Annotated in this window: 53 protein-coding genes and 3 tRNA genes (2 of these 56 only partly in view); 31 read left to right on the forward strand and 25 right to left on the reverse strand. The window is 70.8% G+C overall.

Annotated features, from left to right (window positions below):
* Positions 1-1,885, forward strand: the final stretch of a protein-coding gene (locus tag CRM89_RS28860) for a type I polyketide synthase (protein ID WP_098086795.1). It extends 7,463 nt beyond the left edge of the window; the window shows 1,885 of its 9,348 coding nt (coding positions 7,464-9,348); its start codon lies beyond the left edge, outside the window; the stop codon is at positions 1,883-1,885.
* Between the two features lie 182 nt (positions 1,886-2,067).
* Complete coding sequence (locus CRM89_RS28865) at positions 2,068-2,505, forward strand: holo-ACP synthase (RefSeq protein ID WP_011207788.1); 438 nt, start codon at positions 2,068-2,070, stop codon at positions 2,503-2,505.
* Between the two features lie 31 nt (positions 2,506-2,536).
* Here the strand turns inward: CRM89_RS28865 and CRM89_RS28870 are convergent, their stop codons facing one another.
* Entirely contained in the window at positions 2,537-3,181 is a 645-nt protein-coding gene (locus tag CRM89_RS28870) for a TetR/AcrR family transcriptional regulator (protein ID WP_041559915.1), read from the reverse strand.
* Between the two features lie 306 nt (positions 3,182-3,487).
* On the opposite strand from CRM89_RS28870, the gene CRM89_RS28875 reads away from it, so the two are divergent.
* On the forward strand, positions 3,488-4,777 hold the full coding sequence (locus CRM89_RS28875; protein WP_127516378.1) for a hypothetical protein: 1,290 nt from the start codon (positions 3,488-3,490) through the stop codon (positions 4,775-4,777).
* A gap of 55 nt (positions 4,778-4,832) precedes the next feature.
* Here the strand turns inward: CRM89_RS28875 and CRM89_RS28880 are convergent, their stop codons facing one another.
* Together CRM89_RS28880 and CRM89_RS28885 are read right to left on the reverse strand one after the other, a co-directional pair.
* Positions 4,833-5,636: an ABC transporter permease gene (locus CRM89_RS28880; protein ID WP_011207791.1), complete on the reverse strand. Its 804-nt coding sequence runs from the start codon at positions 5,634-5,636 to the stop codon at positions 4,833-4,835.
* Between the two features lie 29 nt (positions 5,637-5,665).
* A complete protein-coding gene (locus tag CRM89_RS28885; RefSeq protein ID WP_011207792.1) occupies positions 5,666-6,628 on the reverse strand; it encodes a daunorubicin resistance protein DrrA family ABC transporter ATP-binding protein in 963 nt (320 codons plus the stop codon).
* Between the two features lie 101 nt (positions 6,629-6,729).
* Between CRM89_RS28885 and CRM89_RS28890 the strand changes: the two genes are divergently transcribed.
* The gene (locus CRM89_RS28890) at positions 6,730-7,461 is read left to right on the forward strand and encodes a TetR/AcrR family transcriptional regulator (protein ID WP_098086797.1); all 732 of its coding nucleotides are present in this window, start codon (positions 6,730-6,732) and stop codon (positions 7,459-7,461) included.
* Here CRM89_RS28890 and bcp read toward each other — a convergent pair.
* The gene (gene bcp / locus CRM89_RS28895) at positions 7,458-7,928 is read right to left on the reverse strand and encodes a thioredoxin-dependent thiol peroxidase (RefSeq protein ID WP_011207794.1); all 471 of its coding nucleotides are present in this window, start codon (positions 7,926-7,928) and stop codon (positions 7,458-7,460) included. The two genes, CRM89_RS28890 and bcp, sit on opposite strands and share 4 nt — an antisense overlap.
* 145 nt (positions 7,929-8,073) lie before the next feature.
* Between bcp and CRM89_RS28900 the strand changes: the two genes are divergently transcribed.
* A complete protein-coding gene (locus tag CRM89_RS28900) occupies positions 8,074-8,295 on the forward strand; it encodes a DUF3618 domain-containing protein (RefSeq protein WP_011207795.1) in 222 nt (73 codons plus the stop codon).
* A gap of 66 nt (positions 8,296-8,361) precedes the next feature.
* On the opposite strand, the gene CRM89_RS28905 is transcribed toward CRM89_RS28900, so the two are convergent.
* Complete coding sequence (locus tag CRM89_RS28905; protein WP_041559916.1) at positions 8,362-8,661, reverse strand: excalibur calcium-binding domain-containing protein; 300 nt, start codon at positions 8,659-8,661, stop codon at positions 8,362-8,364.
* Between the two features lie 190 nt (positions 8,662-8,851).
* Here CRM89_RS28905 and CRM89_RS28910 point away from each other — a divergent pair, with 190 nt between their 5' ends.
* A complete protein-coding gene (locus CRM89_RS28910; RefSeq protein ID WP_106427490.1) occupies positions 8,852-9,352 on the forward strand; it encodes a MarR family winged helix-turn-helix transcriptional regulator in 501 nt (166 codons plus the stop codon).
* Positions 9,353-9,370: 18 nt separating this feature from the next.
* Here the strand turns inward: CRM89_RS28910 and CRM89_RS28915 are convergent, their stop codons facing one another.
* The 3 genes from CRM89_RS28915 to CRM89_RS28925 all read right to left on the reverse strand — a co-directional run bounded on the left by CRM89_RS28915 (position 9,371) and on the right by CRM89_RS28925 (position 11,188).
* Entirely contained in the window at positions 9,371-9,685 is a 315-nt protein-coding gene (locus CRM89_RS28915; protein WP_011207798.1) for a hypothetical protein, read from the reverse strand.
* 71 nt (positions 9,686-9,756) lie between these two features.
* The gene (locus CRM89_RS28920; protein WP_098086798.1) at positions 9,757-10,380 is read right to left on the reverse strand and encodes a transglycosylase SLT domain-containing protein; all 624 of its coding nucleotides are present in this window, start codon (positions 10,378-10,380) and stop codon (positions 9,757-9,759) included.
* A gap of 735 nt (positions 10,381-11,115) precedes the next feature.
* Positions 11,116-11,188 (reverse strand) — tRNA-Lys (locus tag CRM89_RS28925).
* Between the two features lie 303 nt (positions 11,189-11,491).
* On the opposite strand from CRM89_RS28925, the gene CRM89_RS28930 reads away from it, so the two are divergent.
* Both CRM89_RS28930 and CRM89_RS28935 read left to right on the forward strand, forming a co-directional pair.
* Entirely contained in the window at positions 11,492-12,706 is a 1,215-nt protein-coding gene (locus CRM89_RS28930; protein WP_086845156.1) for an Ig-like domain-containing protein, read from the forward strand.
* Between the two features lie 119 nt (positions 12,707-12,825).
* A complete protein-coding gene (locus CRM89_RS28935; protein WP_098086799.1) occupies positions 12,826-13,056 on the forward strand; it encodes a hypothetical protein in 231 nt (76 codons plus the stop codon).
* Between the two features lie 80 nt (positions 13,057-13,136).
* Here CRM89_RS28935 and CRM89_RS28940 read toward each other — a convergent pair whose 3' ends face one another.
* The 4 genes from CRM89_RS28940 to orn all read right to left on the reverse strand — a co-directional run bounded on the left by CRM89_RS28940 (position 13,137) and on the right by orn (position 15,534).
* Complete coding sequence (locus CRM89_RS28940) at positions 13,137-13,637, reverse strand: nuclear transport factor 2 family protein (RefSeq protein WP_098086800.1); 501 nt, start codon at positions 13,635-13,637, stop codon at positions 13,137-13,139.
* Positions 13,634-14,554, reverse strand: a complete 921-nt coding sequence (locus CRM89_RS28945) for an SDR family NAD(P)-dependent oxidoreductase (RefSeq protein WP_060592869.1) — start codon at positions 14,552-14,554, stop codon at positions 13,634-13,636. The genes CRM89_RS28940 and CRM89_RS28945 overlap by 4 nt, the downstream gene beginning before the upstream one ends.
* Positions 14,555-14,711: 157 nt before the next feature.
* Positions 14,712-14,784 (reverse strand) — tRNA-His (locus CRM89_RS28950).
* Positions 14,785-14,838: 54 nt separating this feature from the next.
* The gene (orn, locus tag CRM89_RS28955) at positions 14,839-15,534 is read right to left on the reverse strand and encodes an oligoribonuclease (protein WP_228795712.1); all 696 of its coding nucleotides are present in this window, start codon (positions 15,532-15,534) and stop codon (positions 14,839-14,841) included.
* 90 nt (positions 15,535-15,624) lie between these two features.
* On the opposite strand from orn, the gene CRM89_RS28960 reads away from it, so the two are divergent.
* Positions 15,625-17,331 carry a helicase HerA-like domain-containing protein gene (locus CRM89_RS28960; protein ID WP_098086801.1) on the forward strand — a complete coding sequence of 569 codons (1,707 nt, stop codon included), beginning with the start codon at positions 15,625-15,627 and terminating at the stop codon, positions 17,329-17,331.
* A 416-nt stretch (positions 17,332-17,747) separates the two neighbouring features.
* Here the strand turns inward: CRM89_RS28960 and cmrA are convergent, their stop codons facing one another.
* Genes cmrA through CRM89_RS28975 form a run of 3 tightly spaced genes read right to left on the reverse strand, consistent with a single transcriptional unit; the run spans position 17,748 to position 21,195 of the window.
* Positions 17,748-18,551 carry a mycolate reductase gene (gene cmrA / locus CRM89_RS28965; RefSeq protein WP_098086802.1) on the reverse strand — a complete coding sequence of 268 codons (804 nt, stop codon included), beginning with the start codon at positions 18,549-18,551 and terminating at the stop codon, positions 17,748-17,750.
* A 48-nt stretch (positions 18,552-18,599) separates the two neighbouring features.
* Positions 18,600-20,630, reverse strand: a complete 2,031-nt coding sequence (locus CRM89_RS28970) for an NADPH-dependent 2,4-dienoyl-CoA reductase (protein ID WP_098086803.1) — start codon at positions 20,628-20,630, stop codon at positions 18,600-18,602.
* A 19-nt stretch (positions 20,631-20,649) separates the two neighbouring features.
* Positions 20,650-21,195 (reverse strand): PadR family transcriptional regulator, encoded by a 546-nt coding sequence (locus CRM89_RS28975; protein ID WP_060592866.1) that lies wholly within the window; start codon positions 21,193-21,195, stop codon positions 20,650-20,652.
* 95 nt (positions 21,196-21,290) lie between these two features.
* Between CRM89_RS28975 and CRM89_RS28980 the strand changes: the two genes are divergently transcribed.
* The gene (locus CRM89_RS28980) at positions 21,291-22,634 is read left to right on the forward strand and encodes an MFS transporter (protein ID WP_060592865.1); all 1,344 of its coding nucleotides are present in this window, start codon (positions 21,291-21,293) and stop codon (positions 22,632-22,634) included.
* Positions 22,635-22,647: 13 nt separating this feature from the next.
* Here CRM89_RS28980 and CRM89_RS28985 read toward each other — a convergent pair whose 3' ends face one another.
* Positions 22,648-23,271, reverse strand: coding sequence for a TetR family transcriptional regulator (locus tag CRM89_RS28985; protein ID WP_011207823.1), 624 nt, complete (start codon positions 23,269-23,271; stop codon positions 22,648-22,650).
* Between the two features lie 200 nt (positions 23,272-23,471).
* On the opposite strand from CRM89_RS28985, the gene CRM89_RS28990 reads away from it, so the two are divergent.
* The 3 genes from CRM89_RS28990 to CRM89_RS29000 all read left to right on the forward strand — a co-directional run bounded on the left by CRM89_RS28990 (position 23,472) and on the right by CRM89_RS29000 (position 26,081).
* On the forward strand, positions 23,472-24,530 hold the full coding sequence (locus CRM89_RS28990; protein WP_060592864.1) for a ferredoxin reductase: 1,059 nt from the start codon (positions 23,472-23,474) through the stop codon (positions 24,528-24,530).
* A 70-nt stretch (positions 24,531-24,600) separates the two neighbouring features.
* On the forward strand, positions 24,601-25,749 hold the full coding sequence (locus CRM89_RS28995) for an acyl-CoA desaturase (RefSeq protein ID WP_086845144.1): 1,149 nt from the start codon (positions 24,601-24,603) through the stop codon (positions 25,747-25,749).
* Positions 25,749-26,081 carry a hypothetical protein gene (locus CRM89_RS29000; RefSeq protein ID WP_041559920.1) on the forward strand — a complete coding sequence of 111 codons (333 nt, stop codon included), beginning with the start codon at positions 25,749-25,751 and terminating at the stop codon, positions 26,079-26,081. Before CRM89_RS28995 ends, CRM89_RS29000 begins: the two co-directional genes overlap by 1 nt.
* A 48-nt stretch (positions 26,082-26,129) precedes the next feature.
* Here the strand turns inward: CRM89_RS29000 and CRM89_RS29005 are convergent, their stop codons facing one another.
* Positions 26,130-26,636: a DUF4254 domain-containing protein gene (locus tag CRM89_RS29005; protein WP_098086804.1), complete on the reverse strand. Its 507-nt coding sequence runs from the start codon at positions 26,634-26,636 to the stop codon at positions 26,130-26,132.
* Positions 26,637-26,964: 328 nt separating this feature from the next.
* Between CRM89_RS29005 and CRM89_RS29010 the strand changes: the two genes are divergently transcribed.
* From CRM89_RS29010 to CRM89_RS29065, 11 genes are all read left to right on the forward strand, one after another.
* Complete coding sequence (locus CRM89_RS29010) at positions 26,965-27,285, forward strand: hypothetical protein (protein WP_041559921.1); 321 nt, start codon at positions 26,965-26,967, stop codon at positions 27,283-27,285.
* A gap of 158 nt (positions 27,286-27,443) precedes the next feature.
* Positions 27,444-28,700 carry a diaminobutyrate--2-oxoglutarate transaminase gene (gene ectB, locus CRM89_RS29015; RefSeq protein WP_098086805.1) on the forward strand — a complete coding sequence of 419 codons (1,257 nt, stop codon included), beginning with the start codon at positions 27,444-27,446 and terminating at the stop codon, positions 28,698-28,700.
* 127 nt (positions 28,701-28,827) lie between these two features.
* Entirely contained in the window at positions 28,828-29,313 is a 486-nt protein-coding gene (locus CRM89_RS29020; RefSeq protein WP_086845140.1) for a DNA starvation/stationary phase protection protein, read from the forward strand.
* Positions 29,314-29,379: 66 nt separating this feature from the next.
* On the forward strand, positions 29,380-29,778 hold the full coding sequence (locus CRM89_RS29025; protein ID WP_098086806.1) for an NUDIX domain-containing protein: 399 nt from the start codon (positions 29,380-29,382) through the stop codon (positions 29,776-29,778).
* Between the two features lie 109 nt (positions 29,779-29,887).
* Positions 29,888-29,961: transfer RNA gene (locus CRM89_RS29030), tRNA-Arg, on the forward strand.
* Positions 29,962-30,107: 146 nt separating this feature from the next.
* Positions 30,108-32,159 carry a cytochrome c oxidase assembly protein gene (locus CRM89_RS29035; protein WP_086843833.1) on the forward strand — a complete coding sequence of 684 codons (2,052 nt, stop codon included), beginning with the start codon at positions 30,108-30,110 and terminating at the stop codon, positions 32,157-32,159.
* Complete coding sequence (locus CRM89_RS29040) at positions 32,156-33,118, forward strand: threonine/serine dehydratase (protein WP_011207833.1); 963 nt, start codon at positions 32,156-32,158, stop codon at positions 33,116-33,118. Before CRM89_RS29035 ends, CRM89_RS29040 begins: the two co-directional genes overlap by 4 nt.
* Before the next feature lie 470 nt (positions 33,119-33,588).
* Entirely contained in the window at positions 33,589-35,265 is a 1,677-nt protein-coding gene (ettA, locus tag CRM89_RS29050; protein WP_011207835.1) for an energy-dependent translational throttle protein EttA, read from the forward strand.
* 365 nt (positions 35,266-35,630) lie between these two features.
* Entirely contained in the window at positions 35,631-40,529 is a 4,899-nt protein-coding gene (locus CRM89_RS29055) for an NAD-glutamate dehydrogenase (protein WP_098086808.1), read from the forward strand.
* Between the two features lie 217 nt (positions 40,530-40,746).
* On the forward strand, positions 40,747-41,217 hold the full coding sequence (locus CRM89_RS29060; protein ID WP_324188759.1) for a thioesterase family protein: 471 nt from the start codon (positions 40,747-40,749) through the stop codon (positions 41,215-41,217).
* A gap of 25 nt (positions 41,218-41,242) precedes the next feature.
* Positions 41,243-41,908 carry a hypothetical protein gene (locus CRM89_RS29065; RefSeq protein WP_011207838.1) on the forward strand — a complete coding sequence of 222 codons (666 nt, stop codon included), beginning with the start codon at positions 41,243-41,245 and terminating at the stop codon, positions 41,906-41,908.
* Between the two features lie 83 nt (positions 41,909-41,991).
* Here CRM89_RS29065 and CRM89_RS29070 read toward each other — a convergent pair whose 3' ends face one another.
* Positions 41,992-42,303: an AzlD domain-containing protein gene (locus tag CRM89_RS29070; RefSeq protein ID WP_011207839.1), complete on the reverse strand. Its 312-nt coding sequence runs from the start codon at positions 42,301-42,303 to the stop codon at positions 41,992-41,994.
* Entirely contained in the window at positions 42,300-43,016 is a 717-nt protein-coding gene (locus tag CRM89_RS29075) for an AzlC family ABC transporter permease (protein ID WP_098086809.1), read from the reverse strand. The genes CRM89_RS29070 and CRM89_RS29075 overlap by 4 nt, the downstream gene beginning before the upstream one ends.
* Before the next feature lie 76 nt (positions 43,017-43,092).
* Between CRM89_RS29075 and CRM89_RS29080 the strand changes: the two genes are divergently transcribed.
* Complete coding sequence (locus CRM89_RS29080; protein ID WP_011207841.1) at positions 43,093-43,656, forward strand: helix-turn-helix domain-containing protein; 564 nt, start codon at positions 43,093-43,095, stop codon at positions 43,654-43,656.
* Positions 43,657-43,735: 79 nt separating this feature from the next.
* Here the strand turns inward: CRM89_RS29080 and CRM89_RS29085 are convergent, their stop codons facing one another.
* Positions 43,736-44,467 carry an HNH endonuclease gene (locus CRM89_RS29085; RefSeq protein WP_172964598.1) on the reverse strand — a complete coding sequence of 244 codons (732 nt, stop codon included), beginning with the start codon at positions 44,465-44,467 and terminating at the stop codon, positions 43,736-43,738.
* Positions 44,468-44,680: 213 nt separating this feature from the next.
* On the opposite strand from CRM89_RS29085, the gene CRM89_RS29090 reads away from it, so the two are divergent.
* The 4 genes from CRM89_RS29090 to CRM89_RS29105 all read left to right on the forward strand — a co-directional run bounded on the left by CRM89_RS29090 (position 44,681) and on the right by CRM89_RS29105 (position 47,531).
* Positions 44,681-45,085 carry a globin gene (locus CRM89_RS29090; protein WP_011207844.1) on the forward strand — a complete coding sequence of 135 codons (405 nt, stop codon included), beginning with the start codon at positions 44,681-44,683 and terminating at the stop codon, positions 45,083-45,085.
* 58 nt (positions 45,086-45,143) lie between these two features.
* Positions 45,144-46,739, forward strand: a complete 1,596-nt coding sequence (locus tag CRM89_RS29095) for a glycoside hydrolase family 13 protein (RefSeq protein ID WP_172964599.1) — start codon at positions 45,144-45,146, stop codon at positions 46,737-46,739.
* Positions 46,740-46,807: 68 nt separating this feature from the next.
* Positions 46,808-47,080 (forward strand): hypothetical protein, encoded by a 273-nt coding sequence (locus CRM89_RS29100; RefSeq protein WP_011207846.1) that lies wholly within the window; start codon positions 46,808-46,810, stop codon positions 47,078-47,080.
* The gene (locus CRM89_RS29105; RefSeq protein WP_011207847.1) at positions 47,067-47,531 is read left to right on the forward strand and encodes a DUF5130 domain-containing protein; all 465 of its coding nucleotides are present in this window, start codon (positions 47,067-47,069) and stop codon (positions 47,529-47,531) included. Before CRM89_RS29100 ends, CRM89_RS29105 begins: the two co-directional genes overlap by 14 nt.
* 90 nt (positions 47,532-47,621) lie before the next feature.
* Here the strand turns inward: CRM89_RS29105 and pepN are convergent, their stop codons facing one another.
* Positions 47,622-50,204: an aminopeptidase N gene (pepN, locus tag CRM89_RS29110; RefSeq protein WP_060592853.1), complete on the reverse strand. Its 2,583-nt coding sequence runs from the start codon at positions 50,202-50,204 to the stop codon at positions 47,622-47,624.
* 228 nt (positions 50,205-50,432) lie between these two features.
* Between pepN and CRM89_RS29115 the strand changes: the two genes are divergently transcribed.
* On the forward strand, positions 50,433-51,257 hold the full coding sequence (locus CRM89_RS29115; RefSeq protein WP_041559924.1) for a phosphoribosylaminoimidazolesuccinocarboxamide synthase: 825 nt from the start codon (positions 50,433-50,435) through the stop codon (positions 51,255-51,257).
* Here the strand turns inward: CRM89_RS29115 and CRM89_RS29120 are convergent.
* Positions 51,224-51,739: an NUDIX domain-containing protein gene (locus CRM89_RS29120; protein WP_086840883.1), complete on the reverse strand. Its 516-nt coding sequence runs from the start codon at positions 51,737-51,739 to the stop codon at positions 51,224-51,226. The genes CRM89_RS29115 and CRM89_RS29120 overlap by 34 nt on opposite strands.
* Before the next feature lie 190 nt (positions 51,740-51,929).
* Between CRM89_RS29120 and CRM89_RS29125 the strand changes: the two genes are divergently transcribed.
* On the forward strand, positions 51,930-53,387 hold the full coding sequence (locus tag CRM89_RS29125; protein ID WP_098086811.1) for a PQQ-binding-like beta-propeller repeat protein: 1,458 nt from the start codon (positions 51,930-51,932) through the stop codon (positions 53,385-53,387).
* A gap of 13 nt (positions 53,388-53,400) precedes the next feature.
* Here CRM89_RS29125 and CRM89_RS29130 read toward each other — a convergent pair whose 3' ends face one another.
* The 3 genes from CRM89_RS29130 to CRM89_RS29140 all read right to left on the reverse strand — a co-directional run.
* A complete protein-coding gene (locus CRM89_RS29130) occupies positions 53,401-54,633 on the reverse strand; it encodes an RNA polymerase sigma factor (RefSeq protein WP_098086812.1) in 1,233 nt (410 codons plus the stop codon).
* Entirely contained in the window at positions 54,630-55,025 is a 396-nt protein-coding gene (locus CRM89_RS29135) for a YciI family protein (protein WP_011207853.1), read from the reverse strand. The genes CRM89_RS29130 and CRM89_RS29135 overlap by 4 nt, the downstream gene beginning before the upstream one ends.
* A 106-nt stretch (positions 55,026-55,131) precedes the next feature.
* On the reverse strand, positions 55,132-56,318 hold the 3' portion of the coding sequence (locus tag CRM89_RS29140; protein ID WP_098086813.1) for an NAD(P)/FAD-dependent oxidoreductase. The gene runs 34 nt beyond the window's last position; the window shows 1,187 of its 1,221 coding nt (coding positions 35-1,221); its start codon lies off the right edge, out of view — the gene reads right to left on this strand; it ends in the stop codon at positions 55,132-55,134.

A 56,318-nucleotide genomic window follows, 5' to 3' on the forward strand; every position in this document is an offset into this window, starting at 1 on the left:
CGAGCTCTCCGCCGCGGGCGTGCTGGAGCTGGCCTGGACCACCGGCCTGGTGAAGTGGGAGAACGACCCGAAGCCGGGGTGGTACGACGCGGAATCCGGCGAGTACGTGCCCGAGCACGAACTGGCCGAGCGCTACCACGACACCGTGGTCGCCCGCTGCGGCATCCGCCGCTACGAGGACGACGCGGCCATGGTCGACAACAGCGCGCCGCTGATGACCTCGGTGTTCCTCGACCGCGACCTGACCTTCACGGTCGGCGGCGAGGCCGAGGCGCGCGCCTTCCACGCCGCCGACCCCGAGCACACCGTCATCGCGCCGGTGCCGGATTCCGGCGACTGGCAGGTGACCCGCAAGGCGGGCACCGAGATCCGGGTGCCGCGCAAGGCGAAGCTCTCGCGCACCGTCGGCGGGCAGATCCCCACCGGCTGGGATCCGACGGTCTGGGGCATCTCGGCCGACATGGCCGGATCGGTGGACCGGGTCGCGCTGTGGAACATCGCCTGCACGGTGGACGCGTTCATCGGCTCCGGGTTCAGCCCGGCCGAGCTGATGCAGTGGGTGCACCCCAGCCTGGTGGCCAACACCCAGGGCACCGGCATGGGCGGTATGTCCTCGATGCGCTCGCTCTACGTCGACAACCTGCTCGGCGAGCCGCGCCCGAACGACATCCTGCAGGAGGCGCTGCCCAACGTGGCGCTGGCGCACGTCGTGCAGTCCTACGTCGGCAGCTACGGCGCGATGGTGCACCCGGTCGCGGCCTGCGCCACGGCCGCGGTCTCGGTCGAGGAAGGCGTGGACAAGATCCGGCTCGGCAAGGCCGACGTGGTGGTCGCCGGCGGCTACGACGACCTCGGCATCGAGGGCATCGTCGGCTTCGGTGACATGTCGGCCACCGCGGACTCGGCGGCCATGCGCGCCAAGGGCATCAGCGACCGGTACTTCTCCCGCGCCAACGACCGCCGTCGCGGCGGCTTCGTGGAATCGCAGGGCGGCGGCACCGTGCTGCTGGCCCGCGGTTCGGTGGCGCTGGAGATGGGCCTGCCGGTGCTCGGCGTGGTGGCCTACGCCCAGTCCTTCGCCGACGGCGTGCACACCTCGATCCCGGCGCCCGGCCTCGGCGCGCTCGGCGCGGGCCGCGGCGGCCGCGAGTCCCGCTTCGCCGCGGAACTGCGCAAGCTCGGTGTCGCGCCGGACGAGATCGCGGTGATCTCCAAGCACGACACCTCGACCGCGGCCAACGACCCGAACGAGTCGGAGCTGCACGAGCGGCTGGCCGCCGCGATCGGCCGCTCTGCGGGCGCCCCGCTGTTCGTCGTCTCGCAGAAGAGCCTGACCGGGCACGCCAAGGGTGGTGCCGCCGCGTTCCAGCTGATCGGCCTGTGCCAGGTGCTGGAAACCGGTGTGGTGCCGCCGAACCGGAGCCTGGACTGCGTGGACGAGAAGATGCGCGAGTACCCGCATCTGGTGTGGCTGCGCGAGGCGCTGCGCTTCGGTGACCGGTTCCCGCTCAAGGCGGGCCTGGTGACCTCGCTCGGCTTCGGTCACGTGTCGGGTCTGCTCGCGGTGGTGCATCCGCAGGCCTTCATCCAGGCCATCGAGCCGGGACGGCGTGAGGAGTACCAGCAGCGGGCCCAGCAGCGTCAGCTGGCCGGGCGGCAGCGCATCGCCGAGGCCATGTGCGGCGGCGCCCCGCTCTACGAGCGCCCGGTCGACCGCAGGCTCGGCGGCGACGGCACGCCCGCCACGCGCGTGCGTCAGCTCGAGGCCGACGTGCTGCTCTCGCCGCAGGCACGCCTCGGCGTGGACGGCACCTACCGCACCGACGGCTCCGGTTGCGGCACCGGTGCGGTGATCGTCGGCCGGCTCACCGGCGAGCAGGGCTGACCACAGGGAAGCCGGATCGTCCCCGATGCGGGGGACGATCCGGCTTCTCGCGTGTCCGTCAACCAGTACGCTGCACGGCAGTCGTTCGTCGAACGACGCGACCGCTCGACATGCGGTCTGCCGAACGGGAGTGCGGTCACCGCCGGTGCCCGCACGCCGAGTGATGAGGGAGCTGCGACGCTGTGACCATCCTGGGGATCGGCCTGGACCTGGTGACCATCTCCGAGTTCGCCGAACAGCTCGAGCGCACCGGCACCACCATGCTGCGGGAGAGTTTCACCGCGGGGGAGCGCCGGTACTGCCAGAGCAAGGGCACCGACCCGGCCCGCAGTTACGCCGCGCGCTGGGCGGCCAAGGAGGCCGTGCTCAAGGCGTGGGCCTCCTCGCGATTCGCGCGCAGGCCGCAGATCGGTGACAACCCCTATCCGCTGATCGAGGTCGTCAACGACGCCTGGGGCCGCCCCAGCATCAAATTGCACGGTCTGGCCGCGGAATTCCTGCCGCGGGTGCGGGTGCACCTGTCGTTGACCCACGACGGCGACACCGCCGCCGCGATGGTGGTGCTCGAGGATCCGGGCGAGCTGGCCGATCTCATCGAGGGCCGCGAAGCGACACCGTGACCGGCTGCCGGGGTGGCCGGCGCCGATCGACCTAGCGGCCGCCGCCGGTGCGCGATTCCTTCTCGGCGACAAGCAGATACGCCACCATCAGGCGCTTGAGCTCGGCGACGGCGTCGGCGTGCGACTGCTCGTCCTGCACCGAGAAGTTCAGCATCGAATAGACGACGTGCACGAGCACCTCGGCCATCATGGTGCGCCGCGCCCGCGGCGTGCGGGGCGTGAGTGGGCGCAGCATCTGGGAGACGACCTCGGCGAACTCCTTCTCGTGGATGGCGCCGGTGGCCCGGGTGGAGGGTGTGGACTGCATCGCCAGCCACACCTCCCGGCGGGACGGGTCGGTCATCCACAGGTTCGCCAGGTGGTCGACGAACTGGTTCATGTGCCGCAGCCAGTCCAGTGACGGGATCTCGCCGTGGAAGTCGGCGAGTTCCTGCGAGACGGCGACCAGATCTTGGCGATTGAGTTCGCAGACGATGACGTACTTGTTGGCGAAGAACTGGTAGAGCGTGCCGATCGGCACCTCCGCGCGGGCGGCCACCTCTTCACAGGTGAACGACTCGAACCCGACCTCGACCAGCAGTTCCCGGGAGGCCTGGAGCAGCGCGTCGAACTTGCGCTTGCTGCGTTCCTGGGTCGGACGGCGGCGCGGCATCAGCTCCCGCGGGTCGTCCTGCATCTCCAACGCGGGGTCAAGGTGACGCTTCTTCGGCTTCGCCCTGGCCTGCGCTTGCACTTCCACGCGTCCAGGCTAGCGGTACCGCCGCCGTACCGACACGCCCGCTCCGTGCGCGGGTCGCGTTTCGGTCACTTTTCACCACCCATCCGCGCCGCGACCGGTACCGAACACATAACCGAACAGGCGTGGATTCGGCGCCGGGACCCGCGGGTGGTGCAGCGCGGGTGGCATGTGCGGGTGGTGCCGCGCGCCGAACGCGAGCATACGTGGATCCGGCAGGTCTCTGTGATGGGGAAGGCGGGTGTGGTGGCTCGATACGTGGTGACTCTCGGCGCGTCGATCGAACGGGGCGCGGTGCAGGCCGTGGCGCTGACCGATGCCGGGGCGCGGCTACCCCAGCGGGTGCTCGCGCACACGGTGGTGCCCGCGGGAACGACTCCGGCCGAACTCGCGGCGGCGGTGTCCGCGGCCCTGGACGCGGTGGCCGCCGCGGTCGCGGAGACCGGGCCCGACACCGGCGCGATCGCCGGGGCGGCGGTGGTCTATCGGGAGCCCGCGCAGCGCCGCGCGGTGGTCTCCGAACTGGCGGACGGGCCGTGGCACGGCGCGTCGCTGGTGTCGGCCACCTCCGCGCATCTGCGGGTGGCGGCGGCGATGGCGTGGCTTGCCGAGTTCGACGATCTGCTGGTGTGCGACGTGGTGCCGGGCTACCAGGCGTTCACGCTCGTGGACGCGGCGCGCAGCCGGGTGCTGGCCGCGGTTTCGCGGCCGGGCTCGCCCGCCACGCTGGCCGAGGCGGTGCGCGCGGCCAGGGATCAGATCGAGGCGGCGGGTGCGCGCCCGGACGCCGTGGTGCTCGTGGGCTCGACCGCCGACGATCCCGCGGTGCGCGCGGCCGCCGACGGATTCGGCGCGCCCGTGCTGCCGTGCCCGATCGCGCCCGAGGCGACCGCGGTCGGCGCGGCGCTGTGGGTGATGGACGACGTGGTGGGTCTCGCGGACACGAGCAGGCCGGCCCGCGGCAGGCCGGCGCCCGCCGTATTGACGGCGGCGGGTGCGCTGGCGTGCGGTCTGGTGACCGCGGGGGTGTACGTCAGCAGCGGGATGTGGACCGGCGTGCCCGCGGTCACCGACGACACCCGTGTCACCGCGGGCGGGCAGGCGTTCGCCCCACCCCGTCCCGGCGGCCCGGGCGGCGGTGCCACGCTCGCGCCGGGCGCCTCCGCGCCCGAGGGCGGGCCTGCCGGTCCGGTCGCCGGTGAGCATCGGGCGCCGAGCTTCCGGCCGTCACCGGCCGCCGCGGTCGACACCGAGGTGGAGTTGTTCGGATACGGGAAACCGTTGGGCCGGTGGGGCGAACAGGCGCCCCTGCCGTTGCAGCCCGCCGAGGCCACCCCGGCGCAGGATCTGCCGTCCGGTCCGGTGCCCGGTACCGGCGTGCCCACCCGTCCGGCCATCGGCAACCCCGACGCGACCCTGATGTTCCCGGGGGAGGCGCCGCCGCCCGCCCCCTTCACCCCCGAGTTCTACGACTGGTGGGACAACCACATCCGGCTGATCGCGCGGTGGGCGACCCAGCAGTTCCTCGGCGCCTGAGCACCGCCCACCGCGACGTCCCGGCACCGCGGGTACCGGGACGTCGCGGGCCCGGTCAGTTCGCGGTGCGCCGCCGGAACAGTACGCGCGCGGCGAGGTAGCCCAGCGCGGCGACCCCGCCGCACCACGCCACCGCGAGCGCCGCGCTGCCGCCGATCTCGGTGCCCATCAGCAGCCCCCGCACGGTCTCGATCACCGGTGTCACCGGCTGGTTCTCCGCGAAGGCGTGCAGGGCCGTCGGCATCGACTCGGTCGGCACGAAGGCGCTGCTCACATACGGCAGGAACATGAAAACGAAGGTGAACCCGTTGGCCGCCTCCGGATTACGGGCCAGCAGGCCGAGGGCCGCCGCCAGCCAGGACAGCGCGAAGACGAACAGCGCGATGAGCGCCGTCGCACCCAGCCAGCGCACCGGGTCGGCGGTGGGCCGGAACCCGAGCGCCACCGCCACGACGACCACCAGTCCGGTGGTGATCATGTTGCGGATGACGCTTTCGATCACGTGCCCGGTGAGCATGGCCGAGCGGGCGATGGACATGGTGCGGAATCGGTCGACGATGCCGTCGGCCACGTCGGTGGAGATGCTCACGGCCGTGGTGGAGGCGCCGAATCCCGCGCAGAGCAGGATGATCCCGGGCACCACGTAATCGATGTACGCGCCGCCGCCGACGTTCATCGCGCCGCCGAAGACGTAGACGAACATCAGCAGGATCATGATCGGCAGGGCCAGGGTCATGATCATCGTGTCCGGGCTGCGCAGGGTGTGCCGGATGTTGCGATCGAGCATGGTGAGGTTGTCCTGCGCGATGCGCAGGGCCCGCTGCGGCAGGGCGGGCCGGGGGAGTGTCGCGGTGGTCATCGGGTGCCTCGTTTCGTGGGAACGGGCCGCTAGGCAGCGGTCTCGACCTGGGTGGGGTGGCCGGTGAGGGCGAAGAAGACGTCGTCGAGGTCGGGGGTGTGCACCGCGAGCTGTTCGATGGTGACACCGTGCTCGGCGAGCCGATCCAGCACGGCCTTGATCTCGCCGGCGCTGCCGTCGGAGGCGATGCGCAGGGCCAGTTGTTCGGGATCGGGCTGCGCCGCGGCGGGGTCGCCGAGGGCGCGGGCGGCGGCGGTGAGGGTGGCCGCGTCGGCGAAACGCAGGCGGAGGTGACCGCCGGGGACGCGTTGCTTGAGCTCGTCGGGGGTGCCCTCGGCGACGATGGTGCCGCCGTCGAGCACGGCGATGCGATCGGCCAGTTGATCGGCTTCCTCGAGGTATTGCGTGGTCAGCAGGATCGTGGTGCCCTCGGCGGCCAGTTCCCGGATGACCGACCACAGGTCGCGCCTGCTGCGCGGGTCCAAGCCGGTAGTGGGCTCGTCGAGATAGACCAGGCGCGGACGGCCCATCAGGCTCATGGCCAGATCGAGGCGCCTGCGCATGCCGCCGGAGTAGGAACCGGCCGGCTTGCCCGCGGCGTCGACGAGATCGAAGCGCTCGAGCAGGTCGTCACCGCGGCGCCGGGCTTCGGCGGCGGGCAGATGCAGCAGCCTGCCGGTGAGCCGGAGATTCTCGGTGCCGGTCAGCACGGTGTCGACGGCCGCGAACTGCCCCGTCACGCCGATGAGGCCGCGCACGGTGTCGGCCTCGCGCAGCAGGTCGTGACCGAACACGCGCACCTCGCCGGCATCGGGCCTGGCCAACGTGGCCAGGATGCGGACCAGTGTGGTCTTGCCCGCCCCGTTCGGCCCGAGCAGCGAGAAGATCGTGCCCGCAGGCACGTCCAGGTGGATGCCGGTGAGCACCTGGTGATCGCCGTAGGACTTGTGCAGATCCCGCACCGCGAGCGCGGGAAGTCGGGGGATGGTCATGAAAGGCTCCCAAGAACTGTTTATGATGAATACAGTTTATAGAGTAAGCAGTTGTTCGGCGCAAGACGGGGCACGGATAGAGTCGGGGCGAAGGAGGAACGATGACGACGTCGGAGGACGCGGCGCTGCCCCGGGCCGTCGCGCTGTTGTGGGGTCTGGATCAGCCCGGCGAGCGCGGGCCCAAGCGCGGCCTCAGCCTCGATCAGATCGTCGAGGCCGCGATCGCCGTCGCCGACGCCGAGGGGGCCGCTGCGCTGTCGATGAACCGCGTCGCCAAGGAACTCGGGTTCACCGCGATGTCGCTGTACCGCTACGTGGACAGCAAGACCACGTTGCTGCAACTGATGTTGGACCGGGTGATCGGCGTTCCGCCGGAGCTCGATCCGGCCGCCGGATGGCGCGCCGGGCTGCGCGCCTGGGCGGCGGCCGAGTTCGAGACGATCGCACGCCACCCGTGGTTCCTGGACGTCCCGGTGCCCGGTCCGCCCTCGGGGCCCAACAACATGGCATGGCTGGAGGCCGGCCTGTCCGCCCTTGCCGGAACGGCTGTGCCGGAGTCGGTGCGGTTACAGCTGGTGATGAACCTGTCGCTCTATGTGATCGGGCGCTCCTGGGCGGTCCGGGACTTCCTGAGCGACACCGGGGAGGACGCCGACTACGACGTCGCGATGCGCACGGTCCTCGACCCGGCGCGCTACCCGCACCTGGTGTCGGCGTTCGCCCACCGGGCCTTCGAGAACGAGGAGATCGACTGGGCCAGAGCCGACTTCGAGTTCGGACTGGAGCGGATGCTGGACGGTTACGAGAACCTCATCCGCGCCTACGAGCGTTAGACCGACAGGTCGCGGCGCAGCTTGGCGACGTGCCCGGTGGCCCGCACGTTGTACTGGGCGAGCTCGATCCGGCCTTCCTCGTCGACGAGGAAGGTGGAGCGGATGACGCCGGTGACCTTCTTGCCGTACATGGTCTTCTCGCCGTAGGCACCCCATTCGGTGAGCACCGTGCGCTCCGGGTCGGACAGCAGCGGGAAGGTCAGCCGCTCGGCGTCGCGGAATTTCGCCAGCTTGGCGGGCTTGTCGGGGGAGATGCCGACGACGTCGATGCCCGCCTGCTCGAGCTCGGCCAGGTTGTCGCGGAAATCGCAGGCCTGCTTGGTGCAGCCCGGGGTGCTCGCGGCCGGGTAGAAGTAGACGACGACCTTGCGGCCGCGGTAGTCGGCGAGCGAGACCTCGTTGCCGTCGGCATCGGGCAGCGTGAACGCGGGGGCGAGGTCACCGGGGGCGAGTCGTTGGTTGGTCACGTCTGCACGGTAACCGAACGGGCGGACACCGGACCGATACACTCGTGCGCGAGCCCTGGTGATTCGCGAACGATCGGGTGGCACGGCGGCGCCCGGGGCCAGGTTCGCGCCCGGCGGCACACCGATCGAGGAGGAGGACTTTCACGTGGGTAGGGATACCGAGCGGATCGAGCGGGAGATCGAGGATGCCCGCAACCGGCTCGCCAGCACGCTCGACGAGATCGCGGTGCGAGCCGATCCGCAGCGGATCGCGGACGACACCAAGAGCATGGTCGTGGCCAAGCTCAACGAGCCGAAGATCAAGTACGGCCTGATCGGCGCGGGCGCGCTGGTCGTCGGCCTGGTGCTGGTGAAGCTCTTCCGCTGACCGCGAACGCGAAAACACCCGGATCGACCGTGGTCGGTCCGGGTGTTTTTCGTCGGTGCGGTCGAATCAGACCGTCGGGCAAGCGAATCCGTCGCCGTCGGGGTCCAGGTGCGGACCGTAGCCCGGTTCCCCGCGGAAGATCGGGGCCCGTCCCGCCGCGCGGGCGGCATCGCAGTTGGGGAAGGCGCCGCCCGCCGAACCGGTCTGGGACAGACCGGCCGACCCGGTCATGATCAACCCGGTGTCGATGGCGGACGAGCCGGTCCCCGCGGAACCGGTGGGGACGGCGGCGGCCTGTCCGGCGGGCGCCGCAAGGAGCGTCAGGCCCGCGACGGCGGCGCTGACGGTGAGCCGGCGAACGTTCATGTATTCCTCTGTGTCTGCTGCGGTGGATCGGCGCCGGGAGTGCGACGCCGCACCCACTGTTGCGAGGGGCCGCTGAGTTGTCAACCGCGCGTAGGGGGATCCGGGCCCGCTAGGGGGTGGTTCCCGATGCGTGTCGGGCACGGCGCGGGATCTAGTGTCCATGTCAACCAAATGCGCTAGACTGGATGACGTGGTGCGATGGCTGAGCGACGACGAACAGCAGACCTGGCAGGCCTACATCCGGATCCGGCAGCGCATGGATGCCGCGATCGCGGCCGGGCTGGCCCGCGACGGTCTCTCGCTGGCCGATTACGACCTGCTGGTGCCGCTCTCGGCCGCGCCGGGCGGGCGGATGCGCGCCAAGGAGCTGGGCGCCGAGGTCTGCTGGGAGAAGAGCAGGCTGTCCAAGCATCTGGCGCGGATGGCGGCGCGCGGACTCGTCGAGCGCAGGCCCTCCCCGGAGGACGCGCGCGGCATCGTCGTGGAACTGACCCCGGCCGGCCGCGCGGTGCTCGAGCGGGCGGCGCCCAACCACGTCGAGCTGGTGCGCAGCCTGTTCATCGACCCGATGACCCCGGAGCAGGCCCGGGCGCTGCGCGAACTCGCCGACCGGGTGGTCCCGGAGGCCGAGGAGGCCACCGATCTGGCCGCGAGCTGTGACGAAGACGACAGCTCTCGCGCCGCAAGCTGATTCGCGCCGGGCGGCCGGTCACGACCACGGGGTGATCGGCGGCTTCACCCAGAGCAGTTTCTCCTCCCGATGGGCGCGCCGCGCGGCCGGATGGCCGGGGTGCCGGGCCGCCCACGCGGCCTTCTCGTCGAGCAGCCGCGCCACCACCTGCCAGGTCTCCCCGGTGCTCGGGGGATTGGTGTCGGCGGCCCTGGCCAGCTTGCGCAGGGTCGCGGCGGGCAGGGTGCGGAGTTCGGCGCCGCTGATGTCACGGTCCCACAGGTAGGCGGCCAAACGTCGGGCCTTCTCGGCGCGGCGGCTGACCGACGCGTCGGTGTGCGCGTAATCGGCCACCCGCGCATCCTACGACGCACGCCCCGCGACCGGTCCGGGACCGATCGCGGGGCGTGCGGGGGTGGCGGCGCTCAGTAGGCGCTGTTCACGTTGTCCATGCTGCCGTAGCGGTGCGCCGCGTAGTTGCAGGCGGCGACGATGTTGGCGACCGGATCCCAGACGTCGAACGCGGTGCCCGGCACGTGGTAGGCGGCGAAGGTCGGGTCGATCACCTGGAGCAGCCCCTTGGACGGGATGCCCGCGGCGGCGTTGGAGTCCCACAGGTTGATGGCCTGGGGGTTGCCGGTCGACTCGCGCATGATGTTGCGGTAGATGCCCTCGTAGCTGCCCGGGATGCCGTTGGCGGCCATGATGTCGAGCGCCTGGCGGATCCAGCCGTCCAGGTTGTTCTCGTACACCGGGGGCGGCGGCGGGGCCTGCTGCGCGACGGCCTCGGCGACCGGCTCCAGAGCGGGTGCGGGAGCGGGAGCCGGCTCGGCCGCGGGCGCGGCCTCGGCGACCGGGGCGGCCTCGACCTGTTGCTGGGCGGCGGGCTGCTGCTCGGCCGCGAGGGTGACGCGGGCGGTCGGGCTGCTGTCGGCCACGGACACGGCCGAGGAGGCGGTCACGGCCACGAGGCCGGCGGCGGCGATCGCGAAGGTGATGCCCTCACGGAGGGTGGTGCGCCGGAAGGTGGGCAGGCGTCTGTCAGGCATTGCCGATTCGATTCCTTGTTCGGGGGACGAGGGAGATCCGAGTCGCATACGGGCAGCGCGGATCCTGCGGCGCGGGCGACGGCCCGTTCGCCGATGAGATCGATGTGCTGTTGTCGGTTCTGTTGTGACGGACTCTCCGGTCCGCGGGACACGACGCAGGCGGCGCGGGGCGGTTCACTGCGGAACCGGGCCGCGGGCATCGCGCGGAACTCCACATCGGGTGGAGCGACAGGGAAGTCCGGGACCGGGACTGCTGAACCTTCGTCAGCAACTCGGCGCGTTTTCCGAACTTCAGGTCGCTTTCTTGACCTGATTGCAGAATGGTCACGGAAGGTTAACAGAAGGTGAACGAACCGGGAATGATACGTGTTGGCGATCTTGAAAACCGCAGCTCGGACGCTCGGATACCCGCGCTGTCCTGGGGGTTTGCCATGAAACACTCTGTGCGGCAGGTCACAGAAATATTTCGTGACATTCGCGTGATCCAGGACTGAAGGCCCCGAAATCGGGTATCACCGGCCCTTGCGCCGAGGGCAGCCGACTCGGTCCGCTTCGCTACGTGGCGGTGTGTCGGCATGCGGTACTCCGAGTCACCGCCGAGTCGTAGCGGCGACGTGGTCAACGGGTGCGTCGGGGAACGCCGAGGCCAGGCGTCGCCCACGCGACGGCGACCGTGTGGATGAGGAGAGAAAGAACAACCGGTGGCGCAGTGCCGACCTGGTGAGTGAAAAACTGTGCGCCATCAGGGACTCGAACCCCGAACCCGCTGATTAAGAGTCAGCTGCTCTGCCAATTGAGCTAATGGCGCGTGCTCCGTGTTCCGGTGCGGGACAAACAGTAACAGGCCGGGGCCGTAGAAGTGAAATCGGCTGGTCAGAGCCGTATCGGCGCGGCGGAGCCGACCGTAACGCCGCGGGCCCGGCGAGGGATCTAACCCGGTGGAGTTCGCTCGCCTCGCGGGCGCGGTCGTTGGACGCGTCGGACCCGGCTGGCACAATGTCAGACGTGGTCTCGACCGGGCCCGCCGCGCGGTGGGTTGAGCTACCACGGTCGGGATCCGAAGCCATCGGCGTGTTCTATCCGAATGGCGCCGAGACTTGAAACGGGGTTGATGATGAGCGTTGGTCCTAGACGGCGTCGAGTACTGCGTACCCTGAGCCTACCTGCGCTATTGCTCGCTGTGCTCGCGCTCGCCCTGACAGCGTGCACCTCTTCCAACGGGGGCGGATCGGCGGTGGCGATCGATCGCAACCCCATCACCGAACTCATCAAGCCGAAGTTGCTCTCGCCGGTCAAGGACGGCGACAAGGGCGTCTCGCCCGCCGCGCCGATGACCTTCCAGGTCGAGGACGGCCGGTTCACCGATGTGACGTTGGTCAACCAGCAGGGCAAGGCGGTGCAGGGCAAGCTCGCCGCCGACGGTCGCACGTGGGAGACCACCGAGGTCCTCGGCTACGGCAAGACCTACCGGCTCACCGCCGAGGCCATCGGGTTGGGCGGCGTGAACTCCACCACGCTGAGCTTCACCACCAGTTCGCCGGACAACCAGACCAAGCCCTACCTGATCCCGGGCGAGGGTGAGGTCGTCGGCATCGGCCAGCCGGTCGCGATCCAGTTCGACGAGAACATCCCGGATCGCCGCGCCGCGCAGGACGCGATCAAGATCACCACCAATCCGCCGGTGGAGGGCGCGTTCTACTGGCTGAACAACCGGGAGGTGCGCTGGCGGCCCGAGCACTTCTGGGCACCGGGCACCCGGGTGGACATCGAGGTCAACGTCTACGGCAAGGACCTCGGCAACGGCCTCTACGGCCAGGAGAACATCACCTCGCACTTCATCGTCGGTGACGCGGTGATCTTCACCGCCGACGACAACACCAAGCAGGTGGTGGTCGAGCAGAACGGTCAGGTGATCCGCACCATGCCGACCTCGATGGGCAAGGACAGCACGCCCACCGACAACGGCATCTACATCGTCGCGGACAAGCACGAGAAGATCATCATGGACTCCTCGACCTACGGCGTCGCGGTGAACTCGCCCGACGGCTACCGCACGCCGGTGGATTTCGCGACGCGAATCTCCTACAGCGGCATCTTCTTCCACTCGGCGCCGTGGTCGGTCGGCGCGCAGGGCAACAGCAACACCAGCCACGGCTGCCTGAACCTGAGCCCGGCCAACGCCCAGTGGGTGTACAACTTCGCCAAGCGCGGCGACATCACCATCATCAAGAACACCGTCGGCGGCACACTGTCGGGCACCGACGGCCTCGGCGACTGGAACATCCCCTGGTCGGTGTGGAAGGCGGGCAACGCCGACATCGGCTGAGTACGAACGACAAAGGCCCCGAACGACAGAGGCCCCGAACGACAAAGGCCCCCGGCAGCGTGCCCCCGGGGGCCTTTCTCGTCACCGGGGACGCGAATCGTCACGAGACAGGAGAATCGGTGCCGCACTTCGAGGTCCGCAAGGTGCACAACTGCGAGTTCTGTGACACCCAGGACGAGCATCTCGGCGACGTCGCCGATCTCGACGCGGCCCGCGCCCTCGCCGCGGCCGACGCCGCCGACACCCTCACCTGGGCGGGATTCGACGGCGGTTTCCCCCTGTCGGCCCGGTCCGCCGACGGCGTGTGGACCTATTACATCCACCGCCGCGAGGCAGAAGGCGGCCGCTGACCCCACCGGCGGTGCTGGGCGCGCCTGCCCGGCTGGCCTGCGTGGTGACGCCGCGCTGCCGCCGGTGGCCGCGGACCGGGTCAGGGGAGGTTGTCGGTGATCACCGCGTCCGGTGACAGCGGCTGGGTGAGTGACCAGAGGGTGCGGGCGTGACTCTTGCGCATCCGCCATTCGCCGTCCTCGACGACGTAGTCGTCGTCGTATTCGATGGCCGACAGCGTCTGGGTGCCGGCCAGCAGGTCGAGCTGGGTGAAGCGCAGCGTCCACCGGCCGCCGGCCTGTGCGGGACCGTGCACGGTGAGATCGGGCATCATCCCGTGGTGCATGTCCAGGATGCGGTGACGGCCCTCGTGCCTGCTCAAGGCGATGGTTTCGAAGACGCGCACCAGCCCGTCGGCGTCGAAGCGGCCGAGCGGGCCGAAATCGATGTCGGCGCCGGCACGGACGAAACAGGCGCGGATACCCGCGGGGTCCTTGGTATCGCACGCCCGCCAGTAGCGGTACTTCAGGCGCTTGATCGCCTCGAGCCGGGCCAGATCCTGCACCGACACGCCCGTGCCTGCGGTCCGTTCGTCGGTCATCGCGGTCCGCCGTCCCGGTGGGCGACGAAATCGGCGTAGGTCGGGGCCACCTCGGTGAATTCCGACGGTGCGCCGAGCCACTCGCGGTAGGAGGGCGGTACGGAGCCGTCCACATCGGTGATCCCGTATTCGGCCGCCAGTTCCGAGCCCCAGTAGGTGCGGCCGGTACGGGTCAGCACATCGGGATCGGTGGCGAGCGCGCCGATGACGCGGCCGGTGAGTTCGGGAGATTCCACCCCGGGGAAGACCGTGCCGATCAGCGCCTCGGCGCCCAGCCCGGAGCGGTTGAGCTGCTCGCTGTCGAGCACGCCCATCCAGATCGAGAGCACCGCGACGCCGTGCGGACGCAACTCCTGCGCCATGTCGTAGGCGAGCTTGTCCGAGCCGGCTTTACCCGCACCGTAGACCGGGCCGTGCACGCCGGGCAGGTATGTGCGCGCGCCGGGGGATGAGGTGTGCACGATCAACCCGCCGGTGCGCACGAGCAGCGGTGCCGCGTAGTAGGCGGCGACGAAGTGTGAGCGCAGGCCGACCTCGAGCGGCTTCAGTTCCTCGGCCAACGGGCGCTCCCAGAAGCCCTGCGTGGGCGACTGGGGCGGTGCGGGCAGCGCGGTCGCGTTGTTGACCAGGACGTCGAGCCGCCCCTGCTCGCGCTGCACCTGCTCGAACAGCGCGCGCACCTGGGCATCGTCGCCGTGGTCACAGACGACCGGCACCGCGGTGCCGCCGCGTGCGGCGATCTCCTCGACGGTCCGGAACACCGTGCCCGGCAGGCCGTCGGCGCTGTGCCCCTCCTGTCGAGTGCGGCCAGTCACGTAGACCGTCACGCCACGCTCGGCCAGCGCGAGCGCGATGCCCTTGCCCGCACCCCGCGACGCTCCGGTGACCACCGCCACCCGCCCGTCGGTCTGCTTCATCTGCCGTCCTTTCCGTCCCTGGACTCGGATGCGACCAGCTTGACCGCGCCCCGGGGAGGTGGCCAGGGACAGTCCCGGACAGCGGAACCTCGGCATTGGGGCGGGACGGCAAAAAGGCCGGGCCCCGGAACCGAAGTTCCGGGGCCCGGCCTCTCAGGGTGAGTGACGGGACTCGAACCCGCGACAGCCAGGATCACAACCTGGTGCTCTACCAACTGAACTACACTCACCATCGCCGGTAATCACCGGCGCGGTAGATACTAGCGTGTCCACCCCGAAGTTCCCTAATCGGCCTGCGTGGTGCCCTCCACCTGCGGTGATTCGGCGGTCTGTGCGGTGCCGCCGAGCTGGGCGGCCACGGCGGCGATCTCGGCGGTGGAGGGGCCGGGCGGGGCGACGAACGCGGTGCGGCGGTAGTACTCCAGCTCGCGGATCGATTCCTTGATGTCGGCGAGGGCGCGGTGGGTCAGACCCTTCTCGGGCTGGCCGAAGTAGATGCGCGGATACCAGCGGCGGCACAGCTCCTTGATCGAGCTGACGTCGATCATGCGGTAATGCAGGTGCGCGTCGAGCGCGGGCATGTCGCGGGCGATGAAGGCGCGGTCGGTCGCGATGGAGTTGCCCGCCAGCGGCACGGTGCGCGGGGTGGGCACGTACTGGCGGATGTAGTCGAGCACCTGCTGCTCGGCCTCGGCGACGGTGACCGTGGAACGGCGGACCTCGTCGGTGAGCCCGGAGCGGGCGTGCATCTCGGCGACCACCGGTGGCATCGCCGCCAGCGCCGCGTCGTCGGCGTGGATGACGATGTCGACGCCGTCACCGAGAATGTTGAGATCGCTGTCGGTCACGAGCGCGGACACCTCGATCAGCTTGTCGCTGTCCAGGCGCAGCCCGGTCATCTCGCAATCCATCCACACCACAAGTTTGTCGGACACCAGCGCAACATTACTGCTCCCCGCCTGCGACACCACGCCCGTCATGGCCCGCCGCACGCCGGTCGGCGGGGATACAGTTTCCGCAGAGATCGGCCAGGTGTGCAGTTTCGAGTCCGAACAGACGGAGGACGTGCGATGACCACCCCCGAGGAGAAGGCGGCCGCGGCGCGCAGGGCCGCCGAGGAGGCGGCCCGGGTGGCGGCCGAGGCGGCAGCCGCCGCGGCAGCCGCCGAACGCGAACTGGCCGAGGCGCGTGCCGCGCAGGTGTCGCCGGCGTCGGCCGAACGCGCACCCGCCGCGGCCGACGCCGAGACCGCCGCGGCGGCGCACCGCATCGCCGCCGGCTACGCGGTGGACGGCCCGGCATTGGAACTGGGCACGGTGGTGATCGACGACGCGGTCGATCCGACCGCCCGCGTCCGCATCCCGTTGCGCACCGTGAACCGGCACGGGCTGGTGGCGGGGGCGACCGGCACCGGCAAGACCAAGACGTTGCAGGGCATCGCCGAACAGCTGTCCCGGGCCGGAGTGCCGGTGGTGCTGGCCGACATCAAGGGCGACCTGTCCGGCCTCAGCGTCCCCGGTGAGCAGAACGACAAGATCGCCGCCCGCGCGACGGAGACCGGGGTTCCCGACTGGTCACCCAGCGGCTTCCCGACCGAATTCGTCTCCCTCGGCACCGGCGGCATCGGGGTGCCGATCCGGGCCACCATCACCTCGTTCGGCCCGGTGTTGTTGAGCAAGGTGCTCGAACTCAACGAGACCCAGGAGTCGACGCTCGGCCTGATCTTCCACTGGGCGGACAAGCAGGGGCTTGCGCTCCTGGACCTCAAAGACCTGCGCGCGGTGATCACCCACCTCACCAGCCCGGAGGGCAAGGCGGACCTGAAGGGCATCGGCGGGGTCTCCGCGCAGACCGCCGGGGTGATCCTGCGGGCCCTGGTGAATCTGGAGGCCGACGGCGGCGACACCTTCTTCGGCGAACCCGAACTCGATCCCGCGGACCTGATCAGGACCGCCGGCGGCCAGGGCGTGATCACGCTGTTCGAGCTGGGCGCCCAGGCGGCGCGGCCGGTGATGTTCTCCACCTTCCTGATGTGGGTGCTGGCCGATCTGTTCCAGACCCTGCCGGAGGTCGGTGACGTCGACAAGCCGAAGCTGGTCTTCATCTTCGACGAGGCGCACCTGCTGTTCGCCGACGCGTCCAAGGCGTTCCTCGAACAGGTGGAGCAGACGGTCAAGCTCATCCGATCCAAGGGCGTCGGGGTGTTCTTCTGCACGCAGCTGCCGACCGACATCCCGAATTCCGTGCTCTCGCAACTGGGCGCGCGCATCCAGCACGCCTTGCGCGCCTTCACCCCCGACGATCAGAAGGCGCTGTCGAAGACGGTGCGGACCTATCCCGAGACCGACACCTACGACCTCGAGAAGGCGTTGACCGCACTGGGCACCGGTGAGGCGATCGTGACCGTGCTGTCGGAGAAGGGGGCCCCGACTCCGGTGGCGTGGACCAGGATCGTGCCGCCGCGCTCGTTGATGGACACCATCGGCGTCGACGCGATCAAGTCCCGCGCGCTGACCAGCGGTCTCTACTCCAAGTACGGGCAGACCATCGATCGGGAATCGGCCTCGGAGATCCTGGCGGCCAAGCTGGCCGCCGTTCCCGCGGAGCAGCCCGAAACCGCTGCGGCGCCGGGCCGTTCGCCGAGCGCCCAGGAGCAGGAGTCGGCCGCCGAGCGAATCATGAAGAATCCCGCGGTCAAGAGCTTCCTGCGATCGGCGGCCTCGGCGGCGGGCCGGGAGATCACGCGCAGTCTGTTCGGAACACGCCGCAGGCGCTGAAGCGGAAGGCGCCGGCTCGGCACCGGGGCGGCGTCGACGGGCGCCGGGCCCGGCGTGGGTCGAGCGGGAATCGTTGGGCGAAAAGAGAACTCGCCCCACCCTGACGTGGCGAGCACGGTGGGGTGGGGCGAGCAGATGATCCTGATGGATCAGAGACCGATCAGGCCGAGCAGCGCACCGAGCAGGTTCGAGACGAATTCGAGCAGCATGAAACTTTCTCCTTCATCGTTGATGCTTGCATGGACCGCTGAGAACATAACCACAGCTGCTCGCTATCACCAAATCGAGCCGGAAAATCGGCCTCTGACCGGGAAAACTGCTCTACCGCTTGATGTTCCGGGTCAAGTGTCCAGGAACCCCGGCGCGGCAGCGGATCCGGGCCGTGTAGGCTGGACCACAACCACGCCGGGCGGCTATCACTGGCCGAGCTTGCGATAGAACGCCCCGGCGATGGGGGCACTGAGGGCGCGCGGGCTGTACTGGCCCGCCACGCTCATGCCCTTGCTGATGACGCCGGGCACGATGCGCATCTTGTTCCGCGCGAGGGCGTCGACGGAGACCTTGGCGGTGTATTCGGAGGAGACCCACATGAAGTCGGGAACCATGCGGTCCACGATCGATGCCTCGGCCGGATCGGGCGCCTCGGTGCGCACCGGGCCGGGCGCCAGCAGCGTGACGTGCACGCCGGTGTCCTTCAGTTCGCCGCGCAGCGATTCGGAGAAGGTGTTGGCGAAGGCCTTGCTGGCGGCGTAGGTGGCGTTGTTGGGGATCGGCATGTTGCCCGCGGCCGAGCCGCTGATCAGGATGCCGCCCGCGCGCCGGGCCAGCATGCCGGGCAGCACCGCGAGGGTGAGATCGTGCACGGCGACCGCGTTCAGCTCCAGTTGCGCCCGCTCGTAGGCGGGGTCGAGCTCGGCGACGGGGCCGAAGGTGGCCACGCCGGCGTTGTTGCACAGGATGGCGATGTCGCGACCGGCGAGCTCGTCGACCAGCGGGGCGCGTTGCTCGCGATCGGCCAGGTCGACCGCGCGTACCTCGGCGGTGATGCCGTGCGCGAGCGTCAGGCGCTGGGCGAGCTCGTCGAGCAGATCGCCGCGGCGCGCGACCAGGATCAGCGAATAGCCACGCCCGGCCAGTTCGGCGGCCAGCGCGGTGCCGATGCCGGAGGAAGCGCCGGTCACGACGGCGCGATTGTCGGTGGTGGGGGAGGGCAAGCTCACCCGTCCGAGCCTAACGGGCGGCGGACCCGCGCCACGCCGCCGTCGCGCTCACAGCCGGGCTGCCAGCCGGGTGCCCTGGTCGATGGCCCGCTTCGCGTCGAGTTCGGCGGCCAGTTCCGCCCCGCCGATGAGGTGCACGCGCACCCCGGCCGCCCGCAGCGGCTCGGCCAGCTCGCGCACCGATTCCTGGCCCGCGCACACCACCACGTTGTCCACCCGGATCACCCGGGGGCGGGCGCGCCGCTCACCGAAGCTGATGTGCAGGCCATCGTCGTCGATGCGCTCGTAGTTGACCCCGCCCACCTGCTCGACGCCTTTGGCCCGCAGCGCCGCGCGGTGCACCCACCCGGTGGTCTTGCCGAGGCTGTGCCCGAACGGGGAGTCCTTGCGCTGCAACAGCACCACCTCGCGGGCGGCGGGGGCGGGCCGGGGCGCGCGCAACTGGCCGGGCGCCCGCTCGTCGTCGGCGTCGACGCCCCATTCCTGCTTCCATTCGTCCAGCTTCAGCGTGGGATGGCCGTCCACGGTGAGGAATTCGCCGACGTCGAAGCCGATGCCGCCCGCGCCGATCACCGCGACCCGCCGGCCGACCGGTTTGGCCTCGCGCACCAGTTCGGCGTAGGTGAGCACCATCGGATGGCCGATGCCGGGGATGTCGGGCACGCGCGGGCGCACGCCGGTGGCCAGCACCACCTCGTCGTAGCGGGCGGCGAGGAGGTCCTCGGCGGTGGCGCGGGTGTTCAGGTGCAGGCGGACGCCGGTCTTGGCGATCATCCGGTCGAAGTAGCGCAGCGTCTCCTCGAACTCCTCCTTTCCGGGGATGCGCCGGGCGATGTCGAACTGGCCGCCGATGCGGTCCTCGGCTTCGAACAGGTCGACGCGGTGGCCGCGCTCGGCGAGGTTCACCGCCGCCGCCAGTCCGGCGGGCCCCGCGCCGACGACGGCGATGTGCTTGGTCCGCCGGGTCGGGGCGAGCACCAGGTCGGTCTCGTGGCCCGCGCGCGGATTCAGCAGGCAGGACACCGTCTTTCGCTGGAAGGCGTGGTCCAGGCAGGCCTGGTTGCAGGCGATGCAGGTGTTGATCTCGTCTTCGCGTCCGCCCGCCGCCTTGGCCACCCAGTCCGGGTCGGCGAGCAGCGGCCGGGCCAGCGAGATCAGCTGGGCGTCGCCGCGGGTGAGGATCTCCTCGGCGACCTCGGGCATGTTGATCCGGTTGGACGCGCACACCGGAATCGATACCTCGCGGGCGATTTTCGCGGTGAACTCCACGAAGGCCGCACGGGGCACCGAGGTGACGATGGTCGGCACCCTGGCTTCGTGCCAGCCGATGTCGGTGTTGATGATCGTGACCCCGGCCCGTTCCAGTTCGCGCGCCAGCTCCCGGATCTCGGCGAAGGTCTGCCCGCCCTCGACGAGTTCGGCCATGGACAGCCGGAAGATCAGGATGAACTCGGGACCGACGGCGGCGCGGATCCGGCGCACGATCTCGAGCGGCAGCCGCCGCCGGTTCGCCGCCGAGCCGCCCCACTCGTCGGTGCGCTTGTTGGTGCGCGGCGCCAGGAACTGGTTGAGGAAATAGCCCTCGCCGCCCATGATCTCGCAGCCGTCGTATCCCGCGAGCCGGGCCAGCTCGGCGCAGCGGACGTAGTCGCGGATGGTCTGCTCGATGCCGCGGGCGGAGAGCTTGCGCGGACGGAAGGGGTTGATGGGGGCCTTGATCGACGAGGCCGAGACGCTACCGGGCAGGTACGAGTAGCGGCCGGCGTGCAGGATCTGCAGGGCGATCTTGGCGCCGTGCGCGTGCACCGCCCGGGTGACGGTGCGGTGCCGGTAGGCCTCGGTGGTGGTGGTGAGTTTCGCGCCGAAGGGCAGCAACCAGCCGGTGCGGTTGGGCGCGTAGCCTCCGGTGATGATCAGGCCGACCCCGCCGCGGGCGCGTTCGGCGAAGTAGGCGGCGAGTTTGTCGATGTCCCAGGCGCGGTCCTCGAGGCCGGTGTGCATCGAGCCCATCACCACGCGGTTGCGCAACGTCGTGAAACCGAGGTCGAGGGGTTCGAACAGATGGGGGTAGGAACTCACGGGACGGTTCTCCCTTCGATCACTCGGGTCGGGGCGGCCGCAGGGCCTGCAGGACTTCCTCGCACCACTCCACATGGCCCGCCGCCACCCGGATGCCGCCGCGCAGCACCAGGTACTGGTGCAGGGCCGTGCCGGTGAGCCGGTCGGGGTCGGGGAAGTCGCGTTTCTCGATCAGGCGCAGCACGTCGAGGCGGTGGGCGTGCTGGTCGCGGTGGCGGGCGACCTCGGCGCACACCGCGTCCAAGTCGCCGTAGGCGGCGCCGCGGATCTTCACGCCCAGTTCGCTGCGCGGGGTCTCGCTGTCGGAGGGCTCGGCGATCCAGCGGGCCAGTTCGGCACGACCGGCGGCGTTGACCGAGTACACCTTCTTGTCGGGCCTGCCCTCCTGGGCCACCGATTCCACGTCGACCCAGCCCGCCTCCTCCATGCGTTTGAGCACGCGATAGATCTGCTGATGGGTGGCGTTCCAGAAGAAGCCGATGGACTTGTCGAACCGGTGCGCCAGTTCGTAGCCGGAACCGGAGCGCTCGGTCAGCGACACCAGTAGCGCGTGCTCGAGGGCCATGCGGTCAGGGTAAGGGCACGGTGCACCGATATGCAACTGGGTGCATAGGCGGTGGAAATCGCGCCGCACCCCGCTCCGGCCGTTAGGCTGCGCGCATGACGGACGCGCGGGAGACGATCGGACAGGCCGCCGGACGCGGGCAGGTGGTCGCCTGGGGTCTGTGGGACTGGGGCTCCTCGGCCTTCCACGCCGTGATCCTCACCTTTGTTTTCAGCGTCTACCTCACCGACACCGTCGGCGACGACCTGCCGGGCGACGTCTCGGCCAGCGCCTGGCTGGGCTGGGCGCTCGGCCTGGCCGGGCTGGTGGTCGCGCTGACCGCGCCGATCAGCGGGCAGTGGTTCGACGCCGCGGCCAAACGCAAACGCGCGCTCGGCGTGCTGACCGCGGTGGTCGTCGCGGCGATGACCGCGATGTTCTTCGTGCACGACGACCACCGCGACCTGTGGCTCGGCCTGGCGCTGCTGGCGGTGGGCTCGGCGGCCTTCGAGCTGGCCAACGTGCCCTACAACGCGATGCTGCGCCAGGTCTCCACCCCGGCCACCGTCGGGCGGGTGTCCGGATTCGGCTGGGCGATGGGGTATTTCGGCGGCATTTTCCTGCTGCTGATCTGCTACTTCGGTTTCATCGCCGGGGACGGTGACACCCGCGGACTGCTCGGCATCCCCACCGACGACGGGCTCAACATCCGGCTGATCGCGGTGCTGGCCGCGGTGTGGTTCGCCGCCTTCGCGCTGCCGGTGATGTTCGCGGTGCCGGAGCTGCCGCGCACCACCGCCGATCCCGGCGCCGAACGGGCCGGGCTGCTCGGCTCGTACCGCGTGCTGTGGCGCGACCTGCGGGAACTCTGGGCCGTCGATCGCCGCACCGTCTGGTTCCTGCTGGCCAGCGCCGTGTTCCGAGACGGCCTCGCCGGCGTCTTCACCTTCGGCGCCGTGCTGGCGGTTCGGGTGTACGGCATCGACGATGCCGACGTGCTGCTGTTCGGCATCGCGGCCAACGTGGTCGCGGCGCTGGGCGCGATCGCGGCGGGCCGGTTCGACGACCGGGTGGGGCCGAAGGCGGTCATCGTCGGCTCGCTGGCGGCCATGCTGGTGTGCGGACTGGCGCTGCTGGTGGTCTCCGGGCCGGTGCTGTTCTGGGTGTTCGGCCTGCTGTTGACGATCTTCGTCGGCCCGGCGCAGGCCTCGGCCCGCTCGTTCCTGGCGCGGTTGGCACCGCCCGGACGCGAGGGCCAGCTGTTCGGGCTCTACACCACCACCGGCCGCGCGGTGTCGTTCCTCGCCCCCGCGTTGTTCGGGTTCTTCGTCTGGGCGTTCGACGCCGAGCGGGCGGGCATCGTCGGGCTGCTCGTGGTGCTCGGCGCGGGGCTGCTGGTGTTGCTGCCCGTGCGCGGGCCGGAACCGACCGCCGTCGAGGCGCTCGAGGACACGGCGTGAGGACCGGCCGGGCCTAGCGGTCCTTGGGCGGCCACCAGTTGTCCATGCCGAGCGCGATCAGCCGGATCTTCTGCACGGTGGTCTCGCGGATGGCGACCTGCTCGCGCGGGTCCGGGGCCGCGACATAGGCGGCGACGCCGTCGGCGACGGTGCTGACGATCAGGTCCGCGGCGATCTCCAGATCGCGCGGGCTCCAGTCGTCGAGCGCGGGCAGCCGGGACAGGTCGGCCACCAGTTCCCGGACGATGAGCTGTAGCTCGAGCGCGATGTTCTTGCGCAACGCCGCCGACCCGCCGTGCCGTTCCCGGGTGAGGAAACCGAACAGCGCCCGCTTGGCGTCGACCTGCTCGAAGACGAAGCGGACCGTGTCGGCCAGCCCGGAATCCGGCCGGCGGCGCACCTGCCGCAGGGCCAGCCGCAGCGCGGTGACCCCCTCGTCCACCAGGGTCGCGCCCAGATCCTCCAGCGAGGCGAAGTGCCGGTAGAAGGCCGTGGGCACGATGCCGGCCGAGCGGGCGATCTCGCGCAGGCTCAGCGCCGCGAAACCGCGCTCGGCGGCCAGCGCGAGGGTGCCCTCCAGGAGCGCCTGGCGGGTGCGCTCCTTGCGCTCGATCCGGGTTGCTGCCTGCTCAGTCATCTCGGTGAGCATACGTCCGTTCACCATGTGTCGATCCAGAAGGTGTAGTTCGGGTCACAGTTGTCGCCGGTTGACACCGGCCCAGGGCCATCCGTCACACTGGTGAGTGTACAAGCGTGCACTGAAATTGCGGTACCGGGGGATCGGATCCGCGACCAGCACGCGACCGAGCAGACCGACGAACGGTACGGAGAACCCGCATGGTGGATCTCATCAATCTGGTGCAGACCCTGACCACACCGCACCCGGTGGACCGATATCTCGAACTCATCCGCCCCACGCTCACGCTGCGGCAGATGCGGGCGGAGATCACCGAGGTGGACCGCTCGGTGCCCGGCTCGGTGACCCTGACCCTGCGCGCACCACGGCAGTGGCGCGGTCACGCGGCCGGCCAGTACGTGCAGATCGGCGTGGTGATCGACGGCGTGCGGCACACCCGCTGCTACTCGCCGATCGATCCCGAGGGCGCCCGCGACCGGCGCATCCGGCTGACGATCAAGGCGCATCCGGAGGGGCTGGTCTCGCAGTACCTGCACGCCCACGCCGCTCCCGGCATGGTGGTCGACCTCTCGCCCGCCGAGGGCGTCTTCCGGCTGCCCGACGAGCGGCCCGAGCGGATCCTGCTGATCGGCGGCGGCAGCGGCATCACACCGGTGCTGTCGATGCTGCGCACCCTCGTCGAGGAGGGGCATCCGGGGCAGATCACCTTCCTCTACTACGCCCGCTCGCCGGAGGAGGTGCCGCACCGGGCAGAGCTGCACGCGCTGGCGCGGCGGCATCCGGCCCTGCGGCTGGAGCTGCGCTATCCCGAGCGCGGCGACAAGCACTTCGACTACGACGAACTCGAGCGGGTGGCGCCCTGGTTCGCCGACGGGCACACCTTCCTGTGCGGGCCGCCGCCGCTGATGGCGGCCGTGCGCACCGTCTTCGAGGCCGAGCGGCTCGACGACCGGCTGCACAGCGAGGAGTTCGTGCTCACCACCGCGCCGGTGGACCCGGACCAGGCGCACGGCACGGTGCACTTCTCGGCCAGCGGGGTGCGGGCGGACAACTCCGGCGCCAGCCTGCTCGACCAGGCCGAGGCCGCCGGGCTGAGCCCGGAGTACGGCTGCCGGATGGGGATCTGCTTCTCCTGCACGGCCGTTCGCCGCTCCGGCTGCACCCGCAATCTGCGCACCGGGGAGACCGACAGCGATCCGGATCAGCCGATCCAGCTGTGCGTCAGCGCGCCGGTCGGCGACGTCGACATCGACATCTGACGACCGGAGATATCCGACGACCGGACATCCGGCGATTCCGGACATCCGACACACACGACTAGGGGACGACATGACGATTCTGACCGAAACCAAGGACGGGCCGCTGGTTCTCACGCCGGACCAGGTCGAGGAACTGGGCCGCGAACTCGACGCGCTGCGCGCCCGCATCGTCGCCGATCTCGGCGAGCGGGACCGCGAGTACATCTACTCGATCATCAAGGCGCAGCGCGGCTTCGAGATCGCCGGCCGCAGCCTGATGTACCTGGGCTTCCTGCCGCCGGTGTGGCTGGCGGCGGTGGGCGCGCTGAGCGTGTCCAAGATCCTGGACAACATGGAGATCGGCCACAACGTGATGCACGGCCAGTACGACTGGATGCGTGAGCCCGGGCTGAACTCGCGCGAGTTCGAATGGGACACCGTGTGCCCGGCCGACCAGTGGAAGCACTCGCACAACTACATGCACCACACCTTCACCAACATCCACGGCATGGACCGCGACATCGGCTACGGCATCCTGCGGATGGACGAGGGTCAGAAGTGGAACCCCTACTACCTGGGCAATCCGCTCTACGCGTTCCTGCTGATGATGCTGTTCGAGTGGGGCGTCATGCTGCACGACGCCGAGGCCGACAACATCGTCAAGGGCAAGCGCAAGTGGTCCGACCTCAAGCCGCTGATCAAGGGCTGGTGGCGCAAGGCGGGCAGGCAGGCGCTCAAGGACTACGTGATCTTCCCGGCGCTGAGCGGCCCGCTGTTCCTGAGCACGCTGGCCGGCAACACCGCCGCCAACCTGGTGCGCAACGTCTGGGCGTACTCGATCATCTTCTGCGGGCACTTCCCCTCGGGCGTACAGACGTTCACCCAGGAGGAGACCGCCGAGGAGACCCGCGGCGAGTGGTACGTGCGCCAGATGCTCGGCTCGGCCAACATCAGCGGCGGCAAGCTCTTCCACATCATGAGCGGCAACCTCTCCCACCAGATCGAGCACCACCTGTTCCCGGACATTCCGGCCAACCGGTATCCGGAGATCGCGCCGGAGGTGCGCGCGCTGTGTGAGAAGTACGGTCTGCCCTATCACACCGGCCCGCTGAGCAAGCAGGTCCTGGACGTGTGGCGCAAGATTTTCGTGCTCGCCCTGCCGCCGCGCTTGGTGAAATCCGAGCCGACTCCCGGTGTTATCGTGATGCGTCAGCGGACGGCGACCGAAGTGGGCGTGTGATGATCGGGAAATTCGAAAGCAACAAGGATTTGATCCAGGAATTGACCTCCTCGGGCGCCAAGCACATCGGCAATATCGCCACCATCATCACCGGCACCGTCGCGGAGGTCACCCGGGAGATCGGGGAGTGGATCACCGACGCCATCGAGATGAACGAGGCGGCGGCGGCCGCGCGCCGGGACGCCGCCGCGGCGGGGGACGCCGATCCGTCGGATGCCGCCCCGGCCGCGGCCGAGCGGCCGGTCGAGACCGAGATCGTGACCCCCGCCGATCCGGCGGCGTCGTTCGTCGACGCCGAGGTGGTCGACACCGACATCGACGACCGGCGCTGAGTCGGCGCCGCGTGCCGACCCCGGGCTCGCCCTCGCGGCGGGCCCGGGTCAGTACACCGGCAGCCGCCTGCGGTGCTCGCCCACCTCGGTGACGAGGTCCTGGTAGCCGTCGGCGAGTTCGGCCAGCCGCGTCCACTCCAGGTGGGCCGCGCCGCCGGTCAGTGGCTCGCGCTGTGTCCGTGTGTCGTCCGCGCGCAATGCCGCTTGCGCCGCAACCCATTTCGCCGCCATCCGGTCGATCACCGCGCCGAGCGTCTCGGTGTGCAGCGAGGCGCCGTGGCGGTGCACCACGTTGGCGGCCACCCATGCGTTGATCCGGTCGACGAGCAGGCCGCGGTCGCGGTCGATCTCGGCCACGGCCGCGGTGGGCGCCACGGTCCCGGTGGCGGCCTGGGCTCGCCGCCTGCGTTCGTGGCAGCCGGCCAGCGCCCGGGCCGCGGCCAGCACCGGATGCGCCTGCGTACATTCCAGCGGTGGTTCGCGCAGCGCCCGTAGCAGCGCCGAACGCGGTGGCAACGCACGCGTTTCGAGCCAGTCCGCTGCGTCTGTCGGCATCCTCGCGCCCCCTGGTGTCGGTGCTCGTCCGGGTTGCCCGTGCGGGCCACCGCTCGCGCACCTCGGCCGCCGGAGGCGACGACGAAGAAATCCGCGACGGTGCGGCTGCGAGCGCGGCCCCGGCAATCGGGCCGTATCCAGAAAAGCGCGATCGGCGAAGCGGTGCAACGGTATCGGCGCAGAATTCGTCGGTGTGCGGGCGAATTGTTATCGAGCGGCACCGCGGTGTCATCGGCACGCAACGCCCGGTGCGGTCCGGCGTCGGTGCGGCAACCGGTTCGGCGCGGTGGCGCTCGTGCCTCGCGCACATGCACTAACCTCGATATTCGTGCCCGCCTACGTGTCCTCGCCGGAGCTGACTTTCGGCTTCCTGTTCGCGCTGGAAGACCCGGAGCGAATCGCCGAGGTCGTCCGTAACCTGATCGTCCGCAAGACGGTGTCGGTGTTCCGGCTGGCGCGGTTGTCCGATGACGACGGCCCGCCGCAGCGGTACGTGGTCAACTGGGCCGCCATTCCGCAGATCGACATCACCACCACCGCACCGGACCCGGAGACGCTGCGCGAGAACCGGACGATGCTGGTCAACGCCTTCCTCAGCGAGGAGGGCGAGGTGAGCCTGTACTCGGCGCACGGCGACGCCCCCGCCTGATCCCGGCCGGGAGTACACGCGTGCACCGACCGGTGCGCCGCCGGTGCCGCGGTCGCGGATTTTCCCGGAAAGTGCTGCGGACCACCCCTCGGCGGTGTTAGAAACGCAGGCGCTTCACATGCGGGGATCGCTCGCGCGCACGGCAGGAAGGATCGTCGATGTCTGTCGCCGAGACGACCGTTTTCGACCAACTCGAATCGAACGTCCGCGGGTACTGCCGATCCTGGCCCGCGGTGTTCGACACCGCCCGCGGCTGCGTCCTGCGAGACGAGCAGGGCCGGGAGTACCTGGACTTCTTCGCCGGTGCGGGCGCGCTCAACTACGGCCACAACAATCCGGTGCTCAAGCGCGCGCTGCTGGACTACCTCGCCCGCGACGGCATCACCCACGGCCTGGACATGTCGACGGTGGCCAAGCGCGGCCTGCTCGAGGCGCTGCGCGATCTCGTGCTGACCCCGCGCGGGCTCGACTACAAGGTGCAGTTCCCCGGCCCGACCGGCGCCAACGCCGTCGAGGCCGCGCTCAAACTGGCCCGCAAGGTGACCGGCAGGCCCGCGGTGCTCAATTTCACCAATGCCTTCCACGGTATGAGCCTCGGCGCGTTGTCGGTGACCGGAAACGCCGCCAAGCGGGCGGGCGCGGGCGTGCCGCTGCCGCACGCCACGCCGATGCCCTACGACGGCTACCTCGGTGACGGGGACGGGCTGGCGTGGATGGCGCGGATGCTCGACGACCCCTCCTCGGGGCTGGACCGGCCCGCCGCGGTGATCGTGGAGACCGTGCAGGGGGAGGGCGGCGTCAACGTGGCCGGGGCGGCGTGGCTGCGGGCGCTGGCCGAGCTGTGCCGCACCCGCGGCATCCTGCTCATCGTCGACGACGTCCAGATGGGCTGCGGGCGTACCGGTCCGTTCTTCTCCTTCGAGGCCGCCGGCATCACCCCCGACATCGTGACCCTGTCGAAGTCCATCAGCGGTTACGGTCTGCCGCTGGCGCTGGTGCTGTTCCGGCCCGAGCTGGACCAGTGGGCGCCCGGTGAGCACAACGGCACCTTCCGTGGCAACAACCACGCCTTCGTCACCGCGCGCGTCGCGCTCGAGCACTACTGGTCCGACGACGCCCTCGAACGCGGCACCGCCGTCAAGGCCGCGACCACCCGCGCGGCGCTGGAGCGGATCGCGGCGGCCGTGCCCGGTCTCGGCGTGCGCGGGCGGGGCCTGGTGCAGGGGCTCGTCTTCGCCGATGCCTCGCGTGCGGCGAAGGTGTGCCGGGCCGCGTTCGACCGCGGGCTGCTGGTGGAGACCTCCGGCTCGATGGACGAGGTGGTCAAGCTGATCCCCCCGCTGACCGTCGCCGAGGACGAGCTCGCGCACGGTCTGGAGCTGCTGGGCGCGGCGGTGGAGGCGGTCTGCGGCTGATGATGCGCCGGGGGTGACGCCCTGTGAGTGAGGTCATGGCCGCGACGGTGGCAGCCCGGTACCGTCCGCTGTAATCTGGAATCATTCCAGAAAAGCACTCCGGAGGTTCTGCACGAGAGGAGCAGTCATGACTTCCACGTTGACCAAGAGCCCCATCACGAGCACCCTCGGCACCGCCGAACAGAAGGCCGTCGGCATCGTCCTGCAGGACGCGCTCGCCGATCTGATCGACCTGTCGCTCCTCGGCAAGCAGGCGCATTGGAACGTCGTCGGACCGCACTTCCGCGCGCTGCACCTGCAGCTCGACGAACTGGTCGATGCCGCCCGCGGTTTCGTCGACGCGGTGGCCGAACGCGCCGCGGCGCTGGGCGTCTCGCCGGACGGTCGCCTCGCCACCGTCGCCGCGACCAGCGGGCTGCCGGAATTCCCGGCTGGGTACGTCGCCGACGCCGAGGTCGTCCCGGCGATCGTCACCACGCTGGACACCGCCGTGCGGCGGATGCGCGAGCGGATCGAGGCCACCGACACGGCGGACCCGGTGACCCAGGATCTGTTCATCGAGATCACCGCCGAACTCGAGAAGCAGCGGTGGATGTTCCAGGCGCAGAGCTGACCGAGCGGTACGGCGGCCGGCGGGGTGACCCGCCGGCCGCCGTCGTCTGCTCAGTAGGGTGGGCCGGTGATCCGCACAGCCGCTTTCGCCCACGTCCGCGACCGCCGACTGCTCCAGGCGCGCTCGACGGGCAAAGAGGTCTTCTACATGGCGGGCGGCAAGATCGACGCGGGCGAAACGCCCGAGCAGGCCATGCACCGCGAGGTGCGCGAGGAACTCGGCGTCGACGTCGTCAGCTACACCGAGCTGGGCATCTTCCGGGCCGCCGCCTACGGTCACGAGCCCGGGGTGCAGCTGCACATGACCTGCTTCACCGGTGTGCTGGACGGCGACCCGACACCCAGCGGCGAGATCGCCGAACTGCGGTATTTCACGGTCGGGGAGTACGGCGCGATGCGCCACGTGGCTCCGGGATCGCTGCTGGTGTTCCAGCGGCTCTACGACCTCGGGATCATCGACTGGTAGGCCGCCGCGCCGAGCGCGTCCGGCCACGCGCGCCGTCCCCGGATCTGGACGATCGTTATACTTGCGCACGCTGGACACCACGGCCGTAGTCGGCCATGGTGGACGCACTGCCTCCGTAGCTCAGTTGGATAGAGCAAGGGCCTTCTAATCCCTAGGTCGCAGGTTCGATTCCTGCCGGGGGCGCAACGACGACCGGTGCCCCAGGGCGCACCGGTCTCCCGAAGGTGTACCCGAGCCGCGAACCGGCCAAACACATTTTTCACCGAACTCGTTCCGAGGTCGCAAACCCGGCGCGCCGCGGGCCCGGCCGTCCAACTACGCTGGGTCGTATGTCGTCACCGCAGGACCCCGCCCCGGCCACCGCCGCGCCGGAGGGCGCCCGGTCGGCGTCGGCGGGGCCGTTCGCCGCCGTGACGGTGGTGGCGGGCGCGATCGCGGCGGTCGTCGCGGCGCTCGTGGTCGGTCTGTCGGCCGCGCAGGCGCTGAGTCTGCTCGGCATCCCCGACCCCGGCGCCCTCACCACCTACGGCCTGCCTGCCGTCCGGGCGCTGGCGGACCTGTTCGCCGCCCTCACCGTCGGCGCGCTGCTGTGCGCGGCCTTCCTGGTGCCGCCGCAGGCCAACGGCGTGCTCGACGTCGGCGGCTACCGCGCGGTCCGGATGGGGTCGAACTTCGCCCTGGCGTGGGCGGTCTGCGCGGCGCTGCTGGTGCCGCTGACCGTGTCGGACACCACCGGCCAACCCGTCGCCGACATCTGGCGGCCGGAACAGCTGTGGCGGGCGATCGGACAGGTCGACATCGCCGAGGCCTGGCGCACCACGGTGGTGTTCGCGCTGATCGTGGCGGTCGGGGCACGGCTGGCGCTGCGCTGGGGCTGGACGCCGGTGCTGTTCGGTGGCTCGATCCTGACCATGATGCCGCTGGCGTTGACCGGGCACTCCGCCTCGGGCGGCTCGCACGATGTCGCGACCAACAGCCTGATCCTGCACCTGGTCGCGGCCGCGGTCTGGGTCGGCGGACTGTTCGCGGTGCTCGCGCACGCGCTGCGCGGTGGGGCGCACACCGACGTCGCGACCCGGCGGTTCTCGGCGATCGCGACCGTCGCCTTCGTGGTGATCGGGGTCAGCGGCGTGATCAACTCCTGGGTGCGGGTGCCCTGGGACGAGCTGGTCACCACCACTTACGGGCGGCTGGTGCTGGCGAAGGCCGCCGCGCTGGCGATCCTGGGCGTCATCGGCTACCTGCAGCGGCGCGCGGCGTTGCCCGCCCTGGCCGCCGACCCGCGTGACCGGGGCGCGCTGATCCGGTTCGCGGGCGTGGAGGCACTGGTCTTCGCGGCCACCATGGGCCTGGCGGTCGGGCTGGGGCGCACCCCGCCCCCGCCGCCGGTCTCGGTGCCCACCCCGGCGGAGGTGGAACTGGGCTACGACCTGGCCGGGCCGCCGACGGTGGCCAGGATGCTGTTCGACTGGCGCTTCGACCTGATCTTCGGCACCCTCGCGATCGTGCTGGCCGTGCTGTACCTGCTCGGTGTGCGGCGGCTGCACGCCCGCGGCGACTCGTGGCCGGTGGGCCGCACCATCGCCTGGCTCTGCGCCTGCGCGCTGCTGCTGGTGACCACGTCCTCGGGGATCGGTCGGTACGCCCCGGCCATGTTCAGCGTGCACATGATGCAGCACATGGCGCTGTCGATGCTGGCGCCGATCCTGTTCGCCCTCGGCGGGGTGGTGACGCTGGCGCTGCGCGCGCTGCCACCGGCCGGCCGCGGCGGCGTGCCCGGCCCGCGCGAGTGGATCCTGGCCGCGGTGCACAATCCGGTGTCGCGATTCCTGACCCATCCGATCGTGGCCTCGGTGATCTTCGTGGCCGGGTTCTATGCGCTCTACATGGGCGGGATCTACGACACCTTCGTCGACTCGCACGGCGCGCACCTGCTGATGAACCTGCACTTCCTGCTCAGCGGCTACCTGTTCTACTGGGTGGTGATCGGGATCGACCCCAAGCCTCGCCAGGTCGAGCCGTTGACCAAGCTGGGCATGGTGTTCGGCTCCCTGCCGTTCCACGCGTTCTTCGGCGTCGCGCTGATGAGCATGACCACGGTGATGGGCGGCTGGTTCTTCCGCAGCCTGGATCTCGGCTGGAACGGCGACCTGCTCGGCGATCAGCGCACCGGCGGCAGCCTGGCCTGGGCCAGCGGCGAGGTGCCGCTGGTGGTGGTGATGCTGGCGCTGCTGATCCAGTGGTCGCGCAGCGACGAGCGGATGGCCAAGCGCTACGACCGGGCCGCCGAGCGCGACCACGACGCCGAGCTGGCCGCGCACAACGCCATGTTCGCCGAATTGGCCCGCCGCGACGGCGGCGAGCGCGAGGCCCGGTCTTGACCGATCGGGACGGCGCGCTGGTCGCGGGGGAGCACGCCCGGCTGTATCGATCCGATGTCCGCCTCGCGCGGCGCAGGCTGGCCGGGCGGATCCGGAAGACGCCCGTCTTCCACACGAGCGTGGCCGGGCCCGCCGGGCCGGTCCCGGTGACGTTGAAACTCGAGCATCTCCAGCACGCGGGCACCTTCAAGGTGCGCGGCACCCTCAACGCGCTGCTCGCCGCCGACCCGGAGGACCACGTGGTGATCGCCTCGGCGGGCAATTCCGGCATCGCCGCGGCGCTGGCGGCGGCCTGGCTGGGCAAGACGTGCACGGTGGTGGTGCCCGAGTCGGCGCCGCACACCAAGGTGGCCGCGATGTGGTCGCACGGCGCCGAGGTGCTGTGGCACGGCACCACCTACCGCGAGGCCGAGCGGTACGCCGCCGAGCTGGCGGCCGACCGCGGCGCACTGGTGCTGCACGCCTACGACCAGCTCGACGTGATCGCCGGTGCGGGCGTGCTCGCGCTCGAGCTGGAGGAGCAGGTGCGCGGCAGGCCGCCGGTGCTGGTCTCGGTGGGTGGCGGCGGTCTGCTGGCGGGCGTGGCCGCCGCGTTCGGGCGCAGGCAGCGGGTGATCGGGGTGGAGCCGGTCGGCATGCCCGCGCTGCGCGCCGCACTGACGGCCGAACGCCCGGTGGACGTGGGCCCGGCCCGGCCGGTGCTGCATCCGCTGGGCGCCACCCGGGTCGGCGAACTCGCGTTGCGCCTGGCGCGCCGCTACGACGTGCCCGCGCTGCTGGTCACCGAGGAGGCGATCACGACCGCGCGCGAGTACCTGTGGCGTGAGTTCCGGATCGTGGTGGAACTGGCCGGCGCGACCGCGCTGGCCGCGATCCTCAGCGGCGCCTACGTCCCGGCCCCGGGTGAGCGGCCGGTGGTGGTGCTGTGCGGGGCGAACACCGACGCGACCGGTCTCTGAGTGCACCGGGTCGTCGTGCACCGGTTCGTCCACAGCCGATCGGTTGTCCCCGATCCGGGCATCGGGCCTGCCGGTCACACGCCAGCTCGCCCACGGTGAACAGGTGCTCACCTTCCGCACGGCCAGCACCGCCCGCAGGCTCGACCACGCCACCGGCGAGTGGCTCGACAGCGGCACGCTGTATCTCACCGTGAGCTGCCGGCGCCGTCGGGCCAGACCTGTCGCGCTGCGTCGCGCAGCCCCGCAGGCACGCCGACACCGGGCACGGCGCGAGTCCGGGGATGCGGAATACTCGGGAGGGATCGAACGCTGAAGATCGTGCACGCGTCGGCGACGGGGTGGGGGTCGATACCGCGGACGCGGCTTCTCCAGCGCCCGGTACCACGACGATCGACAGCGCGGCATCCGCGCCCGTGACCGGAACGGCGCTGCTTCGTTCCACCGTTCCCTAGACCGATAGGCTCTCGCATATGGCTGAGTTCATTTATCAAATGAAGAAGGTTCGCAAGGCGCACGGCGACAAAGTCGTGCTCGACGATGTCACCTTGAACTTCCTTCCCGGCGCCAAGATCGGCGTCGTCGGCCCGAACGGCGCCGGTAAATCCAGCGTGCTGAAGATCATGGCCGGACTGGACCAGCCGAACAACGGCGAGGCGTTCCTCGCCCCGGGCGCGACGGTGGGCATCCTGCAGCAGGAGCCCCCCCTCAACGAGGAGAAGACGGTCCGCGGCAACGTCGAGGAGGGCCTCGGCGAGGTCAAGGTCAAGCTGGATCGCTTCAACGAGATCGCCGAACTCATGGCCACCGACTACTCCGACGAGCTGATGGAGGAGATGGGCAAGCTCCAGGAGTACCTGGACCACGCCGACGCGTGGGACGTGGACTCCCAGCTCGAGCAGGCCATGGACGCGCTGCGCTGCCCGCCGCCGGACGAGCCGGTCACCAACCTCTCCGGTGGTGAGCGCCGCCGCGTCGCGCTGTGCAAGCTGCTGCTGAGCAAGCCCGATCTGCTGCTGCTCGACGAGCCGACCAACCACCTCGACGCCGAATCGGTGCTGTGGCTCGAGCAGCACCTGGCCCAGTACCAGGGCGCGGTGCTGGCCGTCACCCACGACCGGTACTTCCTGGACAACGTGGCGGGCTGGATCCTCGAGCTCGACCGCGGCCGGGCCTACCCCTACGAGGGCAACTACTCCACCTACCTGGAGAAGAAGGCCGAGCGCCTGGAGGTGCAGGGCAAGAAGGACCAGAAGCTGCAGAAGCGGCTCAAGGAGGAACTCGCCTGGGTCCGCTCCGGGGCCAAGGCCCGCCAGGCCAAGAACAAGGCGCGCCTGGGTCGCTACGAGGAGATGGCGGCCGAGGCGGAGAAGATGCGCAAGCTCGACTTCGAGGAGATCCAGATCCCCGCGGGCCCGCGGCTGGGCAACGTGGTGGTCGAGGTGGAGCACCTGGACAAGGGCTTCGGCGACCGTCAGCTGATCAAGGATCTGTCGTTCACGTTGCCGCGCAACGGCATCGTGGGCGTCATCGGCCCCAACGGCGTCGGCAAGACCACGCTGTTCAAGACCATCGTCGGTCTCGAACAGCCCGACAGCGGCACCGTCCGCATCGGCGAGACGGTCAAGCTCAGCTATGTCGACCAGAACCGCGCGGGCATCGACCCGAACAAGACGGTGTGGCAGGTCGTCTCCGACGGGCTCGACTACATCGAGGTGGGCCAGCAGGAGATGCCCTCGCGCGCCTACGTCAGCGCCTTCGGCTTCAAGGGCCCCGACCAGCAGAAGCCCGCGGGCGTGCTCTCCGGTGGCGAGCGCAACCGGCTGAACCTGGCGCTGACCCTCAAGCAGGGCGGCAACCTGATCCTGCTCGACGAGCCGACCAACGACCTGGACGTGGAGACGCTGAGTTCGCTGGAGAACGCGCTGGAGAACTTCCCCGGCTGCGCCGTGGTGATCTCCCACGACCGGTGGTTCCTCGACCGCACCTGCACCCACATCCTCGCGTGGGAGGGTGACGCCGACAACGAGGCCAAGTGGTTCTGGTTCGAGGGCAACTTCGAGGCGTACGAGGCGAACAAGATCGAGCGCCTCGGCCCGGAGGCGGCCCGGCCGCACCGGGTGACGCACCGCAAGCTGACCCGCGACTGATCGCGGTCGCCGCGGCGGCACGGGGAGTTCCGCGCCGCGGCGGCACGCGAAGTTCCGCACAGCGGGCGAGACGGTTAACCGTCTCGCCCGCTGTCGTTTTCGTGGGTCGGTCACATTCCCGGATGGAAGTGGCTAGGGTGGATCGCGTGCATGCGCAGGCGCTGTCCGGTTGCCCGGTCGTCCTCACCGCGATCGCCTCGACGTGAGGTAACCGGGGTCCGTTCGGGTGCTGTGCCGGGCACGTGAGAGCCCGGTGATCCAGCGGCGGAACACTGTTTCCGCCGCCGCGTCGGCGCGGCACGGCTACCCTTCGGACCTGCGTCACTTTGTTGCGGAAATCCGATCCGAGGGAGTTGGCGAAGAAAATGACGGTCTCGTCCGAGTTGTCCGGTGCGGCGTGGGCCGCGGGTTTGCCACAGTCGCTGCGCGACGGTCTGGCAACCCTCGAACGGGCGTATTTCCGCCACGTCGACGCGGACGATGTGGACTCTGCGGTCACCGGGGTCTCGCAGATCTTCCGCAGGCATCTCGAGCTCGGGGGCACCCGGTCACCGGGCCGGGCCCGCATCCGCGTGTACCACCCCGACGACGAGTGCGGTCTCGGCGCCGCCGTGCAGGTGGTCACCGACGACATGCCGCTGCTCGTCGAGTCGGTCACCGCGTCGTTGAACCGTCAGGGCGCCAGTGTGCGCGAGGTGATCCACCCGATCTTCGAGGTCGACCGCGACGACGACGGGCGGTTGCTGGCGGCCGCTCCGCACGAGGTGGACGGCAAACCCGCGGGCACGCTGCGCGAATCGTGGATGCACGTCCAGCTACACCCCTCGACCGATCGGGCGGTGCTGGAGCGGATCGAGCAGTCGCTGGCCGCCGTGGTCGAGGACGTGCGCCAGGTGATCGGTGATCGCGAGGCGATCGAACGCGCGCAGAGCAGGCTGGCCGACGAGCTGGACCGGCTGGCCGCCGCGCCGGAGCCGCCGTTCCCCGTCGAGGATCTCGCCGACACCGCCGCGCTGCTGCGTTGGCTGGCCGGCGGGCACTTCACGGTGCTCGGCTTCGCCCGCTACCGCATCCACTCGGTCGGCGGGCACACGGTGTCCGAACCGGTGGAGGGCACCTGCCTCGGGGTGTTGCGGCCCGATGTGGGCACCGATTTCCGGGTCCCGGTCAACGGCATCGACCGGCCGCTGCTGATGCTCACCCAGGGTCTGGTGCCCGCGACCGTGCACCGCTCGGTCTACCCGTACTTCGTCGGGGTCGCCGATGTCGACGCCGCGGGCACGATCGTCGGCGAGCACCTGTTCATCGGCGTGTTCACCGTGACCGCGGTGCACGAGAACGTGCTCGACATCCCGGTGATCCAGCGCCGGGTGCGCACCGCCATCGAGAAGAGCGGGTTCGACCTGGAGTCCTATTCCGGGCAGGCCATGCTCGAGGTGATCCAGTCCTTCCCGCGCACCGAACTGTTCTCCGCCGACGCCGAGACCATGCGGCGCACGGCCGAGGCGGTGCTCAACGTCGGCCTGCGCCGACAGGTGCGGCTGTTCCTGCGCGCGGACACCTACGGCCGGTTCGTCGCCTGCCTGGTGTACCTGCCGCGCGATCGCTACACCACGCAGGTGCGCCTGCGGATGCAGGACATCCTGGTCCGCGAACTCGACGGCGAATCCATCGACTATTCCGCCAGGGTGAGCGAAAGCGAGCTCGCCAGTGTGTATTTCACCGTGCGGATGCGCGACACCCACACCGGCGGCCCGGACCGGGCGGCGATCCTGTCCTACACCGCCGACGAGAACCGCAGACGTATCGAGCGCCTGCTGGCCGAGGCGAGTCACACCTGGGCCGACCACCTCAACGACGAGGTCAACGCCAGCTCGATGCTCGATCCGGCGGTCGTGCAGCGCTACGCGGGCGCCTTCCCGGAGGCCTACAAGCAGGACTTCAGCCCGAACCGCGCGCTGCGCGACATCGCCCGGCTGGAACGGCTCGCCGCCGGCGCCATCGACCAGCATCTCTATCGCAGCCCGGACGCCGAGCCCGGCTCCTGGCGGTTCACCCTCTACATCGGCGGCGCGGGCATCTCGCTGAGCCAGGTGCTGCCGCTGCTGCAGAGCCTGGGCGTCGAGGTGGTCGACGAGCGGCCCTACCGGGTGGCGCTGGACGCCGAGTGCTGGATCTACGATTTCGGCCTGCTGGCCCGCCCGGACCTGCTGCGCACCGCGCTCGACCGTGATCTGGACGCCGAACTGCTGGAGTCGGTCACCGCCGACACCGGGCACGGCCTGCGCGACCGGTTCACCGAGGCCTTCGCGGCGATGTGGTACGGGCGCGCCGAGGCCGACGGGCTCAACGAGCTGGTGCTGCGGGCCCGGCTGTCGTGGCGTGCGGTCTCGATGCTGCGCACCTACGCGAAATACTTGCAACAGGCCGGTTTTCCGTACAGCCAGGCCAACATCGCGCGCGTGCTGCTGGCCTACCCGGACATCGCCGGGCTGCTGGTGGACCTGTTCGCGGCCCGCTTCGACCCCGACACCGTCTCCGCCGAACGCGCCACCGAGCTGGAGGCCGCGGTGCGCGAACGCATCGACCGGGTGGTCAGCCTGGACGCCGACCGCATCCTGCGCGCCATCCTCGGCCTGATCAAGGCCACCCTGCGCACCAACTACTACATGCTCGACGACGCGGGCGTGTCGCGCGACTACGTCTCGATCAAGGTGGAGCCGCGCGAGATCGCCGAATTGCCCAAGCCCAAACCGCAATTCGAGATCTTCGTGTACTCGCCCCGGGTGGAGGGCGTGCACCTGCGCTTCGGGCCGGTTGCGCGCGGCGGCCTGCGCTGGTCGGACCGGCTGGAAGACTTCCGGACCGAGATCCTCGGCCTGGTGAAGGCGCAGGCGGTGAAGAACGCGGTCATCGTGCCGGTGGGCGCGAAGGGCGGGTTCGTGGTCAAGCAGCCGCCGCAGAGCACCGGCGACCCGGCCGCCGACCGGCAGGCGCTCTCCGCCGAGGGCGTGGCCTGCTATCGCACGTTCATTTCCGGCCTGCTCGACCTCACCGACAACGTCGATCTGGCCAGCGGCGCGGTGGTGCCGCCCGCCCGGGTGGTGCGCCGCGACGGCGACGACACCTACCTGGTGGTGGCCGCCGACAAGGGCACCGCGACCTTCTCCGACATCGCCAACGACGTGGCCCGCAGCTACGGCTTCTGGCTCGGCGACGCCTTCGCCTCCGGCGGGTCGGCGGGCTACGACCACAAGGCGATGGGCATCACCGCGCGGGGCGCGTGGGAGAGCGTCAAGCGGCACTTCCGCGAGATGGGCATCGACACCCAGAGCGAGGACTTCACCGTCGTCGGCATCGGTGACATGAGCGGCGACGTGTTCGGCAACGGCATGCTGCTCTCCGAGCACATCCGGCTGGTCGCCGCGTTCGACCACCGGCACATCTTCCTCGACCCCGACCCCGATGCCGCCCGGTCCTACCGGGAGCGGCAGCGCCTGTTCGCGCTGCCGCGCTCGTCCTGGGCCGACTACGACACCTCGCTGATCAGCGCGGGCGGCGGCGTGTGGGATCGGACGGTGAAATCGGTGCCGATCAGCCCGCAGGCCAGGGCCGCGCTCGGCCTGCCCGACGACGTGGTCTCGCTCGCGCCGCCGGAACTGGTGCGCGCGATCCTGCTGGCGCCGGTGCAACTGCTGTGGAACGGCGGTATCGGCACCTACATCAAGGCCACCGACGAGACCAACGCCGAGGTCGGCGACAAGTCCAACGACCCGGTGCGGGTGAACGGAAAAGACCTGCGGGTCCGGGTGATCGGTGAGGGCGGCAACCTCGGCGCCACCGCGCGCGGACGTATCGAGTTCTGCCGCAACGGCGGCAAGATGAACACCGACGCGCTGGACAACTCCGCGGGCGTGGACTGCTCCGATCACGAGGTCAACATCAAGGTGCTGCTCGACGGTGTGGTCAGCGCGGGACTGCTGCCCGCGGCCGAACGCAACCCGCTGCTGGCCTCGATGACCGACGAGGTCGCGGACATGGTGTTGCGCGACAACGTGTCCCAGAACTTCCTGATGGGCATCTCGCGGTTCGAGGCGCCGCGGATGACGAATGTGAACATGCGCCTGATCACCGACCTCGAGCAGCGTCGCGGCCTGGACCGCGAGCTGGAGGCGCTGCCGTCGAACGCGGAGCTGAAGCGCCGCCGCGACAACGGCGAAGGGCTGGTCTCCCCGGAGCTGGCCAATCTCATGGCGCACGTGAAGCTCTCGCTCAAGGCCGACCTGCTCGACTCCGATCTGCCCGATCAGGGGTATTTCGCGGCGCGGCTGCCGGAGTACTTCCCGACGCCGCTGCGCACCCGGTTCGGCGGTGCCATCAAGAAGCACCGGCTGCGCCGCGAGATCGTCACCACGATGATCGTCAACGAGATGGTCGACTACGGCGGCATCAGCTACGCCTTCCGGCTCAACGAGGAGAGCGGCGCGAGCACCACCGACGCGGTGCGCGCCTTCGCCGCGGCCGGTGCGATCTTCGATCTGCCCGCCATGTGGGAGCGCATCCGCTCGGCCGACATCCCGGTGGCGGTGCGCGACGAGCTCGAACTCGAGACCAAGCGCACACTGGACCGGGCCTCGCGGTGGCTGCTCAACAACCGGCCCCAGCCGATCGCGGTCGGCGCGGAGATCAACCGCTATGGCGACGGCGTGCGCGAACTCGCACCGAAGGTGCCGACCTGGCTGCGCGGCCATCATGTGGCCACGCTCACCGACCAGTCGGCCGAGCTCGTCGCGCGCGGGGCGCCGCTGGAGCTGGCCACCGAGGTGTTCGGCCTGCTGAATCTGTTCCCGCTGCTGGACATTCTCGACATCGCCGACATCACCGACCGGGACGGCGACGAGGTGGGCGCGCTGTACTACGCGCTCAACGATCACCTCAAGATCGATTGGCTGCTGCAGGCGGTGACCCATCTCGAGCGCGGCGACCGCTGGCACGCGCTGGCCAGGCTCGCGGTGCGCGACGACATGTACGGCTCGTTGCGCTCGCTGACCCTGGACGTGCTCTCCGCGGGCGATCCGGAGGAGACCGCCGACGAGAAGATCGCCTACTGGGAGTCGAAGAACCAGTCCAGGCTGGGCCGGGCGCGCGCGGCGCTGGCCGAGCTGTTCGAATCCGGCGCGCACGATCTGGCCAGTCTGTCGGTGGCCTCGCGGCAGGTGCGCAGCATGGTCAGCGGTGTGGGAGCGCAGTCACCGGGCGCCTGACGGACTGGGTAGATGTCACAATCGCGCGCCCCGGAGCGGCCGCGGGGCGCGCGAGTGCCCTACCCTTGATGCCGACAGTCCGGTCCGGCCCGTATGCGGCCGGACCGGGATCGGTTCGTTTCGCCCGCAGACCGCCGTAGGTCTCGGCACGCCGCCCATGACGCGTCGGCACGGAGTCCGGTGCGCCGGATGCGGGCGCCCCACGGAGGTACCACACGTGACGAGTTCGTCCAACGGCAACGGGCAGGTGCACCGCGACACCCTGGTGCTGCCCAAGCGTTTCCATGCCAAGGTGGACATCCGCTGGTCCGACATGGACGTGTTCCAGCACGTCAACCACGCGCGCATGGTCACCCTGCTGGAGGAGGCGCGCATCCCGTGGCTGTTCGAGGACGGCAGGCCCACCGCGGGCATGCGCGAGGGCTGCGTGCTCGCCGACCTGCGGGTGCGCTACCGCGGTCAGCTGCGCCACGAGGACACCCCGCTCGACATCGCGATGTGGATCGAGCAGTTGCGCGCGGTCGACTTCACCGTCGGGTACGAGGTGCGGGCCAACGGCGCCGCGCCGGATTCGCCCGCCGCGGTGGTGGCGTCCACGCAGATCGCCGCCTTCGACATCAAGACCCAGCGGCTGCGCAGGCTCACCGCGCCCGAGCGCGAGTACCTGTCCGAGTGGATGGACAAGTGAGCTCGGTGCGGCGGGCCGCCCGCCGATGACCGCGCAGCGGGTTCTGCACGTCCCCGATCCGGCCGAGCGAGAGAACCTGGCCACGTTTCTCGGCCACGCGCTGCGATTGGACGAGGCCGCGCCGGTGCGGCTGCGCCGACGCGGGCAGCGGCACGTCGCGGCCTGGGTGGCCACCGGGTTCGAGACGCTGGCGGCGCGCACCGTGGCCGCCGATCTCGGCGTGGACGACGTGACGGTCGGCGCCGACGTGGTGTTGGCGGGTCTGTCCGGGGGCGGTCCCGTCGACCTCGGCTACTCGATGGATTCGGCCTGGCGTGGTGCGCTCCCGCCGCAGGACGGATTCGCCCACGTCGACGACGTGCCCGCCCGCACGCTGGTCGAACTGGCCGAGCGCGGCGTCGAAGTCGCCAGGGAGCACGGCAGCAGGCACGGTCCGCCGGCCGGGCTGCTGGACCAGACGGTGCTGACCGTCTCGGGCGCCGGTCTCGAGGTGCAGGTGCCGATGCGGGTCGTGTTCGCCCTCACCGCCATGGATTTCGTGCCGCATTCGGGGGAGAAGGCCGAGCCGCACCGGATCCCGGCGACGGAGATCGTGCGGGTGCGCGCGACCGCGACCTGGTTGCGACTGGACGCCCGATACGGATCGGTCGCGCGGCGGCGCGGCGGCGGGATCCCGCTGCTGCCCGGCTGAGCACGAGCCGTCACCCCGGCCGGCCGCGCCGACGGGCCCGGGGCAGCGGGCTCGGCGGGAACAGGTCGAGCGCGGGCGTGCGGTCAGTGCAGGCCGAGGGCCCGCAGCAGTGCCGTCGTGGCCGCCGCGGCCAGGATGACGACGAGCAGCGGGGCGCGTCGCCACGCGAGCACGCCCGCGACCGCGACGCCCGCGGGCAGGGCCACGCCCACCTTGTCGGTGCCGAACGGCAGCGTCGTGACGGCGACGAGGGCCGCGAGCAACACCACCGCGCCGATCTCCAGGACGCGGCGGGCGCGTTCGGGGAAACGCACGCGGCTGCGCAGCGCCGGCCCCGCCCAGCGGAACGCGTACGTGCCCGCGGCGAGCGCGACGACTCCGGCGACGAGGGTCATGACGCCTCCGCGACGGACTCGGCCCGCGCGGGCGCGGGTTCCGCGGACTTCAGCCGCAGCGCGGCATAGATCACACCGGACAGGGCCAGCAGCACCGGCAGGCCCGCGGGCAGGAACGGCGCGCTGAGCAGGGCGATCGCGGTGCCGACGGCGACCGCACCGAAGGTCGTGCGGTCCCGCAGCGCGGGGATGACCAGGGCCAGCAGCACGGCGGGGAAGACCGCGTCCAGCCCGAGCGCGCCGGTGTCGGGGACGAGCGTGCCGATCAGCACGCCGAGCGCCGCGCCGACCGGCCAGACCAGCAGCACGCCGAGTCCGCACGCCCAGTACACCGCCCGGCGTCTGCGGCTGTCGGATTCGGCCAGCGCCATCGCGACGGCCTCGTCGTTCATCACGTGCACCCCGATCAGCCGCCGCCAGCCGGTGCCCACCGCGTCGGGCACCGACAGCCCGTAGGGCAGGTGCCGCGCGTTGACCAGCAGCCCGGCCAGCACGGCGGCGACGGGACTGCCGCCCGCGGCGAGGATGCCGAGGAACAGGAACTCCGCGCCACCGGCGAGCACGACGGTGCCCAGCACGATCGGCAGCCAGGCGGGGAAGCCCGCGGCCACCGCCGTCGTACCGTAGGAGATGCCGATGACGCCGACGGCGAGGCACACCGCCGCGATGCCGAGGCCGGTCTCCCGATCGAGTGTTCGCCAGATCGAACGCATGTCTTTTATAGTGAACATGGCGGGCCGGTTCGTCAATGTGATTTCCTGTTGGCCGACCGGGACCCGAGGGAGAGAGATGGCCAACGACGACACGGCGACACCGCAGGCGGTGATCGCGGCCTCGCTGCGCCGCGAGCGCACCCGCGCCGGCCTGTCGCTCAGTGAGGTCGCCGCGCGCGCCGGCATCGCGAAATCGACACTCTCGCAACTCGAATCGGGCAGCGGGAACCCGAGCCTGGAAACCCTGTGGGCGCTGTGCGTGGCGCTGGACATGCCGTTCTCGCGCCTGCTCGATCCGCCGCGGCCGGTGGTGCACGTCATCCGCGCGGGGGAGGGGCCCGCGGTCGCCGCCGAGCGCTCGGACTACCACGCGACACTGCTGGCGGCGGGACCGTCGAACACCCGGCGCGACCTGTTCCGCATCACCGCCGAGCCGGGTCAGCCCCGCGAATCCCAGCCGCACATCCCCGGCGTGATCGAGCACATCCTGCTCGCCGCGGGCCGGGCCCTGGTCGGACCGACCGGCGAACCGGTGGAACTGGCACCCGGCGACTACATCGCCTACCCGGGCGACGCCCCGCACGTGTTCGAGGCACTCGAACCGGGCACCTGGGCGACCCTGGTCATCGAGTACGCCTAGTCCTGGGCGGTACCTGATTGCGCCTGTGCGGGGCGGCCTGCGTGGCGACTCTCCGCTGCCTCTCCGGTCGCCGACCCGCTCAGGCGGCGCCCTCGCCCAGGTACTGCAACCACACCGGGTCGAGTTCGGCGGTGGTGGACAGCAGGCGCCAGTGCGGGCCCTTCGGCGAGACCAGCGGGGCCCGCAGCGACCAGCCCAGCTCGCTGAGCAGCTTGTCGGCCTTGCGATGGTTGCAGGGCGCGCAGCTGGCGACGCAGTTCTCCCAGGAATGCTCACCGCCGCGGCTGCGCGGCACGACGTGATCGATCGTCTCGGCTTTGCCACCGCAGTACCCGCAGCGATACCGGTCGCGGTGCATGAGCGCGGCCCTGGTCATCGGCACGCGGGCCCGGTAGGGCACCCGGACGTAGGTGCGCAGCCGGATCACCGACGGTACCGCGACCTCCGCACCCGCCGAATGCACGACCGGACCTTCGGGATTGTGGTGAACGGTGTCGGCCTTGTCGCAGATCAGCAGGACGACCGCGCGACGGGCGGACAGGGCGGTCAGCGGCTCGTAGGTGGCGTTCAACAGCAGCACCCGGCGCTTGGACCAGTTGATCGAGGGGGTGTCGGTCGTCGGGGAGTGGACGGCCGTCAGATGGGGGCCGTGCTCGGGACGGCGCGTGGGCGCACCGGACGGGTGGGCGCCGGGATCGTAATCGGACAGGATGTGCAGCGGAGTAGCCCCCGACCCACGATTGTGGACGTCGGCGGGCTTCAGTTGTCGGTGAGTCCTGGCCTCATGTGATCGGCCGTGCCGCTGCTTCATGGTTGACCCCGATTTCGTCGTCTCGAGGCGGAAAGACTGCCACCAATATGACCACGGAACCGGCCCGTTTGCACGGTGATTTCGCACAATGTTCGGTGAACTGCCGCTGAAGAGCCGCCCTCGCGCCACCCGCGCGCCGGTCACCGCACGGCGGGCGGTGCGCGGCTGCGGGCACAATGGGATGCGGCCGAGCAGTGCGAGCGAGAGGATCTGATGAGTTCCGGCGAACAGACGGCGACCTCCTTCTACGAGGCGGTCGGTGGTGCCGAGACCTTCCGGCGCCTCGTCGCGGCGTTCTACCGCGAGGTAGCCGCCGACGAGATCCTGCGCCCGCTCTACCCGGAGGAGGACCTCGGTCCCGCCGAACGCAGGCTCCGCATGTTCCTCGAGCAGTACTGGGGCGGCCCGCGCACCTACTCCGACGAGCGCGGACACCCGCGGCTGCGGATGCGGCACATGCCGTTCAAGGTGGGCCCGCTCGAGCGGGACGCCTGGCTGCGCTGCATGCGGATCGCGGTGGCCGAGCTCGAGCCGGAAGTCCTCGACGACGAGCACCGCAAGGCGCTGCTGGACTACCTGGAGATGGCCGCGCACTCGCTGATGAATTCGCCGATCTGACTGTGCCGCGGCTCCGCTCCGTTGCGAATTCGTCGGCGGGCTTTGGCACTATGGCGATGTGACAGCGACACCTGCCGTGCCGGATGATCCTCGTCGTTCCTGGTGGCGGTCCGCCGTGTTCTATCAGGTCTACCCGCGCTCGTTCGCCGATTCCGACGGTGACGGCGTCGGCGATCTCGGGGGCGTGCGCGAGAAGCTCGGCTACCTGGAACTGCTCGGGGTGAACGCCCTGTGGATCTGCCCGGTGATGCGGTCGCCGATGGCCGACGGCGGCTACGACGTGTCCGACCCCCGCGACATCGACCCCCTCTTCGGCGGCATGGCGGCGATGGACGCGCTGATCGCCGAGGCGCACGCGCGCGACATCAAGGTCACCATGGACCTGGTGCCCAACCACACCAGCGACCGGCACCCCTGGTTCGCCGAGGCGCTGCGGTCCGCGCCGGGCAGCCCGGCCCGCGCCCGCTACATCTTCCGCGACGGCCGCGGCCCGGACGGCTCGCTGCCGCCGAACAACTGGCCGAGCATCTTCGGCGGCCCGGCCTGGACCCGCGTCACCGAACCCGACGGCACCCCCGGGCAGTGGTACCTGCACCTGTTCGCCCGCGAACAGCCCGACCTGAACTGGGAGAATCCCGAGGTCGTCGCCGATTTCGAGAAGACGCTGCGGTTCTGGCTGGACCGGGGTGTCGACGGATTCCGCATCGATGTCGCGCACGGGATGGCCAAGCCCGCCGACCTGCCCGACATGGCCGAGGTCTCGACCAAGATGCTCATCCACGACGACAGCGACCCGCGGTTCAACAACCCCGGCGTGCACGACATCCACCGCCGCATCCGCAAGGTGCTCGACGAATACCCGCACGCGGTGTCCATCGGTGAGGTGTGGGTGGACGACAACACCCGCTTCGGCGAGTACGTGCGCCCCGACGAACTGCACCTGGCGTTCAACTTCCGGCTGGCCGAGACCCCGTTCCGGGCCGAGGCGGTACGGGAGGCGATCGAGAACTCGCTGGCCGCGGTGGCCGAGGTCGGCGCCCCACCCACCTGGACGCTGTCCAACCACGACATCGAACGCGAGGTGACCCGCTACGGCGGCGGCGCGCGCGGGGTGGCGCGGGCCAGGGCGATGATCCTGGTCGAGCTGGCGCTGCCGGGCGCGGTGTTCCTCTACAACGGGTCCGAACTGGGCCTGCCCAATGTGGACGACCTGCCCGAGGAGGTGTTGCAGGACCCGGTGTGGGAGCGCTCCGGCCACACCGAGCGCGGCCGCGACGGCTGCCGGGTGCCGCTGCCCTGGGAAGGGGAGCGGCCGCCGTTCGGCTTCACCCGCGCCGAGCGGTCCTGGCTGCCCATTCCACCCGAATGGGCCGACCTCACCGTCGAAGCCCAGCTCGAACGCCTCGACTCCACCCTGTGCCTGTACCGCATGGCCGTCGACCTGCGCGGTACCCGCCCGGAATTCGCCGGCGAGGGCCTGGAATGGTACGGCTCCCCACCCGGCCGCCTCGCCTTCCGCCGCCCCGGCGGCCTGGTCTGCGTCCTCAACACCACCGAGGAACCCATCCCCCTTCCCCCGGGCGAACCCCTCCTCACCAGCACCCCCCTCGACAACGGCCACCTCCCCCCGGACGCCGCCGCCTGGCTCGTCTGACCAGGACACCCGATGCAGTCTGCCGACCGGACGCGCGTCTACTACACAGCATCGTCTACCTTTGATCCGTGAGCATTCTCGAGACAGTGCTGATCTTCGTCGGCATCCCGCTGGTGATCTACGCGGCGATCGCCGGATTGTCGTTTCTCGGTAAGCCGCTGCCCGGCGAGAAGCCGGTTCACTTCGAACTGGGTCAGAAGTGGACTCACGCGCCGGTGCTGTGGAGTGCCACCGACGAGGTGACCGGGCACGGTCACCACGACACCGCACCGCATGGCAGCCATGCGGCTATCGAATCCGCCCAGGAGCTGATCGGAGGCCGGGCAAGTGGCAAGTTCTAAGTGGCCCGCGGTGGTCGAGGCCGACCTTCCGCACGGATACGCCCTCATGAGCAGCGGCCGGGTCTCCGGCGTGCACGAGGCCGGTGACGTGTTCCGCGAGGCGCCGTTCAGCGACGACGAGCGGCTGGCCGTGGACAACGCGCTGACCGAGGCGACCCGGGCGACGAAGGTCCGGTTCAACATCTACATCGGCGATCTGGGCCTGGACCCGGCCGCCGCGGTGGACGAGCTGTTCCCGACCACCCCCGAGGCGGCGCGTTCGGTGCTCATCGCCGTCTCGCCCAACGACAAGGCGATCGAGGTGCGCTCCGGCCGCGACATCGCCGACCGCGCCAACGACCGGATCTGCCAGCTCGGCGTCACCGCCGCGCTCAGCTCGATCCGGCAGGGCAAGCTCGTCGACGGACTGGTCTCCGCGGTGCGCGTGATGGCGGCCGCGATCGGTCGCTGATCGACACTCGCGCACAACGGCGCGCCCATCCGCGAGGGTGGGCGCGCCGTCGCCGTTCCGGGGCCTGTCCGGCGTCCGCCGTTCCCGGGCCTACCGGGCGTCGAAGGCGCGGGCCCGCAGCGCCCGCTCGACACCGGCCTTGCCCTCCGACACCAGCCGCCGCAGCGCGGGCGGATGGTCACCGGCGAGGAACTTGTCGGCCACCGCGACCGCCTCGGCGCTGATCGCCCACGCCGGGTAGAGCCCCACCACCACGGTCTGCGCGACCTCGCTGGAGCGGCGTTCCCACACCGCCGGGATGTCGGCGAAGTACCGCTCCACATACGGTGCGAGCAGCTCGCCCTGGCCGACCGGGGCGAATCCGCCGACGATCGAGCGCGCGGTGATGTTGGGGACGGTGTCGTCCTCCATCACGGTCGCCCACGCCGCGGCCTTCACCTCGGCCTGCGGCCGGGCGGTCGCGGCGGCGGCGGCCTGGCGCTTGCCCGCCGCGGTCGGGTCGGCGGCCAGCTCCCGGTCGATGACCGGGGTCTCCAGCCCGTCGGCGTCGATCTCGCCCGCCGCGGCCAGCGCGGTCACCAGCCGCCAGCGCAGATCGGTGTCGACGGTCAGCCCGGCCAGGCCCACGGCGGCCGGGTCGCCGTCGAGCAGTTCGGTGAGCACCTCGGTGTGCCGGGCCTCGAGCCGCGCGCCGGTGAGCGCGTTGACGAAGGCCAGCTGATGATCCGACCCCGGCTCGGCCTCGCGCGCCAGTTCGAGCAGCCGGTCGGCGAATTCGGTCCAGCCGACGCCCTCGGCCCAGGCCGGGTCGGCGTAGCCGGCCAGCGCCGTGTGCGCCTGCATGAGCAGCCGCTGCACCACGCCGATCTCGGTCTCCGCCCCCACCCCGCGCTGCACCAGCGCGACGAAATCGCGGGCGCGGAACTCGGCCTGCCTGGTCATCTCCCAGGCAGCCGACCAGGCCAGGGTGCGCGGCAGCGGCTCGGCGATGTCGGCGATCCGGTTGACCAGCACGTCCAGCGACTCCGGGTCCAGCCGCACCGAGCAGTAGGTGAGGTCGTCGTCGTTGACCAGCACCAGCTTGCCGCGCGCGACGCCCTGCAATTCGGGCACCTCGGTGCGCTCGGCGGCGTCGAGGTCGAGTTCGACGCGGTGCGTGCGCACCAGCTTGCCGTCCTGATCGTCGTAGACGCCCACCGCGAGCCGGTGCACGCGGCGCTCCCCGGCGCCGGGCTGTGCGCCCTCCTGCACCACCGCGAACGAGGTGAACCGGCCGTCGGCGTCGACGTCGAACTCCGGGCGCAGGATGTTCAGGCCGGTGGTCTTGAGCCACTGCGCGCCCCACGTGGACAGGTCGCGGCCGGAGGACTTCTCCAGTGCCGTCAGCAGGTCGTCGAAGGTGGCGTTGCCGTAGGCGTGTTCGGCGAAGTACGCGCGCAGCCCGGCCAGGAAGGGCTCGAGCCCGACGTAGGCGACCAGCTGCTTGAGCACGCTGGCGCCCTTGGCGTAGGTGATGCCGTCGAAGTTGACCTCCACCGCGGCCAGGTCCGGGATGTCGGCGGCGATGGGGTGGGTGGAGGGCAGCTGATCCTGGCGGTAGGCCCACGACTTCTCCACATTGGCGAAGGTGGTCCAGGCACTGGTGTATTCGGTGGCCTCGGCCTGGCACAGCACCGAGGCGAAGGTGGCGAACGACTCGTTCAGCCACAGGTCGTCCCACCACTTCATGGTGACCAGGTCGCCGAACCACATGTGCGCCATCTCGTGCAGCACGGTCTCGGCGCGCCGCTCGTAGGAGGCGCGGGTGACCTTGGAGCGGAAGACGTAGTCCTCGAGGAAGGTGACCGCGCCCGCGTTCTCCATCGCGCCCGCGTTGAACTCCGGCACGAACAGCTGGTCGTACTTGCCGAAGGCGTAGGGCACGCCGAAGTTGCGGTGGTAGAAGCCGAAGCCCTGCTTGGTCTCGGTGAACAGCCGCTCGGCGTCCATGTGCTCGGCCAGCGAGGCGCGGCAGTACAGGCCGAGCGGGATGTCGCCGTGCTCGTCGCGGTAGGTGTCGGTCCATTTGGCGTAGGGGCCGGCGATCATGGCGACCAGGTAGGTGCTCATTCGCGGGGTGGTGGCGAAGGTGTGCACGGCGACCTCGCCGACCTCGGTGCGCCCGCCCGCACCGTTGGAGACGACCTCCCAGTCCAGCGGCGCGGTGGCGGTGATGTCGAAGGTGGCCTTGAGGTCGGGCTGGTCGAAGCAGGCGAACATCCGCTTGGCGTCGGCGGTCTCGAACTGCGAGTACAGGTAGACCTTGCCGTCGGCCGGGTCGACGAAGCGGTGCAGGCCCTCGCCGGTGTGCGAGTACTCGCAGTCGGCCTCCACGACCAGCTCGTTGCGCTCGGCCAGGCCGGGCAGCGTGATACCGGTCGACTCGTCGTAGCCGCTGACGTCGAGCGCGGTGCCGTTGAGCACGGCCGAGCGCACCCGGGCAGCGACGATGTCGATGAAGGTGCTCGCCCCCGGCGTCGCGGTGAAGGTGACCGTCGTGCGGGAACCGAAGGTGCGCACCCCCGACACGTCCGCCGACTGGTCGGTGAGGTCGAGTTCGATGCGATAGTTCTCCACGCGAACCGTGGCGGCGCGCTCGATCGCCTGGTCGCGGGTGAGATTCGGGGCAGACATGGAACTCCTTCGCTCTTCGACGAACACGGCACGGGCGAGCTCGTGGCGGGACGGGCCGGGGGCCGGTCCACCCGCGCGGAACTTGTCGGCCAACCCTATCGGCCCGAGGCGGCGGACGGGCGTGACGGCGGGGTCGTGGACCTGGCCGCCGGGCCCACGCCGGTGCGGGCGGTATGGTTTCTGCGGCCCGGAGGCCGGGCGACAACCCACGGATGCGGAGGCTCGACGGTGAAGCATGTGCACGCCGGGAAGGTGCGTGACCTGTACGAGGACGGCGACACCCTGCTGCTGGTCGCCTCGGATCGGGTCTCGGTGTACGACGTGGTGCTGCCCACGCCGATCCCCGGCAAGGGCGCGCTGCTGACCCAGCTGTCCAACTGGTGGTTCGAGTTCTTCGCCGACATCCCCAACCACATCGTGTCGGCCACCGACGTGCCCGCCGAGTTCGCCGGTCGCGCGGTGCGGGTCAAGCCGCTGCGCATGGTGCAGGTGGAGTGCATCGCGCGCGGCTATCTCACCGGCTCGGGCCTGAAGGAGTACCGGGCGAGCGGCACCGTCTCCGGGGTGGCGTTGCCGCCCGGGCTGCGCGACGGCGACAAGCTGCCCGAACCGATCTTCACCCCGACGAGCAAGGCGTCCGAAGGCCACGACGAGCCCATCACCTTCGCCGACGTGGTGAACCAGGAGGGCCGCGAGGTGGCCGAGTTGCTGCGCGAGCGCACCCTCGAGATCTACCGCCGCGGCGCCGAGCACGCCGCGGGCAACGGCGTCCTGATCGCCGACACCAAGGTCGAATTCGGCTGGGACGGTGACGTGCTCACCCTCGGTGACGAGGTGCTGACCTCCGACTCCTCGCGGTTCTGGCCCGCCGATCAGTGGGAGCCGGGCCGCCCGCAGCCCTCCTTCGACAAGCAGTTCGTGCGCGACTGGGCCACGTCCACCGGCTGGGACAAGGAACCGCCCGGCCCGGAGATCCCCGCCGACATCGTCGAGGCCACCCGGTTGAAGTACCAGGAGGCCTACGAGCTGATCACCGGACGGGAATGGTCCTGATCGCCGCGTAGCCGGTCGGCGAGCCGGTCGAGGTAGGGGCGTTGCCCGGCGACGAGCTTGTCGTGCGCGGTGGGCAGGTCGAACCAGTCGACCCGGTCGATCTCCGGGAAGGTCGCGGTGCGGCCGGACCGGGGCGGCCACTCCATCTCGAACGTCCCGGGCACCACCTCGGCCGGGTCAAGGTCGCCGGCCACCGCCCAGGCCGTGAGCACCTTGCGCCCGCGTCCGCTGCCGTAGCGCACCTCGCCGAGGGGAATCCAGGGTCCCTCCGGGACCGGGACGCCCAGTTCCTCGGCGAACTCCCGGCGCGCGGCGACCGTGGACTCCTCCGCGTCCGGCTCGTACTCGCCCTTGGGTATCGACCACGCGCCCGCGTCCTTGCGCGCCCAGAACGGCCCGCCCATGTGCCCGAGCAGGACCAGCACCGTGCCGTGCTCGTCCCGCCGGAACACCAGTACCCCCGCGCTGTGTCTGTCCGTCACACCGGCAGTCTGCCGCACCCCGGTGTCAGGTCCCGCACGCCGGGGAGGTGGCCTGCGCGTTGGCGAGCATCTGGCAGGCCCAGGCGAGCTGGAGTTTCCAGCGGCCGCCCTCGGCGAACCCCCCGACGCGGCGGGCGAATAGCGGCGGGCGGTGCGATACTCCCGGTGCACAACACAGGGAGGCGGGTACATGAACCGCACGCGCACCGGGACGTGGCTGCTGGTCGGAACGGCCGCGGGCGCCGTCCTCGGGCTGGCCGTCACCGTGCAGGTCCTGGACTGGATCGCCATCTTCCGCGAGACCGGTGGCTCCTGCGGCACCAGCCGCGGCATCAGCTACGGCGACTGTCCCCGCTACTGGGGCACGCTCTTCGGCACCTCGCTCGCGGCCCTCATGGTCGCCGTCCCGGTGCTGATCTTCGCGTTGATCCGGGCCAGGAGACGCGGTGCGTCGGCCGCGGTGGTGGCCGCCGTCGTCGCCGTGTACCCGGGCGTGCTGATCTTCGACGCCCTGCACGGCGAAACCCTGCCGGTCGCCTGGTCCGCGCCCGCCGACCGGGCCGCCGACACCGAGACCGCCGGGTTCTGGCACACCGGCGACACCGTGGTCCGCGCCACCGCCGCCGGGCTCACCGCCTACGACACCGCGACCGGCGCGCAACGCTGGACCACCACCTTCCCCGGCCGCGACGTGGTGTGCGCGATGAGCCGCGGCGCGGACGGCGTCGGCCTGGTCGCCACCCACGCCGAGACCGCGCCCTGCGCCCGCGTCGCCGCCGTCGATCTCGCGACCGGTGGCACGCTCTGGGAACTGCGCGAGACCGAACTCGCCGACGGCGCCGACGTGCTCGCCGTGCTCGACGACGCGGCGATCCTGGTGGGCGAGAAACAGATCCGCGCGGTCGGCCGTGGCGACGGCGCGCCGCGATGGCAGTACCCGTTGCCGGAGCGCACCTGCGGGAGCCCCCGGCTGCTGGCGGGCAGCCACGCCGTCGTCCTGGTGCACCGCTGCGACACCGACACCCACGAACTGCACGCCCTCGACCCGCGGACCGGCAACCTCGCCTGGCAGGCCGGCGTCCCGTTCGAGGGCGCCCGCACCGTCATCCCCGTCTCGGCCGACCCGCTGGTCGTGCACGTCGCCGAGAGCGGCAAGCGCGCCCGCTCGGCCTTCGCCGCCTTCGACCGGACCGGGCGGCTCACCGCCACCATCCCCACCGACGACCCCGAACTCCCGATCTCGTCGATCGGCGGCACCGCCTTCGCCGCCACACCGATCACCAGGACGGTGGTCACCCCGACCACCCTCGTGGCCGTCGCGCGTCCCGCGGGCGGGCGCGGCTACCGCCTGGTCGCGCACGAGCTGGCCACCGGCGCCCGGCTGTGGACGGGCGATCTCCTCGCCGACGACCCCGACGCCCTCGCCCTCGACGGCGACCGCGTCCTGGTCTGCTACGACGAGGCCAGGGTCCTCGGCCTCGGCGCCGCCGACCTGCGCAGCGGGGCGGACTCCCACGTCGGTGTCGCCCTGATCCGGCACGTCCACTCCAGCTTCGCCGTCCTCACCGCACCCGGCCGCTACCTGGTCGTGTCCGCCGACGGCCGCAGCCCGTACCACCCGGTGCAGGCGGTCGCGGCCGGCCGGTAGCGCGCGGGCACGCTCAGTCGCGGCGGCGGTGCCGCAGTTCGGCGGCCCGGAGGGTGAGGTAGTCCCGTTCCGGGATGCTGGTGGTGCGCCGGGCGGCATCGGTGTAGGCCGCGACGGCGTCCTCGTCGGCCCCGGCCATGTCCAGCAGGTGCGCGCGCACGGCGGAGAGCCGATGGCTACCGGCGAGATCCGCGGCGAGCGTCTCGGTGATCGCCAGGCCCGCCTCCGGGCCGTGCACCATCGCGACCGCCACCGCGCGGTTGAGCGCCACCACCGGGCCGGGGGAGAGCCGTTGCAGCACGTCGTAGAGGGCGAGGATCTTCGGCCAGTCGGTGTCCTCGGCGCGCGGCGCCTGGGCGTGCACGGCGGCGATCGCGGCCTGCACCTGGTAGGGGCCGGACAGGCCGTGGGCCAGGGTGGCGGTGACGAGGCGGATGCCGGCCATGATCTGCCGCCGGTCCCACCGCGCGCGGTCCTGCCGGTCGAGCGGGACCAACTCGCCGTGCGGCCCGGTGCGGGCGGCGCGCCGGGCGTCGGTGAGCAGCATCAAGGCCAGCAAACCCGCGACCTCGGTGTCCTCCGGCAGCAGCCGGTGCATGGCACGGGTGAGCCGGATCGCCTCGGCGGACAGGTCGGCGCGCTGCGGCCGGTCGCCGGAACTGGGGGCGTGCCCCTCGGTGAAGATCAGGTACAGCACGTGCAGCACCGTGCCGACCCGTTGCCGCCACTGCGCCCGATCCGGTCGGGCGAACGGCTGCTGCACCGCGGCCAGCCGCTTCTTCGCGCGCGAGATCCGTTGCGCCATGGTCGCTTCCGGCACCAGGAAGGCGTTGGCGATCTCGGCGGTGGTCAACCCGCCCACCGCGCGCAGGGTCAACGCGATCGCGCCCGCCGTGGGCAGTGCCGGATGGCAGCACAGGAAGAACATCGCGAGGGTGTCGTCGCGGTCGACGGCCGCCGCGTCGGGCACCTCCCGCTCGAACACCGCCGTCTCCCGGCGCCTGCGGGCCGATTCGGCGCGCACCGTGTCGACGTACCGGCGCTGGGCGACCTGGATCAGCCAGCCGCGCGGATTCTCCGGGATGCCGGCCTCGCGCCACTGGGTCGCGGCGGCGAGCAACGCCTCCTGCACCGCGTCCTCGGCGGTGTCGAAATCGCCGAACCGGCGCACCAGCACGCCCAGGACCTGCGGCGCCACGGTGCGCAGCAGGTCCTCGAGCGCGAGCGTATCCGCGTCCGGCTTCACTGCGCGGGCGCGCTCATCACCGGCCTGACCTCGATGCGCTCACCGATCGGCCGCCCGCCCGGTCCCGGCGCCGCCGAGGCCTTCGCCGCGATCTCCACCGCGCGCTCGGGACCGTCCACGTCCACGATCAGGTAGCCGGCCAGGAACTCCTTGGTCTCCGGGAAAGGGCCGTCGGTCACCACCGGCGCGGTCCGCCCGTCGCTGGACACGATCCGCGCCTGCTCCGGTCCCGCCAGTCCCTGGGCATCGACCAACTCGCCGGACTTCGCCAGCTCCGCCGTCAGCGCCCGCTGGAAATCGATGTGCGCGGCCACGTCTTCCGGCGCCCACTCGGTGATCGGCGTATCGCAGAACTCGGCGGGCCCGTAGGTCTTGATCAGGATGTACTTCATGCTCGTCTCCTCACTGCCGGACACGCCCCCGCGGCGCGTCCATCCTTCGGTCGGTGCCGTCGGCCGCGCATCGACACATCCGAGCACACCATTGACGTGACGTGAATCACATGGGTTGGGTGGGGTCGGCGAGCTGGTCGGGATCGACCGGGGTGGCGGAGGTGATCAGTTCCTTGATGCGGTCGGTGACATCCCAGACGTTGACGTTCATGCCCGCGAGCACCCGGTTCTCCGCGTCGAGCCAGAACGCCACGAACTCGCGGTCGGCCAGGCTGCCGCGGACCACCACGCGGGCGGTGCGGTCGGCGGTGGCGTAGCCGGTGTACTCCATGCCGAGGTCGTACTGATCGGTGAAGAAGTAGGGGAGCCGGTCGTATTCGGCCGCCCGGCCGAGCATGGTCGCGGCGGCGACGGCGGGCTGGTTGAGCGCGTTGGCCCAGTGCTCCACGCGGATCCGGCCCCCGAGGCGAGGGTGGTCCTGTTCGGCGATGTCGCCGACGGCGACGATGTCGGGGTCGCTGGTGCACAGGCTCGCATCCACCAGCACGCCGGTGCCCACCGCGAGCCCGGCATCCGCCGCGAGCGCGATGTTCGGCGCCGCACCCACCGCCATCAGGACGGCGTCGGCCGCCACGGTGCCGCCATCGGCCAGCGCCAGTCCGGTCACCGCGCCGTCGGCCCCGGTGGTGACGGCGTCGAGGCGCGCGCCCAGCCGCAGGTCGACGCCGTGCGCGCGGTGCAGGTCGGCGAACACCGCGCCCATCTCCGGGCCGAGCGGGCCCATCAGCGGCTGCGGCGCGGTCTCCACGACGGTGACCGCGCAGTCGGCGGCCCGCGCCGCGGCGGCCACTTCGAGCCCGATCCAACCCGCGCCGACGATCGCGAGCCTGCCGCGCGCGAACAGCCCGGCCAGCGCCCGCGCGTCGTCGATCGTGCGCAGTGTGTACACCCCGGGTGCGTCGGCGCCGGGCACCGGCAACCGCCGCGGCGTCGAGCCCGTGGCCAGCGCCAGCTTGTCGTACGGCAGGGCCGAACCATCGGGCAGCGTCACCGTTCGCGCGCGCGGGTCGAGCCCGGTGACGGTGGTGCCGAGCAGCAACTCGACGTGGTGATCGCGGTACCACTGCGCAGGCTCGACCGTGAAATCGGGTAGTTGCTTCTTGCCGAACAGGAACTCCTTCGACAGCGGTGGTCGCTCGTAGGGCAGGTGTTCCTCCGCGCCGATCAGGGTGATGCTGCCCGGGAAGTCGGCCGCGCGCAGCTCCTGCGCCAGCTTCGCGGCCGCCAGACCGC

It is taken from the genome of Nocardia sp. FDAARGOS_372, from assembly GCF_002554515.1.
Classification (GTDB): Bacteria; Actinomycetota; Actinomycetes; order Mycobacteriales; family Mycobacteriaceae; genus Nocardia; species Nocardia farcinica.

What these genes read in the sequence shown, in the direction of transcription:
- CRM89_RS28920 (WP_098086798.1), bottom strand. Translation starts at nt 10,380, where the DNA reads ATGCCTGACAGACGCCTGCCCACCTTCCGGCGCACCACCCTCCGTGAG.
- CRM89_RS28945 (WP_060592869.1), bottom strand. Translation starts at nt 14,554, where the DNA reads ATGAAGCAGACCGACGGGCGGGTGGCGGTGGTCACCGGAGCGTCGCGG.
- CRM89_RS29090 (WP_011207844.1), top strand. Translation starts at nt 44,681, where the DNA reads ATGAGTTCCGGCGAACAGACGGCGACCTCCTTCTACGAGGCGGTCGGT.
- CRM89_RS29075 (WP_098086809.1), bottom strand. Translation starts at nt 43,016, where the DNA reads ATGCGTTCGATCTGGCGAACACTCGATCGGGAGACCGGCCTCGGCATC.
- CRM89_RS28985 (WP_011207823.1), bottom strand. Translation starts at nt 23,271, where the DNA reads ATGACTGAGCAGGCAGCAACCCGGATCGAGCGCAAGGAGCGCACCCGC.
- CRM89_RS28990 (WP_060592864.1), top strand. Translation starts at nt 23,472, where the DNA reads ATGGTGGATCTCATCAATCTGGTGCAGACCCTGACCACACCGCACCCG.
- CRM89_RS29085 (WP_172964598.1), bottom strand. Translation starts at nt 44,467, where the DNA reads ATGAAGCAGCGGCACGGCCGATCACATGAGGCCAGGACTCACCGACAA.
- CRM89_RS28890 (WP_098086797.1), top strand. Translation starts at nt 6,730, where the DNA reads ATGACGACGTCGGAGGACGCGGCGCTGCCCCGGGCCGTCGCGCTGTTG.
- CRM89_RS29065 (WP_011207838.1), top strand. Translation starts at nt 41,243, where the DNA reads ATGACCGCGCAGCGGGTTCTGCACGTCCCCGATCCGGCCGAGCGAGAG.
- CRM89_RS28885 (WP_011207792.1), bottom strand. Translation starts at nt 6,628, where the DNA reads ATGACCATCCCCCGACTTCCCGCGCTCGCGGTGCGGGATCTGCACAAG.
- CRM89_RS29035 (WP_086843833.1), top strand. Translation starts at nt 30,108, where the DNA reads ATGTCGTCACCGCAGGACCCCGCCCCGGCCACCGCCGCGCCGGAGGGC.
- CRM89_RS29055 (WP_098086808.1), top strand. Translation starts at nt 35,631, where the DNA reads ATGACGGTCTCGTCCGAGTTGTCCGGTGCGGCGTGGGCCGCGGGTTTG.
- CRM89_RS29000 (WP_041559920.1), top strand. Translation starts at nt 25,749, where the DNA reads ATGATCGGGAAATTCGAAAGCAACAAGGATTTGATCCAGGAATTGACC.
- CRM89_RS29005 (WP_098086804.1), bottom strand. Translation starts at nt 26,636, where the DNA reads ATGCCGACAGACGCAGCGGACTGGCTCGAAACGCGTGCGTTGCCACCG.
- CRM89_RS28975 (WP_060592866.1), bottom strand. Translation starts at nt 21,195, where the DNA reads ATGGCCCTCGAGCACGCGCTACTGGTGTCGCTGACCGAGCGCTCCGGT.
- CRM89_RS28995 (WP_086845144.1), top strand. Translation starts at nt 24,601, where the DNA reads ATGACGATTCTGACCGAAACCAAGGACGGGCCGCTGGTTCTCACGCCG.
- pepN (WP_060592853.1), bottom strand. Translation starts at nt 50,204, where the DNA reads ATGTCTGCCCCGAATCTCACCCGCGACCAGGCGATCGAGCGCGCCGCC.
- ectB (WP_098086805.1), top strand. Translation starts at nt 27,444, where the DNA reads ATGTCTGTCGCCGAGACGACCGTTTTCGACCAACTCGAATCGAACGTC.
- CRM89_RS28870 (WP_041559915.1), bottom strand. Translation starts at nt 3,181, where the DNA reads ATGCAGGACGACCCGCGGGAGCTGATGCCGCGCCGCCGTCCGACCCAG.
- CRM89_RS28930 (WP_086845156.1), top strand. Translation starts at nt 11,492, where the DNA reads ATGATGAGCGTTGGTCCTAGACGGCGTCGAGTACTGCGTACCCTGAGC.
- CRM89_RS28905 (WP_041559916.1), bottom strand. Translation starts at nt 8,661, where the DNA reads ATGAACGTTCGCCGGCTCACCGTCAGCGCCGCCGTCGCGGGCCTGACG.
- CRM89_RS28940 (WP_098086800.1), bottom strand. Translation starts at nt 13,637, where the DNA reads ATGACCGACGAACGGACCGCAGGCACGGGCGTGTCGGTGCAGGATCTG.
- CRM89_RS29135 (WP_011207853.1), bottom strand. Translation starts at nt 55,025, where the DNA reads ATGAAGTACATCCTGATCAAGACCTACGGGCCCGCCGAGTTCTGCGAT.
- ettA (WP_011207835.1), top strand. Translation starts at nt 33,589, where the DNA reads ATGGCTGAGTTCATTTATCAAATGAAGAAGGTTCGCAAGGCGCACGGC.
- CRM89_RS29020 (WP_086845140.1), top strand. Translation starts at nt 28,828, where the DNA reads ATGACTTCCACGTTGACCAAGAGCCCCATCACGAGCACCCTCGGCACC.
- CRM89_RS29070 (WP_011207839.1), bottom strand. Translation starts at nt 42,303, where the DNA reads ATGACCCTCGTCGCCGGAGTCGTCGCGCTCGCCGCGGGCACGTACGCG.
- CRM89_RS29080 (WP_011207841.1), top strand. Translation starts at nt 43,093, where the DNA reads ATGGCCAACGACGACACGGCGACACCGCAGGCGGTGATCGCGGCCTCG.
- CRM89_RS29125 (WP_098086811.1), top strand. Translation starts at nt 51,930, where the DNA reads ATGAACCGCACGCGCACCGGGACGTGGCTGCTGGTCGGAACGGCCGCG.
- CRM89_RS28880 (WP_011207791.1), bottom strand. Translation starts at nt 5,636, where the DNA reads ATGACCACCGCGACACTCCCCCGGCCCGCCCTGCCGCAGCGGGCCCTG.
- CRM89_RS28980 (WP_060592865.1), top strand. Translation starts at nt 21,291, where the DNA reads ATGACGGACGCGCGGGAGACGATCGGACAGGCCGCCGGACGCGGGCAG.
- orn (WP_228795712.1), bottom strand. Translation starts at nt 15,534, where the DNA reads ATGACGGGCGTGGTGTCGCAGGCGGGGAGCAGTAATGTTGCGCTGGTG.
- CRM89_RS28960 (WP_098086801.1), top strand. Translation starts at nt 15,625, where the DNA reads ATGACCACCCCCGAGGAGAAGGCGGCCGCGGCGCGCAGGGCCGCCGAG.